At 72.4% G+C, this 56,907-nt stretch carries 47 protein-coding genes, 3 tRNA genes and 1 pseudogene (2 of these 51 only partly in view); 28 read left to right on the forward strand and 23 right to left on the reverse strand.

The window, feature by feature from the left end; genetic code table 11:
• The 3 genes from ACZ79I_RS14915 to ACZ79I_RS14925 form a co-directional block, all read left to right on the forward strand.
• A protein-coding gene (locus ACZ79I_RS14915) for a carbohydrate ABC transporter permease (RefSeq protein WP_471497748.1) crosses the window boundary here: on the forward strand, positions 1-863 show its 3' portion. Its footprint begins 166 nt before the window's first position; 863 of the gene's 1,029 nt are visible here — the last part of the coding sequence; the start codon falls outside the window, past its left edge; it ends in the stop codon at positions 861-863.
• A complete protein-coding gene (locus ACZ79I_RS14920) occupies positions 860-1,774 on the forward strand; it encodes a carbohydrate ABC transporter permease (RefSeq protein WP_471497750.1) in 915 nt (304 codons plus the stop codon). The genes ACZ79I_RS14915 and ACZ79I_RS14920 overlap by 4 nt, the downstream gene beginning before the upstream one ends.
• Before the next feature lie 150 nt (positions 1,775-1,924).
• The gene (locus ACZ79I_RS14925; RefSeq protein WP_471497752.1) at positions 1,925-3,352 is read left to right on the forward strand and encodes a GH1 family beta-glucosidase; all 1,428 of its coding nucleotides are present in this window, start codon (positions 1,925-1,927) and stop codon (positions 3,350-3,352) included.
• Positions 3,353-3,608: 256 nt separating this feature from the next.
• Here ACZ79I_RS14925 and ACZ79I_RS14930 read toward each other — a convergent pair whose 3' ends face one another.
• The 3 genes from ACZ79I_RS14930 to ACZ79I_RS14940 all read right to left on the reverse strand — a co-directional run bounded on the left by ACZ79I_RS14930 (position 3,609) and on the right by ACZ79I_RS14940 (position 7,301).
• The gene (locus tag ACZ79I_RS14930) at positions 3,609-5,075 is read right to left on the reverse strand and encodes a glycoside hydrolase family 18 protein (RefSeq protein WP_471497754.1); all 1,467 of its coding nucleotides are present in this window, start codon (positions 5,073-5,075) and stop codon (positions 3,609-3,611) included.
• 151 nt (positions 5,076-5,226) lie between these two features.
• A complete protein-coding gene (locus ACZ79I_RS14935; protein WP_471497756.1) occupies positions 5,227-6,600 on the reverse strand; it encodes a sensor histidine kinase in 1,374 nt (457 codons plus the stop codon).
• The gene (locus ACZ79I_RS14940; RefSeq protein ID WP_471497758.1) at positions 6,597-7,301 is read right to left on the reverse strand and encodes a response regulator transcription factor; all 705 of its coding nucleotides are present in this window, start codon (positions 7,299-7,301) and stop codon (positions 6,597-6,599) included. Before ACZ79I_RS14940 ends, ACZ79I_RS14935 begins: the two co-directional genes overlap by 4 nt.
• Before the next feature lie 141 nt (positions 7,302-7,442).
• Between ACZ79I_RS14940 and ACZ79I_RS14945 the strand changes: the two genes are divergently transcribed.
• Complete coding sequence (locus ACZ79I_RS14945; RefSeq protein ID WP_471497760.1) at positions 7,443-7,976, forward strand: hypothetical protein; 534 nt, start codon at positions 7,443-7,445, stop codon at positions 7,974-7,976.
• A 194-nt stretch (positions 7,977-8,170) separates the two neighbouring features.
• On the opposite strand, the gene ACZ79I_RS14950 is transcribed toward ACZ79I_RS14945, so the two are convergent.
• Positions 8,171-9,037 carry a spermidine synthase gene (locus tag ACZ79I_RS14950; RefSeq protein WP_471497762.1) on the reverse strand — a complete coding sequence of 289 codons (867 nt, stop codon included), beginning with the start codon at positions 9,035-9,037 and terminating at the stop codon, positions 8,171-8,173.
• A 216-nt stretch (positions 9,038-9,253) separates the two neighbouring features.
• Positions 9,254-9,688, reverse strand: coding sequence for a hypothetical protein (locus tag ACZ79I_RS14955; RefSeq protein WP_471497764.1), 435 nt, complete (start codon positions 9,686-9,688; stop codon positions 9,254-9,256).
• A 304-nt stretch (positions 9,689-9,992) separates the two neighbouring features.
• Between ACZ79I_RS14955 and ACZ79I_RS14960 the strand changes: the two genes are divergently transcribed.
• From ACZ79I_RS14960 to ACZ79I_RS14995, 8 genes are all read left to right on the forward strand, one after another.
• Positions 9,993-11,507, forward strand: a complete 1,515-nt coding sequence (locus ACZ79I_RS14960) for a hypothetical protein (protein ID WP_471497766.1) — start codon at positions 9,993-9,995, stop codon at positions 11,505-11,507.
• Between the two features lie 193 nt (positions 11,508-11,700).
• Positions 11,701-12,717 (forward strand): phosphatase PAP2 family protein, encoded by a 1,017-nt coding sequence (locus ACZ79I_RS14965; protein ID WP_471497768.1) that lies wholly within the window; start codon positions 11,701-11,703, stop codon positions 12,715-12,717.
• Entirely contained in the window at positions 12,680-13,831 is a 1,152-nt protein-coding gene (locus ACZ79I_RS14970) for a hypothetical protein (protein ID WP_471497770.1), read from the forward strand. The genes ACZ79I_RS14965 and ACZ79I_RS14970 overlap by 38 nt, the downstream gene beginning before the upstream one ends.
• Positions 13,822-15,426, forward strand: a complete 1,605-nt coding sequence (locus ACZ79I_RS14975; RefSeq protein ID WP_471497772.1) for a hypothetical protein — start codon at positions 13,822-13,824, stop codon at positions 15,424-15,426. Before ACZ79I_RS14970 ends, ACZ79I_RS14975 begins: the two co-directional genes overlap by 10 nt.
• Complete coding sequence (locus ACZ79I_RS14980) at positions 15,423-16,775, forward strand: AAA domain-containing protein (RefSeq protein WP_471497774.1); 1,353 nt, start codon at positions 15,423-15,425, stop codon at positions 16,773-16,775. The genes ACZ79I_RS14975 and ACZ79I_RS14980 overlap by 4 nt, the downstream gene beginning before the upstream one ends.
• Before the next feature lie 203 nt (positions 16,776-16,978).
• Positions 16,979-17,344: a hypothetical protein gene (locus ACZ79I_RS14985; RefSeq protein WP_471497776.1), complete on the forward strand. Its 366-nt coding sequence runs from the start codon at positions 16,979-16,981 to the stop codon at positions 17,342-17,344.
• 166 nt (positions 17,345-17,510) lie between these two features.
• Positions 17,511-18,128, forward strand: coding sequence for a bifunctional DNA primase/polymerase (locus ACZ79I_RS14990; protein ID WP_471497779.1), 618 nt, complete (start codon positions 17,511-17,513; stop codon positions 18,126-18,128).
• Positions 18,119-18,192: transfer RNA gene (locus ACZ79I_RS14995), tRNA-Lys, on the forward strand. The genes ACZ79I_RS14990 and ACZ79I_RS14995 overlap by 10 nt, the downstream gene beginning before the upstream one ends.
• A 365-nt stretch (positions 18,193-18,557) precedes the next feature.
• Here the strand turns inward: ACZ79I_RS14995 and ACZ79I_RS15000 are convergent.
• A complete protein-coding gene (locus ACZ79I_RS15000; RefSeq protein WP_471497781.1) occupies positions 18,558-19,934 on the reverse strand; it encodes a M6 family metalloprotease domain-containing protein in 1,377 nt (458 codons plus the stop codon).
• Between the two features lie 464 nt (positions 19,935-20,398).
• Here ACZ79I_RS15000 and ACZ79I_RS15005 point away from each other — a divergent pair, with 464 nt between their 5' ends.
• Complete coding sequence (locus ACZ79I_RS15005) at positions 20,399-22,342, forward strand: putative bifunctional diguanylate cyclase/phosphodiesterase (RefSeq protein ID WP_471497783.1); 1,944 nt, start codon at positions 20,399-20,401, stop codon at positions 22,340-22,342.
• A 113-nt stretch (positions 22,343-22,455) separates the two neighbouring features.
• On the opposite strand, the gene ACZ79I_RS15010 is transcribed toward ACZ79I_RS15005, so the two are convergent.
• Both ACZ79I_RS15010 and ACZ79I_RS15015 read right to left on the reverse strand, forming a co-directional pair.
• Positions 22,456-23,538: an LLM class flavin-dependent oxidoreductase gene (locus ACZ79I_RS15010; RefSeq protein ID WP_471497785.1), complete on the reverse strand. Its 1,083-nt coding sequence runs from the start codon at positions 23,536-23,538 to the stop codon at positions 22,456-22,458.
• Positions 23,539-23,627: 89 nt separating this feature from the next.
• A complete protein-coding gene (locus tag ACZ79I_RS15015) occupies positions 23,628-24,359 on the reverse strand; it encodes a maleate cis-trans isomerase family protein (protein WP_471497787.1) in 732 nt (243 codons plus the stop codon).
• 241 nt (positions 24,360-24,600) lie between these two features.
• Here ACZ79I_RS15015 and ehuB point away from each other — a divergent pair, with 241 nt between their 5' ends.
• The 6 genes from ehuB to ACZ79I_RS15045 all read left to right on the forward strand — a co-directional run bounded on the left by ehuB (position 24,601) and on the right by ACZ79I_RS15045 (position 28,766).
• Positions 24,601-25,506 carry an ectoine/hydroxyectoine ABC transporter substrate-binding protein EhuB gene (ehuB, locus tag ACZ79I_RS15020; RefSeq protein ID WP_471497789.1) on the forward strand — a complete coding sequence of 302 codons (906 nt, stop codon included), beginning with the start codon at positions 24,601-24,603 and terminating at the stop codon, positions 25,504-25,506.
• Positions 25,503-26,219: an ectoine/hydroxyectoine ABC transporter permease subunit EhuC gene (ehuC, locus tag ACZ79I_RS15025; RefSeq protein WP_471497791.1), complete on the forward strand. Its 717-nt coding sequence runs from the start codon at positions 25,503-25,505 to the stop codon at positions 26,217-26,219. Before ehuB ends, ehuC begins: the two co-directional genes overlap by 4 nt.
• A complete protein-coding gene (ehuD, locus tag ACZ79I_RS15030) occupies positions 26,216-26,866 on the forward strand; it encodes an ectoine/hydroxyectoine ABC transporter permease subunit EhuD (protein WP_471497793.1) in 651 nt (216 codons plus the stop codon). The genes ehuC and ehuD overlap by 4 nt, the downstream gene beginning before the upstream one ends.
• A gap of 10 nt (positions 26,867-26,876) precedes the next feature.
• Positions 26,877-27,653 carry an ectoine/hydroxyectoine ABC transporter ATP-binding protein EhuA gene (gene ehuA, locus ACZ79I_RS15035; RefSeq protein ID WP_471497795.1) on the forward strand — a complete coding sequence of 259 codons (777 nt, stop codon included), beginning with the start codon at positions 26,877-26,879 and terminating at the stop codon, positions 27,651-27,653.
• Positions 27,654-27,856: 203 nt separating this feature from the next.
• Positions 27,857-28,615 (forward strand): IclR family transcriptional regulator, encoded by a 759-nt coding sequence (locus ACZ79I_RS15040; protein WP_471504972.1) that lies wholly within the window; start codon positions 27,857-27,859, stop codon positions 28,613-28,615.
• Between the two features lie 77 nt (positions 28,616-28,692).
• Positions 28,693-28,766 (forward strand) — tRNA-Lys (locus ACZ79I_RS15045).
• Positions 28,767-28,958: 192 nt separating this feature from the next.
• On the opposite strand, the pseudogene ACZ79I_RS15050 reads toward ACZ79I_RS15045, so the two are convergent.
• The 5 genes and pseudogenes from ACZ79I_RS15050 to ACZ79I_RS15070 form a co-directional block, all read right to left on the reverse strand.
• A pseudogene (locus ACZ79I_RS15050) lies at positions 28,959-30,616 on the reverse strand (AMP-binding protein).
• An 85-nt stretch (positions 30,617-30,701) separates the two neighbouring features.
• Positions 30,702-31,169: a DUF3592 domain-containing protein gene (locus tag ACZ79I_RS15055; protein ID WP_471497797.1), complete on the reverse strand. Its 468-nt coding sequence runs from the start codon at positions 31,167-31,169 to the stop codon at positions 30,702-30,704.
• Positions 31,170-31,319: 150 nt separating this feature from the next.
• Positions 31,320-31,931: a lytic polysaccharide monooxygenase auxiliary activity family 9 protein gene (locus ACZ79I_RS15060; protein WP_471497799.1), complete on the reverse strand. Its 612-nt coding sequence runs from the start codon at positions 31,929-31,931 to the stop codon at positions 31,320-31,322.
• Positions 31,932-32,039: 108 nt separating this feature from the next.
• Positions 32,040-33,188 (reverse strand): SPFH domain-containing protein, encoded by a 1,149-nt coding sequence (locus tag ACZ79I_RS15065; protein WP_471497801.1) that lies wholly within the window; start codon positions 33,186-33,188, stop codon positions 32,040-32,042.
• Between the two features lie 13 nt (positions 33,189-33,201).
• On the reverse strand, positions 33,202-34,902 hold the full coding sequence (locus ACZ79I_RS15070) for a peptidoglycan-binding protein (protein ID WP_471497803.1): 1,701 nt from the start codon (positions 34,900-34,902) through the stop codon (positions 33,202-33,204).
• Between the two features lie 229 nt (positions 34,903-35,131).
• On the opposite strand from ACZ79I_RS15070, the gene ACZ79I_RS15075 reads away from it, so the two are divergent.
• From ACZ79I_RS15075 to glxA, 3 genes are all read left to right on the forward strand, one after another.
• A tRNA-Lys gene (locus ACZ79I_RS15075) sits at positions 35,132-35,208 on the forward strand.
• Between the two features lie 610 nt (positions 35,209-35,818).
• A complete protein-coding gene (locus tag ACZ79I_RS15080) occupies positions 35,819-37,756 on the forward strand; it encodes a glycosyltransferase family 2 protein (RefSeq protein WP_471497805.1) in 1,938 nt (645 codons plus the stop codon).
• On the forward strand, positions 37,753-39,687 hold the full coding sequence (gene glxA, locus ACZ79I_RS15085; RefSeq protein ID WP_471497807.1) for a radical copper oxidase GlxA: 1,935 nt from the start codon (positions 37,753-37,755) through the stop codon (positions 39,685-39,687). The genes ACZ79I_RS15080 and glxA overlap by 4 nt, the downstream gene beginning before the upstream one ends.
• A 52-nt stretch (positions 39,688-39,739) precedes the next feature.
• On the opposite strand, the gene ACZ79I_RS15090 is transcribed toward glxA, so the two are convergent.
• The 6 genes from ACZ79I_RS15090 to ACZ79I_RS15115 form a co-directional block, all read right to left on the reverse strand.
• Positions 39,740-40,765 (reverse strand): glycoside hydrolase family 6 protein, encoded by a 1,026-nt coding sequence (locus ACZ79I_RS15090; RefSeq protein ID WP_471497809.1) that lies wholly within the window; start codon positions 40,763-40,765, stop codon positions 39,740-39,742.
• Positions 40,766-40,932: 167 nt separating this feature from the next.
• Complete coding sequence (locus tag ACZ79I_RS15095) at positions 40,933-41,598, reverse strand: class F sortase (RefSeq protein WP_471497811.1); 666 nt, start codon at positions 41,596-41,598, stop codon at positions 40,933-40,935.
• Between the two features lie 3 nt (positions 41,599-41,601).
• A complete protein-coding gene (locus ACZ79I_RS15100) occupies positions 41,602-42,276 on the reverse strand; it encodes a hypothetical protein (protein WP_471497813.1) in 675 nt (224 codons plus the stop codon).
• Between the two features lie 154 nt (positions 42,277-42,430).
• Positions 42,431-43,210 carry an HAD-IIA family hydrolase gene (locus tag ACZ79I_RS15105; protein ID WP_471497815.1) on the reverse strand — a complete coding sequence of 260 codons (780 nt, stop codon included), beginning with the start codon at positions 43,208-43,210 and terminating at the stop codon, positions 42,431-42,433.
• Between the two features lie 185 nt (positions 43,211-43,395).
• A complete protein-coding gene (locus tag ACZ79I_RS15110) occupies positions 43,396-44,283 on the reverse strand; it encodes a hypothetical protein (RefSeq protein WP_471497817.1) in 888 nt (295 codons plus the stop codon).
• Positions 44,284-44,445: 162 nt separating this feature from the next.
• The gene (locus ACZ79I_RS15115) at positions 44,446-45,534 is read right to left on the reverse strand and encodes an ROK family transcriptional regulator (protein ID WP_471497819.1); all 1,089 of its coding nucleotides are present in this window, start codon (positions 45,532-45,534) and stop codon (positions 44,446-44,448) included.
• Between the two features lie 113 nt (positions 45,535-45,647).
• Here ACZ79I_RS15115 and ACZ79I_RS15120 point away from each other — a divergent pair, with 113 nt between their 5' ends.
• The gene (locus ACZ79I_RS15120; RefSeq protein ID WP_471497821.1) at positions 45,648-46,736 is read left to right on the forward strand and encodes a Gfo/Idh/MocA family oxidoreductase; all 1,089 of its coding nucleotides are present in this window, start codon (positions 45,648-45,650) and stop codon (positions 46,734-46,736) included.
• On the opposite strand, the gene ACZ79I_RS15125 is transcribed toward ACZ79I_RS15120, so the two are convergent.
• Together ACZ79I_RS15125 and ACZ79I_RS15130 are read right to left on the reverse strand one after the other, a co-directional pair.
• On the reverse strand, positions 46,720-47,349 hold the full coding sequence (locus ACZ79I_RS15125; protein WP_471497823.1) for a Uma2 family endonuclease: 630 nt from the start codon (positions 47,347-47,349) through the stop codon (positions 46,720-46,722). The genes ACZ79I_RS15120 and ACZ79I_RS15125 overlap by 17 nt on opposite strands.
• 139 nt (positions 47,350-47,488) lie before the next feature.
• Positions 47,489-48,346 (reverse strand): fumarylacetoacetate hydrolase family protein, encoded by an 858-nt coding sequence (locus tag ACZ79I_RS15130; protein ID WP_471497825.1) that lies wholly within the window; start codon positions 48,344-48,346, stop codon positions 47,489-47,491.
• 182 nt (positions 48,347-48,528) lie between these two features.
• Between ACZ79I_RS15130 and ACZ79I_RS15135 the strand changes: the two genes are divergently transcribed.
• Positions 48,529-49,725, forward strand: a complete 1,197-nt coding sequence (locus ACZ79I_RS15135) for an RNA-guided endonuclease InsQ/TnpB family protein (protein ID WP_471497827.1) — start codon at positions 48,529-48,531, stop codon at positions 49,723-49,725.
• A gap of 30 nt (positions 49,726-49,755) precedes the next feature.
• On the opposite strand, the gene ACZ79I_RS15140 is transcribed toward ACZ79I_RS15135, so the two are convergent.
• Entirely contained in the window at positions 49,756-50,289 is a 534-nt protein-coding gene (locus ACZ79I_RS15140) for a winged helix-turn-helix transcriptional regulator (protein ID WP_471497829.1), read from the reverse strand.
• A gap of 176 nt (positions 50,290-50,465) precedes the next feature.
• On the opposite strand from ACZ79I_RS15140, the gene ACZ79I_RS15145 reads away from it, so the two are divergent.
• Positions 50,466-51,905 (forward strand): MFS transporter, encoded by a 1,440-nt coding sequence (locus ACZ79I_RS15145; RefSeq protein ID WP_471497831.1) that lies wholly within the window; start codon positions 50,466-50,468, stop codon positions 51,903-51,905.
• A 3-nt stretch (positions 51,906-51,908) separates the two neighbouring features.
• Here ACZ79I_RS15145 and ACZ79I_RS15150 read toward each other — a convergent pair whose 3' ends face one another.
• Positions 51,909-52,697 (reverse strand): class E sortase, encoded by a 789-nt coding sequence (locus ACZ79I_RS15150; RefSeq protein ID WP_471497832.1) that lies wholly within the window; start codon positions 52,695-52,697, stop codon positions 51,909-51,911.
• A 285-nt stretch (positions 52,698-52,982) separates the two neighbouring features.
• Between ACZ79I_RS15150 and ACZ79I_RS15155 the strand changes: the two genes are divergently transcribed.
• From ACZ79I_RS15155 to ACZ79I_RS15165, 3 genes are all read left to right on the forward strand, one after another.
• Positions 52,983-54,458, forward strand: a complete 1,476-nt coding sequence (locus ACZ79I_RS15155; RefSeq protein ID WP_471497834.1) for a glycoside hydrolase — start codon at positions 52,983-52,985, stop codon at positions 54,456-54,458.
• A gap of 119 nt (positions 54,459-54,577) precedes the next feature.
• Positions 54,578-55,588, forward strand: coding sequence for a YecA family protein (locus ACZ79I_RS15160; RefSeq protein ID WP_471497836.1), 1,011 nt, complete (start codon positions 54,578-54,580; stop codon positions 55,586-55,588).
• 150 nt (positions 55,589-55,738) lie between these two features.
• Positions 55,739-56,907 carry the 5' portion of an SRA domain-containing endonuclease gene (locus ACZ79I_RS15165; RefSeq protein ID WP_471497838.1) on the forward strand. 244 nt of this gene lie beyond the right edge of the window, so the window shows 1,169 of its 1,413 coding nt (coding positions 1-1,169); it begins with the start codon at positions 55,739-55,741; its stop codon lies beyond the right edge, outside the window.

The following is a 56,907-nucleotide window of genomic DNA, read 5'->3' on the forward strand; positions in this document are numbered from 1 at the left end:
ACGTCTTCATCACACCCTTCTTCGTCGTCTTCGGGGCCTTCTCGCTGGTCCCGCTGCTGTACACGGCCTGGTACTCGCTGCACCACGTGCAGTTGTCCGCGCTGGACCACCAGACCTGGGCGGGCCTGGACAACTACCGCAACCTGTTGTCCTCGGACTTCTTCTGGAACGCCCTGAAGAACACCTTCACCATCGGTGTGATCTCGACCGTGCCGCAGCTCATGGCGGCGATCTGGCTCGCCCATCTGCTCAACTACCGGCTGCGCGGCTCGACCGTCTGGCGGGTCGTGATGCTCACCCCGTACGCCACCTCGGTGGCGGCGGCGACACTGGTCTTCACGCTGCTGTACTCCTGGGACGGCGGCATGATCAACTGGCTGCTGCACTTCGCCGGTGTCGACCCCGTCAACTGGCGGGAGTCCGACTGGGGTTCGCAGTTCGCCGTCTCGTCGATCGTGATCTGGCGCTGGACCGGCTACAACGCGCTGATCTACCTCGCGGCGATGCAGGCGATCCCCACCGACCTGTACGAGTCGGCGGCCCTCGACGGCGCGGGACGCTGGCAGCAGTTCCGCCATGTGACCATCCCGATGCTGCGGCCGACGATCCTGTTCACGGTGATCGTCTCCACCATCGGCGCCACCCAGCTGTTCGGCGAGCCCCTGCTGTTCGGCGGCGTGAGCGGCTCCAAGGGCGGCTCCGAGCACCAGTACCAGACGCTCGGCCTGTACATGTACGACCAGGGCTGGATCATCGGCAACCTCGGCAAGGCGTCGGCGATCGCCTGGTCGATGTTCCTGATCCTGCTGGTGGTGGCCGTGATCAACATGCTGTTCACCCGACGGCTGAGGAAGTCCCTATGACCACAAGTGACCTGACTCTCCCTCAGGCCCGGCCGAGTGCGGGGGCGAAGGGCGGCCGGGGCCCCCGGCGCCCCCGGGTGATGGGCGCCGGCAAGCAGCTGGACGCGGGCCCGGTCACCTATGTCGTGCTGACCGTCTTCGCGCTGGTCTCCCTGGCGCCGCTGGTGTGGACGGCGATCGCCGCCTCGCGCACCGACCGGCGGCTCGCCGAGACGCCACCGCCCCTGTGGTTCGGCGGGAACCTGTTCAAGAACCTGCAGGCCGCCTGGGAGCAGGCCGGGCTCGGCACCGCGATGGTCAACTCCACGCTCGTCGCGGGCACCATCACCGTGAGCACGGTCCTGTTCTCCACGCTCGCCGGCTTCGCCTTCGCCAAGCTGCGGTTCCGGTTCTCCGGCGCCCTGCTGCTGCTGACCATCGGCACGATGATGATCCCGCCGCAGCTGGCCGTCGTACCGCTGTACCTGTGGATGTCCGACCTCGGCTGGTCCAACCAGTTGCAGACCGTCGTCCTGCCGACGCTGGTGACCGCCTTCGGCACGTTCTTCATGCGGCAGTACCTGGTGCAGGCGCTGCCCACCGAACTGATCGAGGCGGCGCGCGTGGACGGCGCGAGCAGTCTGCGGGTCGTGTGGCACGTGGTCTTCCCCGCGGCACGGCCCGCGATGGCCGTACTCGGGCTGCTGACCTTCGTGTTCGCCTGGAACGACTTCCTGTGGCCGATCATCGCCCTCAACCAGCAGAACCCGACCGTGCAGGTCGCGCTCAACTCCCTCGGCACCGGCTACGTTCCCGACCAGGCGGTGATCATGGCGGGGGCCCTGCTCGGCACGCTGCCGCTGCTGATCGCCTTCCTGCTGTTCGGCAAGCAGATCGTGGGCGGGATCATGGCGGGTGCGATCAAGGGCTGATCCTCCCCCACGTCCGGCCTCGTCGGCGCGGGGAAGTCCCCGTCGCCACCGCCCACAGCCCCTGGGGCCGGGTCACCACCGCCCCGGCCCCTTCGCCCTGTTCCTCCCCTACCACCGTCGGTCTCCACGACCATCAATGGGAGCGCTTCCATGTCTGAGCCCGTTCCGTCCGTGACGTTTCCTCCCGCCTTCCTCTGGGGCGCGGCGACCTCCGCGTACCAGATCGAGGGGGCGGTACGGGAGGACGGCCGCACCCCCTCCATCTGGGACACCTTCAGCCATACGCCGGGCAAGACCGCCGCCGGTGAGACCGGTGACATCGCTGTCGACCACTACCACCGCTACCGCGAGGACGTGGCGCTGATGGCCGAGCTGGGCCTGACGGCGTACCGGTTCTCGATCTCCTGGTCGCGTGTGCAGCCGACCGGCCGGGGGCCGGCGGTGCAGCGGGGCCTGGACTTCTACCGCCGGCTGGTGGACGAACTCCTCGCCCACGGCATCAAACCGGCGATCACCCTCTACCACTGGGACCTGCCGCAGGAACTGGAGGACGCGGGCGGCTGGCCGGAGCGGGACACGGCGTTCCGGTTCGCCGAGTACGCCCGGCTCGTGGGCGAGGCGCTGGGCGACCGCGTGGAACAGTGGATCACCCTGAACGAGCCGTGGTGCAGCGCCTTCCTGGGCTACGGCTCCGGGGTGCACGCCCCGGGCCGCACGGACGCGGCGGCGTCGCTGCGCGCGGCCCACCATCTGAACCTGGCCCACGGCCTCGGCACCTCCGCGCTGCGGTCCGTGATGCCGGCCCGCAACTCGGTGGCGGTGAGCCTCAACTCGGCCGTGGTGCGCACGGTGTCGCAGGACCCGGCCGACCTGGCGGCGGGCCTGAAGATCGACGACCTGGCCAACGGCGTCTTCCACGGCCCGATGCTGCGCGGGTCCTACCCCCGGACGCTGCTGGAGGCGACCTCGTCGATCACCGACTGGTCGCACCTCCGGGACGGCGACCTGGAGGCGATCCACCAGCCGCTGGACGCGCTGGGCCTCAACTACTACACGCCGACCCTCGTGTCGGCGGCCTCGTCGGCGGACGCGAGCACCCGCCGCGCGGACGGTCACGGCCTGAGCGAGCACTCGCCCTGGCCGGGCGCGGACGACGTGGCGTTCCACCACACATCGGGTGAGCGCACGGAGATGGGCTGGTCCATCGACCCCACGGGCCTGCACGAGCTGATCATGCGGTACACGCGGGAGGCACCGGGCCTGCCCCTGTACGTGACGGAGAACGGCGCGGCCTACGACGACAAGCCGGACCCGGACGGCCGCGTCCACGACCCGGAGCGGATCGCCTACCTGCACGGCCATCTGTCGGCGGTCCGCCGGGCCATCGCGGACGGTGCGGACGTCCGCGGCTACTTCCTCTGGTCGCTGATGGACAACTTCGAGTGGGCGTACGGCTACGGCAAGCGGTTCGGGGCCGTGTACGTGGACTACGCGACGCTGGCGCGGACCCCGAAGTCGAGCGCGCGCTGGTACGGGCGCGCGGCGCGGACGGGGGCACTTCCGCCGCTGGAGGACTGAGTCGTCCGGGGCGCGGCACACAAGAGGGGAGTGCCGCGCCCCGGGCGGGTCCACCGGGGGGGGGCGGGGTTCCGGTGCGCCATCCGGGCCGGAGGTGGAGCGGGCAGCCTGTGCGGGCTCCGCCGCCCGAGCCCGCCCGAGCGCGCCCGAGCCCGCCCGAGCGCGTACGGCGCGCGTCCCGGCCGGATGGGGGGCAGGCCGGCCGGGGCGCGCGTCCCCCGTTGCCCGGTGGCCCGGTGTCACGCGCGGACGCCGGTCACTTGTACGCGCCGAACGCCTTCGAGAAGGCGAACGGGTCCTGGACGATCGAGCTGCATGTCGCGTCCGCGGTGGGCTTGGCACCGCCGGAGCACTGCTTGTCCCGGGTGGCCGACCACATCGACAGCCAGCCGAGGCCCTTGGACCTGGCGAAGTTCACCAGCTGGGTGGCGTCGTCGACCTTGAAGACCTCGGCGGAGACGTCGTTGACGCCGATCATCGGGGTGACCGCGACCGCCTTCCAGGCGGCGGCGTCGGACAGACCGAGGACGCTCTTGATCTGGGCCTGGGTGGCGGTCGCGGCCTGCTCCGCGTAGGTGCCCATGTCACCGCTGTAGGAGGCCCCGTAGTCCATCGCCATGATGTTGACGGCGGAGATCTTCACGCCGTTGGACCTGGCGTCGGAGAGCAGGTTCACGCCGTCCTGGGTCAGGCCCTCCGGCATGACGGGCAGGGTGAACGAGACGTCCAAGCCCGGGTGTTGCTGCTGGAGTTCGGCGATGGCCTGGGCACGGCGGGTGTTCGCGGCCGTGTTCGGCAGCGCGCCGCCCTCCACGTCGAAGTCGACCTTGGTGAGCCTGTACGCGTCCACGGCCTTCCCGTACGCCGCGGCCAGCGCGTCCGCCGAGGTGCAGGTCGTGGCCAGCTCCGAACCGGAGGCGCCGCCGAAGGAGACACGGACGTCGCCGCCCTTGGCGCGCAGGGCGCCGATCTGCGCGGCCACCGCGTCGGCGCCGAGGTCGGTGACGCCGCCCCACTTGGGTGTGCAGCCGCCGCCGTCGGTGACGAACGCCAGGTTGTAGTCCTTGACCCCCGTGGCGTCGGCGGAGGCGACCAGGTCGAAGGCCGGGTAGAGGGATGTGTCGACGTACGGGGCGAAGCCGGCGGCGGGCGTGCCGGTGCCGGGGGTCCCGGACGGGGAGGGCGCCGCCGTCGGGGCCGCAGTGCCGGTGGGCGTCGCGGACCGGGTGGGGGCCGGGGAGCCGGTGGGGGCCGGGGAGCCGGTGGGGCGGCCGCTCGGCTCGGGTGTCGTGCCGTCGTCGGCGGAGCACTTCGCGCCGTCGATGAGGCAGCCGACCGGGTCGCCGGAGCCGTTCACGACGAAGCCGACGGTCACCGACTCGCCCGCGGCCAGCCCGTCCTTGTCCCACGACGGCGGCTTCACGGTGACGTGCTGTCCGCTCACCGTGGACGTGCCGTTCCACAGAGAGCCGAGCCTCGCCCCGGAGGGCAGGTCGAACCGCAGCGTCCAGTCGCCCTCGGCCTGACCGCTGTCGTTGGTGACGACGTACTGCCCGGTGTAACCCGTCGACCAGTCGCTGGTCCTGGTGTAGACGGCGCCCACTCCTGCGGCGTGTGCGGTGCCGGTGAGCACGAGCGCGCCGCCGCCGACCACGGCCGCGGCGACGAGGCCGCCCATCGCCTTGTTCCGGCCGCTCACCCTGCGCCGGTGCGTACTGCTCATCGCGTGCCTGCCTTCGTCCTCACGGTGGTGGAATCGGCAGCACGCTAGCGACCCGGAACCGGACAACACGCCCGATCCGGGCGGTGGTTGCGGATCTTAGGGTGCGCTTAAGGGAGGGATCGGGGACGGTTAAAGGCAGAGACCGATGCGGCTATGCCGCGGCCGTGCGTCTGCGCCGCCGTACCGCCCCCCGGTGGCCCCGCCGCAGCGGGGCACGCCCGTCGAGCTGGATCCAGATCCGGACCTCCGTGCCGCCCAGCACCGACGAACCGATCCGCACGTCCCCGCCGGTCGACTCCGCGAGCCGGCGCACGATGTCCAGGCCGAGGCCCGTCGAGCCCTCGCTGCCCGAGCCGCGGCCCCGGGCCATCGCCGCCTCCGGGTCCGGGATGCCGGGCCCCGCGTCGGACACCAGTACGATCACCGCGTCCTCGCCGTTGTGCACGTCGACCGCGAACGCGGTGCCCTCCGGGGTGTGCCGGAAGACGTTCCCGAGCAGTGCGTCGAGGGCGGCTGCAAGGTCGGCGCGGGCGACGGGTATGCGCACCGGCCGGTCGGCCCCGGCCACCCGCCACTTGCGGCCCTCGTCCTCCGCGAGCGCCGACCAGAACTCCATCCGCTCGCGCACCACCTCGGCCGCGTCGCACCCGGCGCCCGGGCCCGCCGCCGCGGTCTGCGGTTTCGCCTCCCGCGCCGTCCGGATGATCGTGTCGACCTCGCGCTCCAGCTGGGCCACCGCAGCCCGCGTCTGCTCGGCGGCCGGCCCGTCACCCAGCGAGGCCGCGTTCAGCCGCAGCACGGTCAGCGGCGTGCGCAGGCGGTGGGAGAGATCGGCCGCCAGCTCCCGCTCGTTCGCCAGCAGTTGCACGACCTGGTCGGCCATCGAGTTGAACGCGACCGCCGCCAGGCGCAGTTCGGTCGGCCCCTCATCCGGGACGCGCGCCCCGAGCTTGCCCTCCCCGAGTTCGTGCGCGCCCTCCACCAGGCGCCGCGCGGACCGCACCATCCGTATGCCGAGCCGGTCGGCGACCGCCACCGAGCCGACGACCAGCGCGACGCCGACCCCGGCGAGCACCGCCCAGGCCGTGCCGACGCCGTTGGTCATCTCGGCGTCCGGCACGTACACCTCGACGACGGCGATCGCGCCCGAGCTGAGCGCGGTGGGCTGCAACAGCGTCGAGCCGCCCGCGACCTCGGTGGTGGAGGCCCGGCCCAGTCGGCGCGTGGTCGCGATGTCCTTGCCGGTGGCGCGCCGGCGGCCGATGTCGACCGCATTCGTGCCCTCACCCGCCGGCAGGTGCACGGCGATCCCGTCGTCCGAGCCGGCCGAGGCGACGACCCGCTCCAATTCGTCCCGGTCGGTGGTGATGGACAGCGCCGGCGCGATCGCGGCGGCCTTGCGCTCCGCGTTCGAGAACGCCCGGTCGCGCGCCATCTCCTTGACGACGAGCCCGAGCGGGACCGCGAAGGCGACCACGACCATCGTGGTGACGGCCACGGCCACCTTGACCAGCGCCCACCTCATGACAGCGGCTCCGGCCTCGGTGGCTCCAGCTTCACGCCGACGCCCCGGAGCGTGTGCAGATAGCGGGGCCTGGCCGCGGTCTCGCCCAGCTTCCGCCTGAGCCAGGACAGATGCACGTCGATGGTCTGGTCGTCCCCGTAGGACTGCTGCCACACCTCGGCGAGCAGTTCCCTGCGCGGCACGACGACGCCGGGCCGGCCGGCGAGGAAGGCGAGCAGGTCGAACTCACGGCGGGTCAGGTCGAGCCGGACACCGTCCAGTTCGGCGTGGCGGCGCCGGGGATCGATGGCGAGGCCGCCGACCCGGATGACCGGCGACGGCGCGGCCTCCGCGGCGGCCGCGCGGGAGCGGCGCAGCACCGCCGCGATCCGTGCCGACAGGTGCTCGACGGAGAACGGCTTGGTCAGATAGTCGTCCGCGCCCGCGTTGAGCAGGCGGACGATCTCCGTCTCGTCGTCGCGCGCGGTGGCGATGATCACCGGCACGTCGGTGATGCCGCGCAGCATCTTCAGCGCCTCGGACCCGTCCAGGTCGGGCAGTCCGAGGTCGAGGATCACGACGTCGAACGAGAGGTGGGCGACCTCGCGCAGCGCCTCCAGCGCCGTGCCGACGCTGCGCACGATGTGCCCGGCCTCCGTCAGATGCCTGATGAGCGCCGAGCGCACGAACTGGTCGTCCTCGACCACGAGCACACTTGCCATGGGCGGCACCGTACGCCATGCGGCGGAGGCCGACCGGGGCCTGTGGACAACTCCCCGCGAGGCAACGGGTGAACGAAACCGTGTACGAGCCGTGGCCCATCCGTGGGACATCCCCGGGGCGGCTGAGGCACTATGGCCGGGATGCTCAGAGGACTCGTGCACGTACTGGCGTGGTCGCTCGCCACCGGCGCGGCGGTCACACTGTCGTGGTGGGGTGTCCACACGGTGATGGCGGGAACCGCGTACGACCCGCCGCGCGCGCTGCCGATCACGGCGGGCGGCGCCACGACGCAGGGGTCGAAGCCGCTGGCCTCGTCGACCGGGCGCCCCGGGCCGTCGAGGAGCGCGAGCCACGCGTCCGCGCCGAGCCCGGCGCCGGCCCGCTCGACGACGCCCACCGGGAGCGACGGTCCCGCCCCGGCGGCGTCCTCACCCTCCGCCTCCTCCGCGTCCGGCCGTGTCAAGAGCTATGACACCGACGGCGGGCGCGCGGTGTTCGACCTGGGGAGGACGTCGGCCGCGCTCGTGTCCGCCACGCCCGGTCCCGGCTGGTCGATGCAGGTGTGGAAGACCGAGACGTGGATCCGGGTGGAGTTCAGCTCGGGCGCGGACCGGGTGTCGGTCTTCTGCACCTGGCACGACGGGCCGCCGCACGTGGACGTGGGCACGTACTGAGCGCTCCGCGGGAGGTCCGGTGCATCACCTGCGGGTGCGACGGGGACGCCCCGCTCGAACGCAGTCGAACGTTTGGGGGAGGCTGGTCGCGCCCCCGCGACGGAGCCGCGACCGGCACGGGCCCGCGCCCCTCGGGCGCTGCCGAACCGCACCGGACCTCGCCGTGCCCGGGGCGGGCGCCGCCGGCACGGCGGTCAGCGGAACACCGAGGGCGGCGGGGCCGGTGACGCCACGGCCGCCGCGTCCGTGACCGCCTTCGCGCCGCCCGTGAAGTCGGTCAGTGCCGTGCCGTGCTCCACGCGTGCGGGGTGCGGGTCCGTGGCGGCACGGCGGGTCAGTCCGGCGACCGGGAGCGGGTGGTCCGAGGCGACCAGGACGGCGTTTCCGAAGCGCCTGCCGCGCAGCACGGCGGCGTCGGCGAGCAGGGCGAGTTCGGGGAAGACGGCCGCCGCGGTGGAGATCTGGGCGCGCAGATGGGCGAGCGGCGGGCCGTCGGCGACGTTGGCCGCGTACACCCCGCCGCTCTTCAGCGCCCGGCGGATGTCGGCGAGGAACTCCACCGACGTCAGGTGTGCCGGGGTGCGTGCCCCGCTGAACACGTCCACGATGACCAGGTCCGCCCAGCCGTCCGGCACCTTGGCGAGTCCCTCGCGGGCGTCCGTGGAGCGCACCCGGATGCGCGCGTTCGCGTCCAGGGGGAGCGCCCGCCGCACGAGACGGACGAGGGCCGCGTCCCGCTCGACGATCTGCTGGGTGGAGCGGGGGCGGGTGGCGGCGGTGTAGCGGGCGAGGGTGAACGCGCCGCCGCCGAGGTGCACGGCGTGCACGGGCCGCCCCGGCGGGGCGGCCAGGTCGATGACGTGGCCGAGGCGGCGCTGGTACTCGAAGCCGAGGTGGGCGGGGTCGTCGAGGTCGACGTGCGACTGCGGGGCGCCGTCGATCAGGAGGGTCCAGGCGCGCGCCCGGTCCCGGTCGGGTATCAGCTGGGCGAGCCCGCCGTCGACCTCCTCGACGACGGCCTCGGCGGCGTCCCTGCGCCGCGTGTTCCGTGACCTGCCCATCCCGCCATTATCGGGTGCGGAGCGAGGGGGCGGCCTCCGGCGGCAGCGGGGCCGCCTCGGCGGCGCCTCCGGGGACTACCGCGCAGGTCGGCGGGCATCGGAGTCGGCACGGCCCCGTCGGCACGCGGGCCCCGCCGGCACGCGGCCCCGCGGACACGCGGCTTGCGGGCAGGTCGCCCCGCGGGCAGGTTGCCTCGCCGGCGCGTGCCGGCCGGTTCACCGGCAGTTGTCCGCCGCCTCGATCAGCCGGGCCGCTTCCCCGAGGGCCGCGCGCAGCACCGCAGGGTCCGTGGCCAGTTCCGCGTCGCCGGGCGGGAGCAGCCAGCCCGTGCCCTCTGCCGGGGGTTCCGGGGTGACGAGGCTCATGCCGCGCCCGTTCGTCTGCGTGCAGGTGCTGCCCGGAACGTCCCACGCGTCCGCCGTGCCGGGGGGCACCAGAAAGCCGAGCGTGTCGCCTCCGTCGTCGTGGAACACCGGCCCGACGCAGTCGCCCGCGCCCCGGCGGAGGATGTCGACCGCCTCCAGGCCCTGCCGGGCGGGAACGGTCACGAGGTCGGGAGCCTGCTGCGGGGGTGCGCCGCGCTCCGCGGCCGGCACCCGCCGTGCCGTCGGCGTCTGCGTACGGAACTCGGTGCTCTGGCTGGTCTGCATCCCGGCCTCCACGACGGAACCCCTCCTCGGCGAGTGAGTTGGGTCGGGAGTTCGGGGGGCTCCCGGTCCACGGGGTACAACGCGCGAGGGGCGTCAACGGCTACGGCGCAACACTGCCGCAAAGGATGGCAGTTCATGGCAGATCGCGGAGGAGATATCCGGTTTGCAGCCAAACTTCGCTTGCCGCCGCCCACCGGGCAGGTACGTTCTTGCACCGCCGGACGCAGGGGAACCAACTGCCACCACGCAGACAACTCACCCCGAACCCGGCATGGTTCGACGGTTCGCACGAGAGGGCCCGGCCATGACCTCGTCCCAGTCCCCCCGCCCACCGCGGCCGAACCCGGTCTTCCGGGAGTTGCGCGGACAGCGTTCACCGGGTGAGTTCGCCGCGGCGGTACGGCGCGCCGCACGCGAGATCGGCGAGCGGGTCAGCTGTGACGCGCGGTACATCGGGCGGGTCGAGGCGGGCGAGATCCGCTGCCCCAACTACGCCTACGAACGGGTGTTCCTGCATATGTTCCCGGGGCGCACGCTCGCCGACCTGGGGTTCGCGCCCCGCTCGGCGGTACGCGGCCGGGGGGCGCGCACCGCCGACGAAGCGCCCTGCGCGCACACCGGCAGCCGCCCTCCCGCTTCGAGTGAGAGCGGCGATGCGTGTGAGACGTATGAGACCGCAACGCTCCACGAGACCCACGACCTTGAGACCCGCAAGACCCACGAGACCCACGAGTCGTACGGCACGCGCGCGTACGACGACCAGCACACCGAGGAGAGCGACGTGCGGCGTCGCGCATTCATGACCGGCGGAACCGCCACGATGGCGGCCGTCTCCCTGAGCCCCCTGGGGCTCCCCTCCGGCGGCCGGGCAGCGGCCGCCGAACGCCCTGCCCGCCGTCCGGGCTCGTCCGAGGCGGGCGCGCTCGAGGAGGCCGTCCGCAGGATCCGCGTCCTCGACGACCGGCACGGCGCTGACGGCCTCTACCGGCGCGCCGCCGGGCCACTGCGCACCGCGTACGCACTGCTCGACGCGGGCACGACCCGGCAGGCGGTCGCCGACCGGCTGTACGCGGGCGCCGGTGAACTGGCCATCTCCGTGGGATGGCTGGCCCACGACTCGGGGCGCTTCGACGACGCGCGCTCGCACTACGCCGAGGCGCTGGCCACGGCCCGGATGTCCGGGGACCCGGCCCTGGAGGCGCACGCGTTCTGCAACACGGCGTTCCTCGCGCGCGACGCGGGCCGGCCGCGGGAAGCGGTCCGGGCGGCGCAGGCTGCCCAGCGCGCCGCGCGCCCGCTCGGCTCGCACCGTCTGATGTCGCTGCTCGCCCTGCGGGAGGCGGGCGGCTGGGCGGGGCTCGCGGACCGTGCGGGCTGCGAGCAGGCGCTGGCCCGGGCGCAGGCCCTCTTCGACCGGGGGCCCTCGGACGCCGACCCCGAGTGGATGACCTTCTACGGGGAGGCCGAACTCGAGGGGCTGGAGGCGCAGTGCTGGTCGACGCTGGGCGACTGGCCGCGTGCCGCCCGGCACGCCCGGCGCGCGACGCAGCTCCAGGACCCGCACTTCACCCGGAACACCGCGCTGTACACCGCGGAACTCGCCGACGACCTGGCCCGAGGTGGCCGTCCCGACGAGGCCGCCGTCGCCGGCCGGCGCGTCCTGGACCTCCTGGGCGAGGTCCAGTCGTCCAGGGTCCAGACGATGCTGGCGGGCACGGCGAGGGTGCTGCTCCCGCACCGGCGGGCGTCGGGGGTGTCGGCGTTCCTCGACCGCCATGCCTCGCTGCCGCGCCCGGCGGAACCGCGTCGCGCCGGATGAACCGCCCCGGGGCGGACCGCCTGGACCACCTCCGCCGCCATGCCCTCCGCACCGCTCCCCGGGCAACCCGGGGGGCGGTGTCCGCGTCTTGTGGGCGGGGGGCACCCGGCACGGAACGGTCGCGTACGCCGTAAGGTGGCACGACCGGACCGCCGGGAGCCGCAGAGCAGTCAGAAGGGGGAGGGCGAATCGGATGCCGCAGGCCGAGACACCAGGCACCGGAGTGAGCCCGCTGCCCCGGCTGCGCTGGTGGACGGAACTGCCGTTGATCCTGCTGGTGTACGGCGCCTACTCCGCCGGCCGGCTGCTGGCCCGGGGCGATGTCACGGGCGCCGTCGACCACGGCCTGGCGATCCTGCGGCTGGAGAAGCTGCTGCACATCAACGCCGAGCACCCGCTGAACCGGCTCTTCACCCGCGAGGCGTGGCTCGGCGTACCGGCCGACTTCTGGTACGCGTCGCTGCACTACCTGGTGACGCCGGCGATCCTGGTGTGGCTCTTCCGGCGCCGAGGGGAGCACTTCCGGGCGGCCCGCACCTGGCTGATGACGTCCACGTTCATCGGCCTGATCGGCTTCACGCTGCTGCCCACCTGCCCGCCCCGCCTGCTCTCCGCGGGCCACGGCTTCGTCGACACGATGGCCCAGTACAGCTCCTACGGCTGGTGGGGCCACCAGGCGAGCGCCCCGCGCGGCCTGGGCGGTATGACGAACCAGTACGCGGCGATGCCGAGCCTGCACGTCGGCTGGGCGCTGTGGTGCGGAGTGATGCTGTGGGCCTACGGCGGCACGCGCTGGGCCAAGGCGGCGGGCGTCGCGTATCCGCTGCTGACGGCGATCGTGGTGATGGGCACCGCGAACCACTACTTCCTCGACGCGGTCGCGGGCGTCGCCGTGATGGGCGCCGGCCTGCTGCTGACCCGGCCCGTGACGCGGGCCGCGGACGCGGTCAGGACCCGGCTGCGGCCACGCTCCACGGCCGTCACCGGCGTCCCGCGGGCCGCGGGTTCCCCGATTGTCAGTGCCGGATGCCAGACTTCCGCGGGTGAGCGAATTCCCCGACAGCGCACCTCCCGACCCGAGCCGGGTGCCTCTCCCGCGGACGCGGGGGACGGCGCTGCGGCTTGGGGTCTCCCCTGCTCGTGGGGGTCCCCCCGCTCGAGCGGAGTCGAGAGTGGGGGAGAAGCCGAGAGCTTGGGGAAGGCTCGCTGAGCTGCGCGGGCCGTCCGTACCGCCCAAGGCCCTCGACGCGCGCGCCCTGGCCGCGCTCGCCGCGAACCCGGGGTGCCGGCGGCGCGCGCTCCTGGACGGGGCGGGGGTGGACAAGGCGGCGCTCGCGCGCTCGTTGGGGGCACCGTCGGCGTTCGGGCAGTCGCAGTTCGCCTTCATGCGGGGCAACGCATTCGAGGCCCGCGTCAAGGCGGACGGCGGTGCCGAACTGCTGCGGCTGGTGCACGAGAAGCTGGACCCGTCCGCCGGGGCACCGCGGGACGCCCTGGTTCCCGACCTCGCCGCCGTCGGACCCGAGGGGCGCGCGGCCCGTACGGCGATGGCGCTGCGCGAGGCCACCGGGGCGCGGGCCTGGGCGCTGCTCGACCACCCCATGCTCGCCCTCGACGTGGCGGGCTCCCCCGCGTTCCTGGAGCCGGACGCGGTGGTGGTGCACCCGGACGGCAGCTGGACGGTCGTGGAGATCAAGTCCTTCCCGATGCTGGACGGTTCGGCGGACCCGGCGAAGGTGGGGGCCGCCGCCCGCCAGTCCGCGGTGTACGTGCTGGCGCTGGAGGAGGTCGCCGCCCGTCTCGGCGGGGAGCCGGAGGGGCGGGCCCGGGAGAGCGCCGGCGCGCCCGTGGTGCGCCACCGGATCCTGCTGGTGTGCCCGAAGGACTTCTCCAACCTGCCGACCGCCTCCCCCGTCGACGTCCGCAAGCAGCGCGCGGTCACCCGGCGCCAGCTGGCCCGGCTCACCCGCATCGAGGAGATCGCGGGCGACCTCCCCGAGGGCACGTGCTTCGCCCCCGACCTGCCCCGGGGGGAGCTGGCGGCCGCCGTCGAGTCGGTCCCGGCGGCATACGCGCCCGAGTGCCTCGCCGCCTGTGAACTGGCCTTCCACTGCCGCGACCGCTCCCGCGCCGAAGGCGCCGTGACCTCCTACGGACGGTCGCTGCGGGCCGAGCTGGGCGGCCTGACGACGGTGGACGACGTCCTGGCCGCCGCCCACGGCACGGCCGGGGACCCGGACGACCCGGCGGTCGCGGCCCTGCGCAGGGCGGCACGGCTGCGGGCGGAGGCACTCGCCGGCCCGGAGGGCGCCGCATGTCGCTGATCGCCACGCTCGCCCGGCTGGAGGCCGTGCGCTCCGGGCGCGCCCAGCCCGCCGCCACCGTCCTGCACCGGCACGTGTCCGAGCGGCCCCTGGTCTTTGTGCCGCTCACCACCGCGGGCGAGGCCGGGGCACCGCTCGGGGCCCTCGTCGGCACCGAGCGGGACGCGCCCCGGCTGCTCGTGGTGGAGCAGCCGCGCGACCGCGACCTCCGGTTCGGGTTCCTCGCCGAGCTCGCGGACGTCGTGCTGCCGTACATCGACGCGTACGCCGGCGAGGTCGAGCCCGCCGAGCGCTCCGAGACCGACCCGGAGACCGGCAAGCGGGTCAAGGTGGAGGTCGACCTGTGCGCCGACGCCCCGCAGTTGATCGTGCCGAGCCGGGCGGGCATCGACTTCGTCCGCCTCCTGGGGCGCTCCATGCGGTTCCGCCGCACCGCCGAGCAGGATCCTCAGGCCCCGTACCCGGCGCCTCCGCGGGTGCCGCTCCTCGGCCGCTGGCTCACCCACTTCGGGGAGCGCGCCCGGGTCCCCGGCTCCTCGCTGCTGCTCGCCCTCACCGAGGTCCTGGCGCGGCACTGGGCGACCGGGCAGTCCGGTCTGGAGGACCAGCATCTGGGTGCGCTGCTCGCCTGGATCGACCCACCGGACGGCGTCCCGGGCGCCCATGCCGCGCTGCGGGCCGAGGTCGGGCGGGACGAGGACGGCCAGCTGCTGTGCCCGCCGGCCGGACCCGCCACCGACCCGGCCTTCGACAACAGGCTGCTCGCCCCGGCCATCGAGCGCTACGACCGCGCGCGGACCCGGCTCGCCGCCGCGGAGGACGGCCTGGAGGCGGACGACCGGTTCGGTGAACTCACCGCCGCGGAACGGGAGATCCGCGCGCTGGTGGAGAGCCGTACGCGTCCGGTCTGGGACGCGGTGTGGCGCGGACTCGATCTCCTGCGGGCGCTGCCGGAAGGTGCGCACGTGGCGGACCGCTGGACGCGCGACCGCTGGTCGTTCACCGGCCACCGGGACCGGGTGGCCGCCGGGGAGCCGCCGCAGCCGCGCCGCGACGACGCGGTCACCGCGGCGAACAAGCTCGCCACACGCGAGCGCGAACAGGCCCGTCTGGAGGCCCAGGAAGCGCTCGACGACCCGCTCGTGATGGCCGGGCGGCGGCTCGCCGGGGAGGCGTTCGCGGGCGAGGTCACGGATGTGGTGATGGCGTACGGCGAGGGCAAGCGCCCCAGCCCGCGCCCCCTGGTGACGCTGCGGACCGAGGACCGACCGCACCTCGGGGAGCGCACCAAGGTGTACCGGTCGCTGGGCGGCAGGCCGCAGACGGCCGAGTTCGTCGGATACGACGGCCATGACGGGTCGGACGGCCTGATGGTGCTGCGCATCCTCGACAAGATGGGCCGCGGCAGGGAGCCGGAGGCCGGTTCCGTACCCGAGAAGGGCGACCGCGTCTGCTTCACGCTGTTCGAGCACGAGCAGCGCGGCGGGGCCAAGCTGCCCGACCCGGAGGAGACGCCGTGGACGCACGGTGGGCCGCCGGGCGAGGCGGAGCCGCTGCCGCAGCCGGATCCGGTGACCGAGGAGGACATTCTGTGACCGTGTTCGCCCAGCCGGGCAGGACCCTCGATCCGGGGGCCGCGGCCGCCCGGGCCACCGAGGCGATCCTGCGCGACACGCTGCACGGCACGCACCGCGGGGTCGTCGTCGACTCGCCGCCGGGCGCCGGGAAGTCGACGCTGGTCGTGCGGGCCGCGCTCGAACTCGCGGCCGCCGGCCGGCCGCTGATGGTGATCGCGCAGACCAACGCGCAGGTGGACGACCTGGTGCTGCGGCTGGCGGAGAAGGACTCCGGGCTGCCGGTCGGCCGGTTGCACAGCAACGACCCGGATCCGTACGACGCCGCGCTCGACGATCTGCCGAACGTCAGGAAGTCGGCGAAGGCGGGGGATCTGGCCGGCCTGGACGTGGTGATCTCGACGGCCGCCAAGTGGGCGCACGTCAAGGGCGTCGAGCCGTGGCGGCACGCGATCGTCGACGAGGCGTACCAGATGCGCTCGGACGCGCTGCTGGCCGTGGCGGGTCTGTTCGAGCGGGCGCTGTTCGTGGGGGACCCGGGGCAGCTGGACCCGTTCGCGATCGTGGGCGCCGAGCAGTGGGCGGGGCTGTCGTACGACCCGTCCGCGTCCGCCGTGACCACGCTCCTGGCACACAATCCGCAGCTGCCGCAGCACCGGCTGCCGGTGTCGTGGCGGCTGCCGGCGTCGGCGGCGCCGCTGGTGTCGGACGCGTTCTATCCGTACACGCCGTTCCGCAGCGGCACGGGGCACGGGGACCGGCGGCTGACGTTCGGGGTGGCCTCGGACGGCTCGGGTCCCGACCGGGTGATCGACGAGGCGGCGCAGACGGGCTGGGGGCTGCTGGAGCTGCCCGCACGGCACACGCCGCGCACGGATCCCGAGGCGGTGCGGGCCGTCGCCCGGGTGGTGCGGCGGCTGCTGGACCGGGGCGGGGCGGCGGTCTCGGAGCGGAGCGAGGAGCCGGTGCCGCTGACCGCGGACCGGATCGCCGTCGGGACGGCGCACCGGGACCAGGCGGCGGCGGTGCGCTCCGCGCTGGCGGACCTCGGGGTGCCCGATGTGACGGTGGACACGGCGAACCGGCTCCAGGGCCGCGAGTTCGATGTGACGGTGGTGCTGCACCCGCTGTCCGGGCGCCCGGACGCGACGGCCTTCCACCTTGAGACCGGACGGCTGTGCGTGCTGGCGTCCCGGCACCGGCACGCGTGCGTCGTGGTGTGCCGGGCGGGGGTGACGGAGCTGCTGGACGACCATCCGTCGACGGATCCGGTGCAGCTGGGGGTGACGGTGAAGTTCCCCGACGGATGGGAGGCCAACCACGCGGTGCTGGCACACCTGGCGGAGCACCGCGTGCCATGGCGGCCCTGACCGGCGGCGCCGCGGACGGGGCGCCGGGAACAGCGCACGGACCGGCGGCCTGGAGACCGCGGGAGCCGGGTGCCGCAGGCCCGGGACGGGCTTGCGGGGCCGGTCCGCACCGCTCGCTCCGGCCCTCTTGCCCCGGCGCGCGACAATGGACGGTGGCCCACCCGAAGGGTGGCGCCATCTGGACCGTACGAGGAGGAGAAGACATGGCGGAGCCCACGCCGCGTCGGAACGAGCCGCGGCTACGCCCCGCGCCCCTGCTCTTCGAGCCCGCGGATGCGGCCTCCGACCCGGAGCACTTCTTCGACCTGGAGTCGATCGACGACCCGCGGGAGCTGCTGGCGCGGGCGACCGAGCTGACCCAGGCGTTTCGCACGGCGGCGGACCGGGCGGTGGAGTTCCAGGCCATCGCCGCGGCCCAGCTCGCCGATCCGCGCCGCTTCGACCGGCTGACGCCGGCGGCGATCGCCGAGCAGGCGGAGTGGACCGAGGACTACACGAAGAAGATGGTGGAGTTCGGGCAGGACCTGCTGCGCGGTGCCGACGCGAGCGGGCCGGAGAATCTGGGCTGAGCCGGCGGACCCGGCGCCGCCCGTGCCCACACCGGGCCTTTGCGCAGGGCGCGGAATGATCTTCGGGCATATGCCGGGCGGCACGATACTCCGCCGCTCCTGCTTCTGTCCCCGTTTTCCGCGACCCTCGGCGACGGCTCGCTCACGGCCGGTAGATCTGGCGGGTATGAGCAGTCGAGCACCGTTCGCCGACCCTTTCCGCTCCCCGTTTCCCGACCGGTGCGACGTCTCGGGCGTCACCGCGGAGGGCGCGGACTGGCTCGCCTCCGCAGGAACGTATCCCCATGGCGCCCTCGCCTCCTGGGCCCGGCACCCCGACGCCCCGGTCGTCCTGCGCTGCGGCACCGCGTTCGACGTCGTCAACGCCCCCGCGATCTTCGGGCGGCGCATGCTCGACCGGCTCTGGGACGAGGGGCCGGGCTCCGGGCCCGTCGCCGTGCACCGCGGCCGGATGCTGCTGTTCGCGGCGCCCGGCACGGCCCCGCGGCTTCCGGCGCTGCTCGCCTGGGAGGAGTGGGGCGGCCGCGCCCGCACCGTTCCACCGCTGCTGTGCCACGGTCCCGGGGACGCCGTGTCCGTGCCCACCGGCGTCCCCGCAGCCCGGCGCGCATCCCGGTGGCTCGTGGCGCCCGACACCCGTCACCCCTGGCTGCCGGGCCCCGAGGTCCTGCTCTGGGCGGCCGTGCGGGCGGCCCGTGCCGCGGCCTCCGCCGCCGTACGGATATCGATTTTTCCTCCCGCCGACCAGGATGCTAAGGTCTACGACGTCAGCAGGCGCCGCTAGCTCAGTTGGTTAGAGCAGCTGACTCTTAATCAGCGGGTCCGGGGTTCGAGTCCCTGGCGGCGCACGATGGCGATGGCGATCCATGTTCGCGGACAGCGCGAACCGGGTCGCCATCGTTGTTTGTGCGCGGCTTCGCCGCGCGTTGTGGGGGCTTCGCCACCCACACCCCCACGCCGGGGGCACCGCCCAGTACGACGTACCCGCGGGCCTGCCCGGCCGACCCTCCCGATGGCGACCAAGCTCGCGGACAGCGCGAACCGGGTCGCCATCGTGGTTCTTGCGCGGCTCCGCCGCGCGTGGTGGGGGCTTCGCCACCCACACCCCCACGCCGGGGCACCACCCGGTACGACGTACCCGCGACCTGCCCGGCCGCCCCTCCCGATCGCGACCAAGCTCGCGGACAGCGCGAACCCGGGGCTCGGAGTGCGGTCAGGTTCGGGTGATGCGTACCGTCCATGCGCCCGTGGCCGTTCGGTCCTCCACGGCCACCCTGACCCTGTCCCCCGGTGCCGTGAAGCTCTCCCCCACACCCACCGGGGCGTCCGCGAGGGGCGGGTAGACCGAGTTGTCCCGGCACGCCGTGGAGTGCGGGTGGGCGTCAAGGACCTCGATCGGGCCGCCGCCGGACGCCGTCTCGCTGCGGACGCGGTAGACGAGGACACCCTGCGTGCAGACCGAGTCGTCGTTCCCGAGCGCCCCGCGCGCCTCCATGACGAGCACCTTGTCCGGCCCCGTACGCACCACCGCCAGCTTGGTGCCGCGCCCCGAGCCGAACGCCTGCACACCGCGCCGGAGGCCCGCCGTGCCCATACCCGCCGCACCCGTCACCCCGGACCCCCACAGCCCGCGCGCGTTCACCGGCACCTGCGGCGCCCCGGCCGGGCCCGCCTCCACCGCTTCCAGCGTCAGCCGCGTGCTCCCGGTTCCCCGTACGCACACCATCTGGCGGGTGTCCAGCCACCCCAGCTTCCACTTGTGCCAGGCGAGCAGGTCCGGCGCCAGCCCGAACTGGCTGCCCATGAGGTCCCAGTCACCGACGTACGTGTCCCAGTCGCCCTTGCCGTCGGCGGGGCGGTGGTAGAGATCGGGCAGGTCGAAGACGTGTCCCGTCTCGTGCGCGAGGACGAGACGGTCCGGCGGATGCTTCTCGAAGACCGTGACCACCCGGCGCAGATCCTTCCCGTCGGCCCGCAGCGGGGTGTCGAGGTTGACCACCTTCGTGGCGTCCGAGTCGACGCCGGGCGCGTTGGGGTCGGCCACGAGGTACACGATGTCGTAGCGCGAGAAGTCGACGTCCTTGTCCGCCGCGGCGACCGCGTCGCGCAGGTACGCGGTCCGGTGCTCGGCCTTCCAGTCGCGCTGTATGGCGTACGAGGTGGACGGGTGCGGCATCCGGATCCAGTGGCCCACCGGATGCGGGCGCAGTGTGAACCTGCCGTAGGAGGCGCGTTCGAAGAAGCGGCTGGTGGCCGGGAAGTAGTCCGCGGCCAGCTCGGCCGGCGTGGTCACGGGCGTCGCGTCCGGGAAGGACAGGAAGACCATGACCGCGTCGAGCCCGTGAATGGGGCGTGCGTAGGCGGAGTTCCAGGTGTCGTCGCCCTCCGAGTGGTGGGCCTGGCCACGGGTCAGCCGGCAGGCCACCGCCTGGGGTCCGGCGAGGGCGGGGCCCGCGCCCAGCGAGGTCGCGATCAGCGCCGTCATCGTCGTGACCACGGCCGCCGTGCTGCGCAGGACGGGCGCCCCGCCCCGCAGGAAGCCCTTCAGGACCCTGCGGGCGAGCCCGTTGCCAAGGAGCGGACGCGGCACGTCGACCTCCGGATGCGGTTCCGTGATTCCGCATCCAGCCTTGTCTTACTTGTATGACTACGCCCTGTTTGTCTGCACCGGAAGGGTGAGACACCACCAGTCGGGGGAAAGGCCAGTTGGGAACCGTGGCAGCCGAGGGGAGGGGCCGTGCGGGACAGGAGCGCGGGACGGCGCGCAAGCACCGAGGGGGCGGCCGACATGGGCCGACACCTCGAATACTCACGGAACGTCACAGCCGCTGGAGACCTGATAGAACAAGGCCGGGAGCCAGCAGAAACGATCTGTCAGGGCGTCAGCGCGCTCCGCGCGGCCTCCCGGCGGCTGGAAGGCCCCTGGGTCAGCCTCTATGATCGGCACACTTTCCTGCACGGACACGGCTTGTACGGTCGCCCGGAGCGCGGCCGTAGACCCCGGCGAGACCCACGAGATCTGTACGACGAACGAGTGCACTGCGGGAGCGAGCGGTGAGCGGAACGTCCGAAGGGCCGGCGCCCGCGGCAGACCTCCTCGGTCCGGCCGTCACGCAGAGTAAGGCTGATACCTCGACCGGTACGACCGACCCCCCGCCCCCGTCCGGGGAGCACGCGCTCGCACCACCCGCCGACGCACCACCCGCCGACGCACCACCCGCCGGCGTGCCGCCCACCGACGCGCCGCCGCGCTCCGGCGCCGCCGGGCTGCGGCCCGCCTCCTACGGCGCCGCGTTCTCCGTCGCCCCGCTCGGCATGGCGCTCGTGGACCGGGAGGGCCTGATCGTCACCGCCAACGAGACGATGGGCTCACTGCTCGGCACCGGTGCGGACACACTGGGCGGGAAGGCCGCCGCCGATGTGGTGGACCTGTCCTCGGACACCCGCACCTGGCACGCCTACCGGGAAGTACTGCGCGGCCGTCAGGCGCGGCTGCGCTGCACACGACGCCTCAAGCACCCCGACGGGCGCTCGCTCTGGGTCCAGGTGACCGTCGCACCGCTGCCGGAGGCGGAGGAGGCCGTCCTCCTGTCGGTCTCCGACATCAGCGCCCGCCGTGAACTCCAGGCGCGCCTGAGGCACTTGCAGATGCACGACCCGGTGACCCGGCTGCCCAACCGCACGCTGTTCTTCGAACGACTGTCGGCCGCGCTGGAGGCGGAGGCGTACGAGGAGAGCGGCACCGGCCGGATCGGACTGTGCTACCTGGACCTCGACGGCTTCAAGGCGGTCAACGACACCCTGGGCCACTGCATCGGCGACCGGCTGCTCGCGGCCGTCGCGCAACGCCTGACGCGCTGCGCGGACGGGGCGGGACACGCACGGGCGGCCACTCCCCTGGTGGCGAGACTCGGCGGCGACGAGTTCGCCCTGCTCGTCGAGGACTCCACGGGTACCGAGCAACTCGCCGACCTGGCCGAGTCGGTGCTCAAGGCGCTCCAGGAACCCTTCGACCTGTCCGGGCAGCGGCTGTCCCTCTCGGCGTCCATCGGTGTCGTGGAGCGGCACGCGGCGGGGACGACGGCGACCGGGCTGATGCAGGCGGCCGATACGACGCTGTACTGGGCGAAGGCCGACGGCAAGGCGCGCTGGACCCTCTTCGATCCGGAGCGCAACGCGCACCGTATGACCCGCCAGGCTCTGTCCTCCGCTCTGCGCCCGGCCATCGAGCGCGGTGAGTTCGCCCTGGAGTACCAGCCGTTGGTGGGGCTGGAGGACGGGCGAGTGCGGGGGGTGGAGGCGCTGGTGCGCTGGCACCACCCCCAGTTCGGCACGCTGACGCCGAATCGGTTCATCGGGCTGGCCGAGGAGGACGGTTCGATCGTTCAGCTGGGGCGCTGGGCGCTGGCGACCGCCTGCCGTCAGGCGCGCCGCTGGCAGCTGGAACGCCCGGACGATCCGCCGATCTTCGTCAGCGTGAACGTGGCGGTGCGTCAGGTGTGGGACTCCGACCTGGTGGCGGACGTGGCGGAGATCCTCGCGCGCACCGGACTGGCCCCGCACCTGCTGCAGTTGGAACTGACCGAGTCGGCAGTCATGGGATCGGCCGGGCGGCCGATCCAGGCGCTCCAGGCCCTCAGCGACATGGGGGTGCGCATCGCCATCGACGACTTCGGCACCGGCTACTCGAACCTCGCCTATCTCAGCCGGCTGCCGGTGTCGGTGCTGAAGCTGGACGGCTCGTTCGTCCGCGGCTTCCAGTACGAGGGCACGGACGGCCGTCCCAACCCCGCGGACGAGGTCATCGTGGAGGCCATGATCCAGCTCGCCCACCGGCTGGGCCTGACGGTCACCGCGGAGTGCGTGGAGACCTCCGCGCAGGCCAGCCGTCTGCGCCGGATCGGCTGCGACACGGGCCAGGGGTGGCTGTACTCGCGGCCGGTGCCGCCGGACCGCATCTCCGAGCTGGTGGACTCGGCGACCTGCCCGCGCTCCTGACCGGAAGGCCGGTGGCGGAAGGCCGGTGACGGGAGGGCGGTGACGGGAGGGCGGGCAGAAGCGGGGAGGGCCGGGAGGGTGCCGTCCCCCCGTGCGACGGCACCCTCCCGGAGTCACATGGCCGGCAACCCGTAGGCGTTCGCGACCAGTTCGTAGGAGCGCAGCCGCACCTCGCCGCTGTGGGCGTTGGAGGTGAGCATCAACTCGTCCGCGCCAGTGCGCTTGTGGAGGGCGTCGAGGCCGGAGCGGACCTCGTCCGGCGTGCCGTGCACCACGTTGGCGGTCCAGGACTCGGCGAACTCCTCCTCCAGGGGGCTGAACTCGTGCGCCTCCGCCTCCTCGGGGGTGGGGACGAGGCCGGGGCGGCCCATGCGCAGCCGGATCATGTTCAGGGCGGCGGCCCGCACCTGGCGGCGGGCCTCCTTCTCGTCGTCGGTGGCGAGCGCGGCGACGCCGATGAGGGCGTACGGGGCGTCGAGGACCTCGGACGGGCGGAAGGACTCGCGGTACAGGTCGAGCGCCGGAATGGTGTTCTGCGCCGAGAAGTGGTGGGCGAAGGCGAAGGGCAGACCGAGCATGGCGGCCAGGCGGGCGCTGAAACCGGAGGAGCCCAGCAGCCAGATCGGGGGGCGGTGCGGGGACTGCACGCCGCCCGGGGAGGTGGCCTGGACGGGGCCGGGGACCGCGTGGATACGGGAGTACGGATGGCCGGCCGGGAAGTCGTCGTCGAGGAAACGGGTCAGTTCGGCGAGTTGCTGGGGGAAGTCGTCGGCGCCCTCGTCCAGCCCGTCCGTGCGGCGCAGGGCGGCGGCCGTGGCGCCGTCGGTGCCGGGGGCGCGGCCCAGGCCCAGGTCGATGCGCCCCGGGGCCATGGCCTCCAGCGTGCCGAACTGCTCCGCGATGACCAGCGGGGCGTGGTTGGGCAGCATCACTCCGCCCGAGCCGAGACGGATGCGGTCCGTGTGGGCGGCGAGATGGGCGAGGATCACGGCGGGTGAGGAGGAGGCCACGCCCGGCATGGAGTGGTGCTCGGCGACCCAGTAGCGGTGGTAGCCGCGCGCCTGAGCCAGGCGGGCGAGGGCGACGCCGGTGCGCAGGGCGTCGGTGGCGGTGCGCCCGGCGCCGACGGTGACCAGGTCAAGTACGGACAGGGGGACGGGGGCGGTGCCCTGTGCCGTGCCTCGGATCTCGTCCACCGGGTTGCCTCCTGTGTGCGTCGCGTCTCCTGCGCGACAAACAGGAGGCAGTCCCCGGTTATTCCCGGACCGGACGCCGCACCGGTCCGTCACACCTGGACGATGGGCTCCCTGCGGAAGAGGGTCCCCAGGGCCGGCGCGTTCACCCGGCGGTCCACCAGGCGCAGCGCCTCCCACACGGTGACCTGGTTCGCCGTGAGGACCGGCTTGGCCAGCTCCTGCTCCAGGGCCGTCAGGTGCGCGGCCGTATGGAGCGCGGTACCGGGCAGCAGCACGGCGTCGGCGTCGGCGTGGTCGCCCTCGCGTGCCAGCGCCAGCACCTCCTCCGCGCCCCAGCCGCCGGCCTCCGCCGCCGTGGTGACGCCCGCGCCGTGGACCGAGACCACGTCCGCGCCCGCCGACCGCAGGAACTCGGCGAACAGATGGGCGATGTCGTCCGGGTAGAACGCCGCGACCGCCGGCCGCCGGGCGCCGATCTCCCGTACCGCGTGGACGAAGGCGAAGGAGGTGGAGGAGGCCGGCGTCCCGGCCGCGCGGGCGAGGGTGCGCACCTGCGCGTGGGCGCCCTCCCAGCCGTACGCGAAGCTGCCGCCCGTGGACGCCCACAGCACCGCCTCCGCGCCGGTGAGCCGCAGGCCCTCGACGCCCGCCGCCAGCCGCTGTGGCGCGCCCGTCTCCCGCAGGACGTCGGCGCGGCAGACGTCCTCCCCGCTCTCGGTGTGGACGAGGTCCAACCGGATGTCGCTGCCCAGCAACTGCTCGATGCGCGGATAGTCGTCCTCGGCGAAGTGCCCCGGGTAGAGGAATCCGAGTGCCGTCATGCCCAGCCTTCCTGTCGTTCCGGCGGTGCGGGTCCCCGCCCCGCCGCCTTCTCCGGCAGGGCCTGAAGGGACCCCGTCGCCCGGGTACCCAGCCGGGGCGATGCCGCGCCCCGCGTCACCTGGTCGGCCGAGAGGCCCGGCCCGCGGCGCGCGCCGCCGGTGACCGGGGCCGGGGCTCACGGTTGCGACGGGGCCGGAACCGGCCGGAATACATCGCATGTTCCCGGGTAGCCGCGCGCCCATGGCTCCACCACGGACGAAGGACTCAGGAACACCCGGAACCACCCGTCGGGGACTGCTCGCCGGCGTCGCCGCCCTCGGCACGCTGGGTGCCGCAGGCTGCAGCCGCGTCGCCACGGCGTCGAGCACGCCCGGCGGCGATCTGCTCAGCCGGCTCAAGGCCCAGGGCGTCGTCCGGCTCGGCATCGCCGGCGAGATCCCCTTCGGCTACATCGACAGGAACGGCAAGCTCACCGGCGAGGCCCCGGAGTTGGCGAAAGTCGTCTTCAGACGCCTGGGCATCGACCGCGTCCAGCCCGTGCCGACCGAGTTCGGCTCGCTCATCCCCGGGCTGAACTCACAGCAGTTCGACGTCGTCTCCGCCGGGATGTACATCAACCCAGAGCGCTGCCAGCAGGTCATCTTCGCCGACCCCGACTACCAGATGCTCGACTCCTTCATCGTGCGCAAGGGCAATCCGAAGGGCCTGCACGACTACCGGGACATCGTCGAGAAGAAGGCGAAATTCGCCACCGGCACCGGATACGCCGAGATCCAGTACGCGGTCGACGCCGGCTACAAGGAGCGCGACATCCTGATCGTCCCCGACCAGGTCGCCGGGCTGAACGCGGTCGAGGCCGGACGCGCGGACGTGTTCGCCGGGACCGCGCTCACCACCCGCGAGGTCGTCAAGAAGTCCCGCAAGGCGGAGGCGACGAAACCCTTCACACCCCTCGTGAAGGGCCGGCCCCACATCGACGGCGGCGGCTTCGCCTTCCGGCCCGCCGAGACGAGGCTGCGGGACGCCTTCAACGCCGAGCTGAAGAAGATGAAGGCGAGCGGCGAGCTCTTCCGCATCCTGCGTCCGTTCGGCTTCACCGAGGCCGAGATGACCGACATGACCGCGAAGGAGCTGTGCCGCGGATGACCTCGGGACTGTGGGAACTCGTACTGACGGGGACCTGGACCACCGTCCAGCTCCTCGTGCTCAGCGCGCTGCTCGCGACGGCCGTCTCCTTCGCCGTCGGCATGGCGCGCACCCACCGGCTGTGGATCGTGCGCTTCCTCGCCGGTTTCTACACGGAGGTGTTCCGCGGCACCTCGGCCCTGATCATGATCTTCTGGGTGTTCTTCGTGCTGCCGCTCGCCTTCGGCTGGCAGCTGGTGCCGATGTGGGCGGGCACGCTCGCACTGGGCCTGACCTACGGGGCGTACGGCGCCGAGATCGTTCGCGGCGCCCTGAACGCCGTCGATCCGGCGCAGCGCGAGGGCGGCATCGCGCTGAGCTTCACGCCGTGGCAGAGGATGCGGAAGATCCTGCTGCCGCAGGCGGTGCCGGAGATGATCCCCCCGTTCTGCAACCTGCTGGTCGAACTGCTCAAGGGCACCGCGCTGGTCTCCGTCATGGGCATGGGCGACCTGGCGTTCAGCGGCAACCTGGTGCGGCTCGCGCTGCAGGAGAGCGCGCAGATCTACACGTACGTCCTGCTCATCTACTTCGTGATCGCCTTCCTCCTGACCCGGCTGATGCGAGGTCTCGAACACCGCCTCAAGGCCAGGGCCGGCGGGAGGGCGTTCGAGCCCGCCGTCCTCTCCCTGCGCCGAACCGACACCACCACGGTGGGAGGTGGTCTGTCGTGACCTGGGACTGGGGCGCCGTCCGCGACTTCATGCCGCACTTCCGGGACGGCCTGCTCGTCACCCTCCAGGCGCTGGCCCTCGGCTCGCTGATCTCGTTCGCCGTGGGGCTGGTGTGGGCGCTGCTGATGCGTGCGCCGACACGGTGGGTGCGCTGGCCGGTGGGGATCGTGACCGAGTTCATCCGCGACACCCCGCTGCTGGTGCAGCTGTTCTTCCTCTTCTACGTGCTGCCCGAGTGGGGGCTCGCCTTCTCCGCGCTGACCACCGGCGTCGTCGCGATCGGCCTGCACTACTCGACGTACACGATGCAGGTCTACCGCGCCGGGATCGAGGCCGTGCCCGCCGGACAGTGGGAGGCGGCCACCGCGCTGAGCCTGCCGCCACTGCGCACCTGGACCGCGGTGATCCTTCCGCAGGCGCTGCGCCGGGTCGTCCCCGCGCTCGGCAACTACGTGATCGCGATGCTGAAGGACACGCCGATGCTGATGGTGATCACCGTCCTCGACATGCTCGGCGAGGCGCGGCTGTTCGCACAGCAGCACTTCCAGTTCACCGAGCCGCTCACCGTCATCGGAGTGGCCTTCGTCCTGATCTCCTACCCCGCCTCCCTCCTCCTGCGAGCCCTGGAGCGACGTCTTGTCCGCTGACACCCCTCTGATGAAGGAACCCGACGCCCACGCCAACCCGCCGGCGGCCACCGGCGAGCTGATCCGCTTCGAGAAGGTCACCAAGCGCTTCGGCGACCACACGGTCCTCGACCGGCTCGACTTCTCGGTCGAGGCCGGCAGACATGTCACGCTGATCGGCCCGTCGGGATCCGGCAAGACGACGATCCTGCGGCTGCTGATGACGCTGGACAAGCCCGACGAGGGCACGATCACGGTGGGCGGGCAGCGGCTCTTCCCGGCCGCCGAGAAGCAGGTCCGGGAGATCCGGAAGAACATCGGCATGGTCTTCCAGCAGTTCAACCTGTTCCCCAACATGAAGGTGCTGCGGAACATCACCGAGGCGCCGGTCGCCGTCCTCGGCCTGTCCGCGGACGAGGCGGAGCAGCGGGCGCGCGAGCTGCTGGAACTGGTGGGGCTCAGCGACCACCTCGACAAGTATCCGAGCCAGCTCTCCGGCGGCCAGCAGCAGCGCGTCGCGATCGCCCGGGCGCTGGCGATGCGCCCCCAGGTCCTGCTGCTGGACGAGGTGACGTCCGCGCTCGACCCGGAGCTGGTCGCCGGTGTCCTCGACGTCCTCCGCGACATCGCTCGCACCACGGACATCACCATGCTGACCGTGACGCACGAGATGGGCTTCGCCCGGGACATCTCGGACCGGATCCTCATGTTCGATTCCGGCCGTGTCGTCGAGTCGGGAACCGCGGAGAAGATCTTCGGTTCCCCCGAGCACACACGCACGCGGGAATTCCTCAGCGCAGTGCTCTGACCACGACGGGTGAACGCGGCGGTCCGTCCTGGAACCATGCGACGGTTCATGACTCTGACATATGCCAGAGTGGCGCGGTCCTGCTGAGGAGGCCGGAAGCCGCCGCGGACTTCTTCGACACCCCCTCCCGGGAAACCGCCCGGGCCGTATCGTGGGGGAAGCCAAGCTGTCCCGTGAACGGCCCGAAAGCGCAGGGGGAGACCGTGGCGCTGACCCATGAGCCGACCGCCCCGTATCACTCGGCCCAAGACGCCCTGCGCCTCCTGGAGACGGTGGCCGGGCGCCCCGCCGGCGCCACCGACGCCGAGCTCGCCCGCGAGACCGGCTTCGGCACCCAGCGGCTGACCTCGCTCCTGCGGATGCTGCGCAGGGAGGGCTATGTCGAGCAGGCCGCCGACGGCGCGTACGTCGCCGGGGCGGCCCTCGGCCGCCTCGGCTCCGCCCACGGCCGCGAGCAGGCGCTGGGTGAGAAGCTCCAGCAGACCCTCGACCGGCTGCGGGACTCGGTGGGTGCCGCGATCTACATGAGCCGCTACATCGACGGCGAGGTCCTGGTCACCCAGCACGCCGAGAGCCCGGCGGCCCCCGCCGTGCACGAGTGGGTGGACTTCCGCTCCTCGGCCCACGCCAGCGCGGTCGGCAAGAGCCTGCTCGGCCAGCTCGACCTCAACGGCCGCCGGGACCACCTGGCCCGCCACAAGATGGCCCGGCTCACCTCGCGGACGATCACCAGCGAGAAGGTGCTGCTGTCCCGCCTCGACGCCCATCCCCCGACGGTCCCGGTGCTCGACCTGCAGGAGTACGCGGTGGGCACGGTCTGCGCGGCCGTCCCGATCACGGCCGGTTCCTCGGTCGGCTGCCTCGCGCTGTCCCTGCCGGTGGAGCACGCGCACCGCCTGCGGCAGGCGGCGGACCGGCTGAACCGGGGGGCGGCCCCCGTCCTGCTCTCCCTGGCGATCTGAGGTGGTCCGGAGCACACCTGCGGACCAGGTAGTATTTCTTTTGTCGCCACACGCGAGAGCGAACAGCGACGGAGTCTGCGCCGCTAGCTCAGTTGGTTAGAGCAGCTGACTCTTAATCAGCGGGTCCGGGGTTCGAGTCCCTGGCGGCGCACGGTGACGGTGGCGACCCATGTTCGCGGAAAGCGCGAACATGGGTCGCCACCGTCGTTCTTGCGCGTCTTCGCCGCGCGTCGTGGGGGCTTCGCCACCCACGCCCCCTCGCCGGGGGCGCCGCCCGGTGCGATGCGCCCGGGGGTCGGCCACCCGCACCCCGTCCCCGTCGGCCGCCGGTGCCGTCCCGCCGCTACCGCCCGAGCAGGTCCTCGCGGCCCCGAGCCCGGTACTGCGCGACCAGGTGCGCGACGTCCGTCTCCGTCAGGCGGCGGTATCCCTGTTCCCCGGGGGACGCCACCACACCGGGTCCGGGCAGCGGAAACCCTCCCTCCGGAGTCCCACGCGGTGGATCTTGTTGGTGGCGGTGACCGGCATGCGGTCCGTGATGCGCACAAAGCGGGGCGCCATCTTGGTGCCCAGGTCCGGCTGGGCGGCGAGGAAGCCGGCGAAGGCCGCCGCGTCGAAGACAGCCCCACGCCTGAGCGCCAGCGCCGCCATCACCTGGTCCCCCGCCACCGGGTCCGGCACCGCGTACACCGCCACGGCCGCCGCGTCCCCGTACCGGGCGAGGATGTTCTCGATCACCGCGGCGGCCAGGTTCTCGCTGTCGACGCGGAGCCGGTCGTCGGTGCGGCCCGCGAAGTAGAGGAAGCCGTCGGCGTCCCGGTAGAAGAGGTCGCCGGTCCAGTACCAGCCGCCGCGCCGCCGCGCCGCGTCCGCGGCCGGGTTGCGCCAGTAGCCCTCGAACGGGCTGGGGCCGCGGTTGACCAGCTCTCCTATGGCCTCGTCGCCGTTCAACAGACGGCCGTCCGCACTGAGGGCGGCGGGCGGGCACTCCCTCCGGGTCTCCGGGTCGACGACGGCGAGGTCGTCGCCGGGCGCCGCCCTGCCGATCGCCCCGGCGGGAGTGCCCGGGACGCGCTGGACGGCGGCACCGCCCTCGGAGGATCCGTACCCCTCCACCAGCCGCACCCCGAAGCGTCTTTCGAAGGCGGCGGCGTCGACGGCGCCCGCCTCCGTGCCGAAGCCGAGCCGCAGCGGGTTGTCCCGGTCGTCGGGCCGCTCCTCGGTGGCCAGCAGGTACTGCACGGCACGCCCGACGTAGGTGAAGTACGTCGCCCCGTACGCCCGTACGTCGTCCAGGAACCCGGACGCCGAGAAGCGCCGCCGGAGTGCGATCGCGGCGCCCGAGGCGAGTGCCGGGGCCCAGTCGGCGATGACCGCGTTGCCGTGGAACATCGGCATGCAGATGTAGTGCACGCCGTCGGCGCCCAGCCCGAAGTGGCCGGACAGCGACCGGCCGGCCGCCGCGAGCCGTCCCTGGGTGCAGATCGCGGCCTTGGGGGCGCCGGTGGACCCGGAGGTGAAGTACAGCAGGAGGCGGTCGGCCGGGGTGGCCTTCGAGGCGTGGGGTCCGGCGTCCGCGTAGCCGGCGACGAGGTCCGCGTAGGCGTCCGTGTCGGTCACCAGCAGCCGCACCCCCGGCAGGTCCAGCCCGTCGAGGAGGGCGAGGTGGGTGCGTTCGGTGACCAGGACCCGGCACTCGGTGTGCAGGATGTCGCGGGCCAGCTCCGCTCCCCGCCGGGTGGGATTGATCCCGGCGACGGCCGCGCCCGCCAGGGCCGCGGCGCTCAGCCACAGCGGATACTCCGGAGTGTTGTCGAGCAGCACCCCGAGATGCGGCTCGGCGTCCGGCGGCAGCAGATCGGCGAGCAGCGCGGCCCGGGCCGCCGCCCCCGCGGCCACCTCGTGGTGGCTGAGCGCCCGCCCTTCGAACCACAGCCCCGGCCGGTGGTCGTCCCACCGCTCCCGCACCAGCTCCGCGACGGTACCCCTCGTGGACTCCATGAAGTCGCAAGGTAATTGACGGAGCGTCAGATGTGGAGGGGCCAGACCGGACCGGGTGCGGCACCCCGGGCCGGTCCGCGGCGCGTCACGGCATGCCGGCGAACGGCCCGTCCGCCGAGGAGAGCTCGGCGAACGTGACCAGGAAGCCGACGCAGAACAGGACGACCACCGAGAGGAACACCAGGACGCCCGCCGCGCCTGCCAGCACCTTCGCCGGGGCCGGGGCGTGGGCGGTGGCCCGTTCGGGGCGGGCCTGCGTGTAGTGGACGGTGACGATGTCCCCCTCCACGGTGGTCCGCGGTCCGTTCGCCTCCTCGAAGCGGACCGGCCGGCCCTCGCGGGTGGTGAACTCGTAGACGTGGTGCAGGGTCGTGGTCGCGGACGTGTCGCCGCCGCCGCTGGTCGTGGTGTACGTGCTCAGACAGCGCGCCTCGGCGGTCAGGCCGCTGTTCCAGTTGCTCCTCAGCTGGAGCGAGCGGCGGACCGTCACGGCCGCCATGGCCAGTGCCCCGGCGATGATGATGCCGGGCACCACGTAGAAGAAGAGGTCCACGGTTCCCCCCGTTGTCGGCAGACTCCACGCACGCCGCCATGGTCATCTCGGCGATGTCGGCGTGCGTGGAACGTACCCGCCCCGGGCGCCGGTGCCCCTCAAGGGAGGCTCAGAAAGCAGCCGCGGGACGGAATCGGGACGGGACGCCGCTCAGAACGTGACGTCCGCGCACGAGTAGAACGCGTTGCCCGTGTCCGCGATCGTCCACACCCCGAGGATGATGTGGTGCCCGCTCAGCCCGGTCGGCAGGGCACCGGTGTGGGTGAGCGTCGACGGCGGGCGCTGACCGTTGTAGGGCACCGTCAGGAACGGGGTGGTGTTGAGGTCGGCCCTGGTCAGGGCATGGTTCTGGTTCCAGCCCTGCCTTGTGACGTAGTACGTGAAGTCGGTCGTGGCGTGCATGGCGGTGAACTGCCAGCGGAAGGTGTAGCGCTGCCCTCCGGTCACCCTGGTCGTCGGCCAGTCCGCACCCGAGGGCGTCTTCGGCTGGTCGAGTGCGCCGAAGTTGGTGTGGTTCGCCGAGCAGATCCGGCCGTCGTCCGGGCCGGCCGCCGGGAAGCCCTTCGGGCCCTCGACGCTCTGCGGCTCCCACTGGATGTCACCGCACCCCGAGACGATGCCGCCGTTGGCCGCGCACATCTTCTGCCGGCTGAGGGGCTGGTCGGTGTAGCCGTGGGCGTCGGCGCCGCCGGTGGAGAGCACGAAGGCTCCGGCGGTCGTGAGGCCCAGCACGGCGGCGTACAACTTGGTCCTTGTGCGCATGCTGCCGCTCCTGGAGAAGGTGGGGAGATTCCTGAGCCGTGCAGGTCTAGACCAAGTGTCAGATTATTGCCGTGAGTTGAACATGTCCATACCAATGGCACACGGTTTTCAGGCCCCGTCGGCCGTGTGCCCGGCACAGAGCGCCACCGTCAGGTCCTTCACCAGCGCCTTGCGTTCGGGGTCGTCGACGTCGATCAGGCCGCGCACGGTCAGCAGGGCCACCATGTCCTCGACCGCGTCGGCCACCGAGCCGAGCACCGCCTCGCGGTGGCGCGCGTCGAGCGCGGCGATGCTGCGGCGCTGTATCCGCGCGGCGGCCTCGGGCCCGTACTCGATCCGGGTCGGCTGCACCGCGAACACCTCCAGGCCGGCCGGCGCCACATCCGCCACCACTCTGCGGGTCAGCAGATCGCCGACCGCCTCGGCGTTGCCCAGGCTCGGCACCTCCCGTATCACGAACGGCTCCACCGGCACCTGCGGCAGCATGCGCGCGAGCGCCGACGCGACGCAGTCCCGCAGATAGGCCGGGTGGTCCTCGACGCCGAACACGGCGCGCGCGCTGTCCTTGACCCGCCAGGTCACCAGCACGGTCACGCGCAGCGCGACACCGTTGGCGTCGACCGCGGCCATCGGCTCGCTGTGCCAGTGCCGCAGCCGCACGTCGACCCGGCGGCGCAGCACCAGCGGGTTGATCCACATCAGCCCGGTACGGCGGACCGTGCCGCGGTAGCGCCCGAACAGATCGAGCACCCAGGCACGGCCCGTGCGCCCGCGCGCGAGCCCGCCGAACCCGAGGAGGCCGAGCGCGCCCGCCCCCGCGTACGCGACCAGTTGCGCGGGGCCGAGCCCCGCCCCGGCGCCCGCCGGAAGCTCCAGCGTGTACACGGCGGCCGGCGACAGCAGGCCCGCCCACCACGAGACGGCCGCGCAGCCGCCCAGTCCGCACAGACCCGCGATCACCCCCGCCGCCCCGGGCAGCACCCGCGCGGGCCGCTCGGCCAGGTCGGGGTCGACGACGGGCACCCGGCGCGCCGGCGGCGGGCCGGGCCGGCGCACCCGCGGCTGCTCGCCGGTGCCCAGCCGCCGCCCCACGACGGCCGGAGCGAGCGGCACGGCGACCGACTCGGGGTCGTCCCGGAACAGCAGGTGCACCGGGATCTCGGTGGTCGCCTCGCTCTGGATGAGCCGGGCGGACCGGGTCTCGGCGCCGTCCGGCGCCCCCTCGGACTCCGGCGTGTGCGATGCCGTCGTGTTCACCTGTGCCTCCGGGTCAGGAGAACAGCCGTCGCCAGGTCTCCGGTCCCGGGCGGCCGTCGGCGGAGTCGCCGTCGAAGCCCTGGACCCGCTGGAACGCCTCGACGGCACGCCGGTCCGCCTCGTCCCAGCCCGGCCCCGGCCCCTGCGGGTAGTAGGAGCCGAAACCCTTCTTGATCAGCTGCTGGCCCAGCCGGGTCACATAGGGGTTGTCCGCACCCGGCCGGAACATGTCCGGGCCCGGATAGCCGGGCACCACGGACGCGGCGGCGGGGGGCCCGGCGGGCGTCACGGGAGTCCCGGCGGGCGCCCCCGCAGGGGTACCGGCGGACGCCGCCGCAGGAGTCCCGGCAGGCACCCCCGCAGGGGTACCGGCGGACGCCGCCGCAGGAGTCCCGGCAGGCACCCCCGCAGGGGTTCCAGCGGGCGCCCCCGCAGGAGTCCCGGCAGGCACCCCCGCAGGGGTACCGGCGGACGCCGCCGCAGGAGTCCCGGCAGGCACCCCCGCAGGGGTTCCAGCGGGCGCCCCCGCAGGAGTCCCGGCAGGCACCCCCGCAGGGGTACCGGCGGACGCCGCCGCAGGAGTCCCGGCAGGCACCCCCGCAGGAGTCCCGGTCGGGTTCACGCCCGGTGGGTGTACGACGGAGGTCCCGGGGGCGTTCGTCGCGGGAATGTCCACGCCCGCCCTCTGCAGCAGGTATCTCCAGGTCACCGGCCCCGGCAGCCCGTCCGCGGCCGCCCCCGTCCAGCCCTGGGCCCGCTGGAACGCCGCGACGGCGCGCCGGTCCGCCTCGGACCAGCGCGAGCCGGGGCCCTCGAGGTAGAACCGGGCGCCGCCGCGCGCGACGAGGAGACCGCCGAGCCGGGTGACGTTCCCGTTGTCGGCGCCCGGGCCGAAGGCCGCGGACGGGAAGGGGACCGGCAGGACGGGGGACGTGGCGGCGGCGACCGTGGCCGGAGCGCCCTTGGCGCCGGTCGCGCTCTCGCTGACACCCTTGTAGCGGTAGGGCACGTAGCGGTTGGAATTGGACCAGTAGGCGTACGGGGTGGCCTGCCGCCGGGCTACCGGCGGGGTCTCCTCATAGGCGATGTAGGACGTGTGGGTGTAGTCCGTCCAGCCGCCGAAGATGACGACGTGTGACCCCTTCTCCGGGTTGCTCTTGTTGTGGAAGAGGAGGATGTCGCCGGGCTGCAGTTCCTCCTTGGAGATCCGGACACCGAATTTGTTGAGGCTGCCCGTCCATTCGTTGCTGCCGAGGTTCCAGGCCATCGAGACGAAGCCCGAGCAGTCCTGCCGGTAACCGTCCGACCAGTACTTGTTCATGTCGTACGGAACCGCGGCCGCGACCCACGTCTTGGCCCGCCTGATGATCTGCGCCCGGGTGGTGCTGGGCAGGGCGGCCGAGGCCGGCGCCCCGCTCGGGCCTCGCAGCGGTGCGGACTGGCCCTGCGGGGTGTCGGGCAGCCCGTCGTCCGCGGGCACGCCCGGCTCCGGCGGCGCGTAGACGGCGGCGAGGGCAGGCATGGCGGGGCTCATGCCGAGGACCGTGCCCACCGCGGCGGCCAGCAGAACGGCCTTGCGGACCGTCGGGCGACCGCGCGCGCCCCGGCGGCCGTCGGCCCGGGAGTGCGAAGGGCTGACGGGCCGCCAGGGGCCGCGGCCCCCTCGACCGCGGCCGCTCGTGGGATCGGATTCCTCGAACACCGGAGTCTCCATGCGATACCCCTTACACGTTCTGTCCATATTCGGATGATATGTCCTCAATTCTGCATGCCCGTCAGTTTTCCAACTCTCCACCCGAACCGCATACTGACGGGCCGAACGATGTACGCCACACCCACCCCATCGGCCCCGCCGCCCGGCCCCCGGCCCCGTGCCGGACGCAGCCGCCCCCGGCGGTTCGGGAGCACCCGTCGATGTCGGGTAAAGTTCTCCGGGTCAGCGGGCGCCGCTAGCTCAGTTGGTTAGAGCAGCTGACTCTTAATCAGCGGGTCCGGGGTTCGAGTCCCTGGCGGCGCACCACCGAAAGGCCCCTCGCGCAAGCGGGGGCCTTTTCGCGTCCGCACACCGGAGAACCACACGATCGGCCGGAAACCCGGCCCCGCCGGGACCGACCACGCCTTTCACGCCACCCTCCGTCCGGCCGATGCGCCACAGGACCCGAAGGTCACCCGCCGGCAGCGCCGGGAGATCCTCCACGCGGTGCGATCCGGGGATTCCGTTCGAGCGGAGGAGGCCGCGACGGGGCACTTCCTCAACATCCGTACTCGGCTGACATCAACTGCCCCAGAAGGCTCCAACAAGCATCCGAATGAGCGGTTATGACCGGTAAACACCGCGTTTCCTGTCTTGCGATCACGCCGGACGCCGTAGAACCCTGAGGTGTCAGGGCTGCCGTACGACGGCAGTCGGGGGCTGGGCCGGTTGCCTGCGCGGGGATGGGGGTCCCGCCTGGACGGATGCCGAGGGGGGCGTCCCTGCAACCGGGAGGTCGCGCATCCACGTCTCGCTGACTGTGAGTGACGTGGTGGCGCCGACCTGTCACTGATCCGTCCGCCACGGCCGTGGGGGGCCACCGCGGACGACACGAACGAGGAACACACGCACGGGGGTGCGTGCGGGGGGATGACTCATGACGTCCACGGGTGCCCGGCAGAACGTCGACTCGTCACAGACCACCCAGCTCAGGGTGCCGTCGTACCGGACCGGCCACACCGGCAGCTTCCACCGGATCAGGAAGACCCTGCCGAGATACGACTACGAGCACTACAGCCGGCTGGCGGGACCGCTCACCCAGCCGGATCCGGAGGGGCCGTACCGGGTCCGGTACCGCTCACTGCTCTCGCAGGAGCCGCATCGCATCCGCGCCGCCCTCATGCTGGGCGCCGCGCCGCTGCTGTCGCTGGTCCTGCTCGGCTGGCTGCTCCAGCCCGAGCACTGGACCGCACGCGCCTATCCCCAGCACGCCTTCCTGCCGGCCCTCGACGTCGTCATGCTCGTCTCGATCGGTCTGATCGAGTTCTTCCGCTGTATGAACGTGCTCTCGAACGCGCACGCGACGCTGGTCGCCCGCGACCCGATCCCGGTGGTGCCCGAGACCGGTACGAGAGTGGCCTTCCTCACCACGTACGTCCCCGGCAAGGAACCGCTGTCGATGGTGACCAGGACCCTGGAGGCGGCCGTACGGCTGCGGCACCGGGGCCTGCTGCACGTCTGGCTCCTCGACGAGGGCGACGACCCGGAGGTCAAGGCGGTCTGCGAGCGCCTGGGCGTGCACCACTTCACCCGCAAAGGCGTCGAACGCTGGAACCGCCCCAAGGGCCCGCACCGCGCCAGGACCAAGCACGGCAACTACAACGCCTGGCTGGAGGCGCACGGCGAGGCCTACGACTACTTCGCCTCCGTGGACACCGACCACGTGCCGCTGCCCAACTACCTGGAGCGGATGCTGGGCTACTTCCGCGACCCGGACGTCGGCTTCGTCATCGGCCCGCAGGTGTACGGCAACTACGAGGCCTTCGTCACCAAGGCCGCCGAGTCGCAGCAGTTCCTCTTCCACGCGCTGATCCAGCGCGCCGGCAACCGCTACGGCGCCCCGATGTTCGTCGGCACCTCCAACGCCGTACGGATATCGGCGCTCCGGCAGATCGGCGGTCTGTACGACTCGATCACCGAGGACATGGCGACCGGCTTCGAGATGCACCGCCACCGCAATCCGGCCACCGGGAAGAAGTGGAAGTCGGTCTACACCCCGGACGTGCTGGCGGTCGGCGAGGGCCCCGGCGCCTGGACGGACTTCTTCACCCAGCAGCTGCGCTGGTCCCGGGGCACCTACGAGACGATCCTCAAGCAGTACTGGAAGGGCTTCTTCTCGCTGCCGCCGGGCAAGCTCTTCAACTACACCATGATGATCGTCTTCTATCCGATGTCGGCGGTCAACTGGATCCTCGCGTCGTTGAGTTGTGCGCTGTTCTTCGGGCTGGGCGCCTCGGGCGTGAACATCGACCCCACGGTCTGGCTGATGCTCTACGGCAACGCCTCGGCGCTTCAGATCGGCCTGTACGTCTGGAACCGCCGGCACAACGTCTCGCCGCACGAGCCGGAGGGCTCCGGGGGTGTGGCCGGCATGGTGATGTCGGCGCTGTCCGCACCGGTCTACGCCCGCTCGCTCATGGACGCCGTACTGCGCCGCAGGAGCAGGTTCGTGGTCACGCCCAAGGGCGATTCGGCGAGCCCCGACACGCTGCTGGGGACCTTCCGGATCCACCTGTTCTTCCTTCTGGTCTTCGGCGGCTCCATCGTCGCGGGCTTCCTCTTCGGCCACGCCCACCCCGCGATGATCACCTGGGCCTCGATCGCCATGCTGATCACGGCCTCGCCCATCGCCGTGTGGCGCTGGACGCTGCGGCAGGACAGGAGGAACGCGGCCGCCGCGGACGAGCCCCGGGACGCGGCGGTGACGGCGCAGCAGGCCGCCGGCGCGCACGCGCCGGGGCAGCGACCCGCATGGTCCGGACACGAGGGCCCTGAGCAGACCGTGCGGATCGCTCTCGGGGGGCGCGAGAAATGACAGACCAGTCCGGCCGCCGCCGTGCACGTCGTCTTGTGATCGGCACGGCCGTCGCCCTCGCACTGGCCGGGATGAACGGGCCGTGGCTGTACCGCTTCGGGACGGAGCGGTACCACGAGTACACGATCAACAAGCCCGAGTACAAGGCCGAGAACGGTCACTGGCAGATCGTCGAGTTCCCCGAGCAGTACCGGCAGGACACCATTCACGCGGCGCTCCTGCACACCGGCAAGGTGCTGCTGATCGCGGGCTCGGGCAACAACCAGGAGAACTTCGACAAGAAGAAGTTCGACACCCGCGTCTGGGACCCCGTCAGGAACACGATCAAGAAGATCCCCACGCCCAAGGATCTGTTCTGCACCGGTCACACCCAACTGGCCGACGGCAAGCTGCTGATCGCGGGCGGCACCAAGCGGTACGAGAAGCTGAAGGGTGACGTCACCAAGGCCGGCGGCCTGATGATCGTCCACAACGAGAACCCCGACAAGCCGGTCACGCTGCCCGCGGGCACCCGGTTCACCGGCAGGGCGAACCACAGGACCTTCGTCTCCAAGGACCCCGTCCTGGTGCCGCGCGCGAAGAAGGTCTTCGACAGGACCGGCAGGTTCCTGCGCAACGACCCCGGTCTCGGCCGCATCTACGTCGAGGCGCAGAAGAGCGGCTCACGGTACGAGACCGGCACACAGGACAACTACCGCATCCAGGGCCTGACCGGCGTCGACGCCCGCAACACCTACGGCATCGCGCAGAAGCTCGCCCTCGACAAGAAGGACTTCCAGGGCATCCGCGACTCCTACGAGTTCGACCCGGTCGCCGAGAGGTACATCAAGGTCGACCCGATGCACGAGGCCCGCTGGTACCCGACGCTCACCACCCTCGGCGACGGCAGGATCCTCAGCGTCTCCGGGCTCGACGACATCGGGCAGCTGGTCCCGGGAAAGAACGAGGTCTTCGACCCCAGGACCCGCACGTGGGCGTACACCGAGAAGATCCGGCAGTTCCCGACGTACCCGGCGCTGTTCCTGATGCAGAACGGCGAGGTCTTCTACTCGGGTTCCAACGCGGGCTACGGACCGGACGACGTGGGCCGCGACCCCGGCATCTGGGACGTGGACACCAACACGTTCACCAAGGTGCCCGGGCTCGGCGATCCCACCATGATGGAGACCTCCGGCACCGTGCTGCTGCCGCCCGCGCAGGACGAGAGGTTCCTGGTGATCGGCGGCGGCGGAGTGGGCGAGTCGAAGCTGTCCAGCAAGAAGACGCGGCTGATCGGCCTCAAGGCGAAGAACCCGCGCTTCGTCGACGGGCCCTCCCTGGAGAAGGGCACCCGCTACCCGCAGTCCTCGGTCCTGCCCGACGACACGGTGCTGGTCTCCGGTGGCTCCGAGGACTACCGCGGGCGAAGCGACTCCAACATCCGCCAGGCGCGCGTCTACCACCCGGACACCAACACGTTCCAGCGGGTCGCCGACCCCCTGGTCGGCCGCAACTACCACTCGGGCTCGATCCTGCTGCCCGACGGCCGCGTGATGTTCTTCGGCTCCGACTCGCTGTACGGCGACAAGGCCAACACCAGGCCGGGCACGTTCGAGCAGCGCATCGAGATCTACACGCCGCCGTATCTGTACCGGGACGCGCGGCCCTCCCTGTCGGGCGGCCCGCGGACCATCGCGCGCGGCGCGTCGGGCACGTTCACCTCCCGGCACGCGGCGACCATCAAGAAGGCCCGGCTGATCCGCCCGAGCGTGTCGACACACGTCACGGACGTCGACCAGCGCTCGATCGCGCTGGACTTCACGACGTCGGGGACCAGGATCACGGTGACCGTCCCGAAGAACCGCAATCTGGTCCCGTCGGGCTGGTACATGCTGTTCGTGGACGACGACCAGGGAACGCCCAGCACGGCGCAGTGGGTCAGGGTTCCCTAGGTCCTGTCGTCGGCACACGGGGGGCGCCCTCCGGAGCGGAGGGCGCCCCCCGTCACGCCGGGGGAGACCAGGTGCCGCCCCCGGCCAGAGCGAGCGCGTAGTCCGCCCACCAGTCCCCGGCCTTCGGTCCCCCCTTGCAGGTGCCGTCCGACTCGCCGGGGCGCTTGACCCACAGGTACGCGTCCACCAGCGGGTCCGCCGTCCTGGTCGTCGGGGCCTCGCCCAGGGCCCGGCCCGGCGGATTGCACCAGCGCTGCCGCGGATCGCCTTGCGTGTAGGGCCCGTTGCCGTTGCGGCTCGTGTCGATCACGAAGTGCTTGCCGCCGGTCTTCGCCGACAGCTGCTTGCCGTACGCGATCGAGTCCCCGGTCGAGTAGAAGTTGGAGACGTTCACCGCGAAGCCGTCGGCCCGGTCGACGCCGGCCCGCTGGAGCGGCTGGAAGATCTGGTCGGGATGCTGCCAGCCCGCGTTGCCCGCGTCCAGGTACACCGACGTGTTCTTCAGCGCCTTGAGGGTGGTGATCGCGCCCTTGAGCAGGTCGTAGCGCTCCTCGTGGAACTGGCCCGGCGTGCAGCCGTCCACCATGTGCAGCACCGCGTCCGGCTCGAGGATCACCGTGGCGTGCCGGTCGCCGATCCCCCGGGCCACACCGTCGATCCACGTCCGGTACGCGTCGCCGTCCGCGGCGCCGCCCTGCGAGAACTGCCCGCAGTCGCGGTGCGGCACGTTGTAGAGGACCAGGATCGCGGTCCGGTCCGCCCTCTCCGCGGCCTCGGTGAACCCCTGTGCCTCCGCGGCAGGGTTCTCCGGCCCGATCCACTCCCCCGTCGGCTGCTCGGCGATCCTCCTGATCCGGTCCGCCTCGGCCGTCCTCCCGGCCTTCTCGTACGCGGCGACCTGCCGGGCCGCGTTCCCGTCCGGGTTGACCCAGAACGGGTCCGCGGACTTCGGCCGCTGGCCGATCCCGGCGCCCCCGTCGCCCTTCGTGTCCCCGCCCCCGGATGAACACCCGGCCAGCAGCACCGCGGCCCCCACCGCCGCCGCGGCCCATGCCCCCGCACCCCTCGTCCCGTACATCCAACTCCCCCTTGGGTGTACCGTCTTACCCCCAATCGTGACATACCTCCGCGCCCCCCACGACGCCGTCGGGGCCTTGTCGGAGACCTGTTACAGCCGGCCTTCCCGGCCGCCGGCCTTCCGCCGCACGCCGCACGCCGCCCCCCGCACGCCGCCCGCCGGAGACGTCAGCGCCCGCCGCCCGTCAGATACGCGGACACCACCACGTTCGCGGTGTACGAACGGCTCGCCCGGTCGAACCTGCCGCCGCAGGTGATGAGCCGCAGCTCGGCCCGGCCCGGCTGCCGCGTCCCGTACGCCTGACGGGCATCGAAGCGCTCGCGGTCGAGGACCTTGACGTCCTCCACCGTGAACTCGGCGACGCGGCCGTCGTCGCGGACCACCCGCACCTTCGCCCCGGAACGCAGCGTGCTCAGCTTGTAGAAGACGGCGGGCTTGGTCTCGGTGTCGACGTGCCCGACGAACAGCGCGGTCCCGGCGGCCCCGGGTTTCACTCCTCCCGCGTACCACCCGACCACGCCGGGCTGGTCGAAGGGCGGCGGCTCGATCGCGCCGTTCCGGTCCAGGCCGCGCGCCACGACGGGCGCCTGCACCCGTATCACGGGGATGTCGACCCGCAGCGGCACGGCCCGCCCCAACGGCTCGACCGCGGGCGGCAGTCCCGCGTCGGGCGGCCGGCCGGCGGCGGCCATGTCACCGGTCGTCGGCGCGGAGATCCCCTGGCGTACGTCGGTCACCTCCCGGCCCCACAGCCACAGCCCGAGCAGCAGGACCACCCAGGCGACGCCCATGAGCAGCCGCCCGGTACCGGAGGAACTCTCGTGCTCGGACACGGTTCACTCCGCGCGGGGGTCCCGGCGGGTCCCCCGGACGGCGACCGCGACGGCGGCGGCGCCCACCAGCACGAGACCGAAGACCGCCTGCCGGACGCCGGGTCCGCCGTCCCGGGCCCCGGAGGACGTGACGCGCGCCGTACCGCCACCGCCCGCGGGCACCGGCGCGACCGGTGAGGAGAGGGCGGACGGCGAGCGCGGCACACTGCCCGACTCCCGGCCGGCGGGGGTCGGGGTCGGCGGAGCCAGCGGGGGCCTCGGAGCAATCGGCGGCGTCTGAGGCATCGGGGACGCCGGGGCGGGCGGGAGGACCGGGCCGGTCGGGGCGGCGGCCTTGGCTCCGCCGACGGTGAGCAGGCCCCTCACCTGCCGGCCGTCGCAGCCGGCCGCGACCGCGTACTCGAACACGGCCGACGCGGCCATGCCCGTCGTGGCTGCCATGCCCGTCGTGGCTGCCATGCCCGTCATACCTGTCGTGCTCGTCGTGGCCGTCGTGGCCGTCGTGGCCGTCGTGGCCGTCGTGCCGGAGCACCCGCGTACGGCCGGCCGGGCATCGGTGGCGGGTGCGGGGGACGCCGGGGTCAGGAAGACGCCCCGCGCACCGGCCGCGTACGCGGCGGGCGCGAGGGCGACCGCGATGACGGCCCCCGCACACAGAGTGAGCCGTAGTGAACGCATCGTGAACCTCCCGATACCAGGAGACTCCCCCTCCGGACACTCCGGCGCATCCGGACGGAACCCTCGACTACTCCGTACGGGGCCGCTCGCTGCGCCGGATGGCGTCCGCCTTTAGGCCGTGCGGTCCTCACGGGGCGGGGGCCGCCGTGAGCCGTCAGACGAGGTCGACGAGGTCCGCGATCGAGGGCACGACGTGGGAGGGGCGGTAGGGATACCGGTCGATCTCCTCCGGCGTGGTCAGCCCGGTGAGCACCAGGAACGTCTGCATCCCGGCCTCCATTCCGGCCAGGACGTCGGTGTCCATCCGGTCGCCGATCATCGCGCTGCTCTCGGAGTGCGCCCCGATCGTGTTCAGCCCGGTCCGCATCATCAACGGGTTCGGCTTGCCCGCGAAGTACGGCTGCTTGCCGGTCGCCTTGGTGATCAGCGCCGCGACCGCGCCGGTGGCGGGCAGCGGACCCTCGGTGGACGGGCCGGTCTCGTCGGGGTTGGTGCAGATGAAGCGAGCCCCTGCCCTGATCAGCCGGACCGCCTTGGTCATGGCCTCGAAGGAGTAGGTACGGGTCTCGCCGAGGACCACGTAGTCGGGCTCGTGGTCGGTCAGGACGTAGCCGATGTCGTGCAGCGCCGTGGTCAGGCCGGCCTCGCCGATGACGTACGCCGTGCCGCCGGGCCGCTGGTCGTCCAGGAACTGGGCGGTGGCCAGCGCCGAGGTCCAGATGCTCTCGGCCGGCACGTCCAGCCCCATGCGGCGCAGCCGGGCGTGCAGGTCGCGCGGGGTGTAGATGGAATTGTTGGTGAGCACCAGGAACGGCTTGCCGGATTCGCGCAGCTTCTTGAGGAAGGAGTCGGCACCGGGGATCGGGACACCCTCGTGGATGAGCACACCGTCCATGTCGGTGAGCCATGAGGCGATGGGCCTGCGCTCTGCCATGTGCGATCTCCTGCCGTACGCAACGGGGAACCGGGGACGCCCGCATGGCGGCGGGTGCCCAGGGCCCCAGCGTAATCAGGGCCGGTCCGCCCCGATCCCGACGGGCCTGCCCCGGCTTTTGCGGGCCTGCCCCGGCTTGCGGGCACGCACCGCCTTGCGGACATACACCGGGCCGGCGGGCGGTCTCAGCGGCGGCGCAGCAGGAAGGGGCAGGCCGCGATGAGGCCACCGCCCGCCACCAGGAGCAGGCCGACGGTCGTCGGACTGATGCCGTGCGGCGGCTGCGGCCCGGTGTTGGCCAGTTCCTTGCCCACGGGGCTGTGCAGGGCGCTGGGCGCGAGTGAGGTCGGGGGTGGGGCCGAGAGGGGGGACGAGGAGGAGGACGAGGAGGACGAGGGTGCGTGCGAGGGTGACGGCGGACCGGACGCCGGTGGCGTCTCCGCTTGGACGCCGGCATGACCGTCCCCGCTCCCGATCCGGAACCGGTAGTAGTTCGACTCGCCGACCCAGTCCCCGTCGCCGCCCTGGCGCTGCACGATCGCGGCCTTCGCCATGACGTCGTTCGGCTTGGTGCCGGGCGCGAGCGTCAGCCGCACCTTCACGGCGAGCGTCTGCCCCGGCGCGACCGTGAACCCGGGGAAGCCGTCGTCGAACGCGCCGACCAGTTCGTCCCTGGCCGTGTGTTCGAAGGTGACCGGGTGCGAGCGGCCCCCGTCGAAGAACTCGAGCTTGGGCTGGGCGACCGTCAGCGTGCGCTTGAAGTCGACGAGGACGACCACCGGATGGATGCCCCCGCAGGGTTGCGCGGTCGTGTTCTTGAGGTCGATGAACCACGTTTGGCCGGCGCCGCCGGGCTCGTAGGTGTCTGGACCGCCGTGGATGCGGGTGGTCAGGGGGAAGGCCCGGTCCGTAGGCGTGACGCAGGCGGACTGCCGGCCGGCGAGGGCCGCGCCGGGCGGGGCCGCACCGGGCGGGGCCGCACCGGGCGGGGCCGCACCGGCGACGGTCTGTGGAAGGAGGGCGGTGGCGGCGAGTGCGAAGGGCAGGACCAGGAACAGTCGAAACAGTCGCATGACATTATGACCGGCCATCAGTGCGGGCCTCCGGGGCACGCCACGCCCGGAGAGCCGGAGCCGACGGCCCAAGTCCCCTCGATCAGCGCAGTGGCCGCGCCCGCCCGGCCGCGGCGAGGCGCGCCGGGGGCGCCCCCGGCGCCGGCCGCCGCCCGCGAGGAGTCACCCCTCCGCCCGTCCGAACAGTGGTGCGAGCAGCAGCTGTGCCGCGCCCTCCGCGACCCCGCGCTCCCCGCCCGGTGCGATCCGCACCGGGACGGCGGTGGCCGAACCCTCGCGCCGGGCGCGTTCGTCGAGGACGGCGCCCACTCCCCGTACGAAGGGCTCCGGGTGTGCGGCGACGGTACGGCCGCCGAGCAGCACCAGGTCGATGTCGAGCAGCCGCGCCAGGTTCGCGGCGCCCGTGCCCAGGACGCGCGCCGCCCCGTCCATGTCACCGCGGGCGACGGCGGCGAGGCACAGGGCCTCGATGCAGCCCCGGTCGCCGCAGCCGCAGGGCGGCCCGTCGAGCTGGATCACCTGGTGCCCGAACTCCCCCGCCCCGGTCCGCGGCCCCCGGTGCAGGATCCCGCCGAGGACGAGCCCGGCGCCGAGCCCGGTCCCGAGGTGCAGATAGGCGAACGAGCCGTCCGCGGCCTCGACGGCCCCGCCCAGCGCGAGTCCCAGCGCGGCGGCGTTGGTGTCCTTGTCGACCACCACGTGCGCGCCGAGCCGCCGCGCCAGCGCGTCCCGCAGCGGAAAGCCGTCCCACTCGGGGAACCCGGTGACGCGGTGCAGCACCCCGTGCCGGTGGTCGAGCGGCCCCGGCAGGGCGACGCCCACACCGAGCACCGGCACACCCCCGTGCGCCGGCAGCCCCTCGACCTCCAGGGCCGCCCGTTCCACCACGCTCCGTGCGCCCGCGCCCAGGTCGAGCGGGGAGCGGCGTTCGGACACCACGGTGCCCGTGAGGTCGCACAGCACGGCCCGCACCTCGTCCCGGTCCAGGTGCAGCCCCACCGCGTGCCCGGCCGCGGGCACCAGCCGCAGCAGCGTCCGCGGCTTGCCGCCGGTGGAGGCGCGGCGGCCGGCCTCCGTCGCGAGGCCGTCCGCGCGGAGCCGGGCCGTGATCTTGCTGACGGCCTGCGGGGTCAGGCCGGTCCGCTCGGCCAGCTCCAGGCGGCTGATCCCCGTCTCCCCCGCCGTGCGCAGCAGGTCCAGCACGAGGGCCGCGTTGTGGCTGCGCAGTGCCGGCAGGTTCACTCCGCTCACCACGGTTCCCCCGAACCGGCACCGGCCTTCCGCCGACCCGTATACATCCTGTTCACGCCCTCCATTCTGGCCTGCCCTTGCACTTTGGCAACAGCGTTGCGAAAGTAGGGGCCATGACGCGCACAGCCCCGGGTGGTCCCGCCGCCCCTCTCCGCGTGGGCCTCGTCGGCTTCGGCCTCGCGGGCTCCGTCTTCCACGCCCCGCTGATCGACGCCACCGCGGGCCTCGTCCTCGACACGGTCGTCACCTCGGACCCGCGGCGGCGGGAGCAGGCCCGCGCCGCGTTCCCGGAGGTGCGTCTGGCCGCCGCGTCCGACGAGCTGTGGCCCCGCGCCGGTGAGCTGGACCTGATCGTGATCGCCTCCCCGAACCGGACGCACGTCCCGATCGCGACGGCCGCCCTCAAGGCGGGCCTGCCGGTCGTCGTCGACAAGCCGGTCGCGGGGACGGCGGCCGCGGCGCGCGAGCTGGCGGCGCTGGCCGAGGAGCAGGGCCTGCTGCTGTCCGTCTTCCAGAACCGCCGCTGGGACAACGACTTCCTGACCGTCCGCAAACTGCTGGCCGAGGGCGAGCTGGGCGACATCCAGCGCTTCGAGTCCCGTTTCGAACGCTGGCGCCCGCAGCCCAAGGGCGGGTGGCGCGAGTCCGGCGACCCGGCGGAGATCGGAGGTCTGCTCTACGACCTCGGCAGCCACGTCGTCGACCAGGCGCTCGTCCTCTTCGGGCCCGCCGCCTCCGTGTACGCCGAGTCGAACGTTCGCCGGCCGGGCGCGGAGGCGGACGACGACACCTTCATCGCACTCACGCACGCCGGCGGCGTCCGCTCCCACCTGTACGTCTCCGCGACGGCGGCCCAGCTCGGCCCCCGTTTCCGGGTGCTGGGCTCCCGCGCGGGCTATGTGAAGTACGGCCTGGACCCGCAGGAGGCGGCGCTGCGCGAGGGCAGGCGCCCGGGCCCCCGCTGGGGCGTCGAACCCGAGTCCATGTGGGGGCGCGTGGGCTCCGGCGAGTCCCCGCCGACCGGCGGCGGCCGCCCCGAACCGACGCTCCGCGGCGACTACCCGGCGTACTACGCGGCGATCGCGGAGGCCCTGCGCGAGGGCGGCCCGGCCCCGGTGACCGCTCTGGAGGCGGCCGCGGCCCTCGACGTCCTGGAGGCGGCCCGGCGCTCGGCCCGCGAGGGTGTCACCGTGAGGCTGTAGGTGCCTCCGTCGCCCGGGTGTCCGGAGCGTCGCCCTCACGCGGGAACTCGTCCGTGGTGAGCGTGATACCGACGGGTGTGTGGGTGAGGTCGACCTCGTCGCCGAAGTCGAGCGTCAGGTTCGCGCGGTACTCGCCGCCCTTGGGACGGGTGTGCAGATGCCACTCTCCGCTGTACGGGTCCACGATCAGGTACACCGGCACGCCGGCGGCGGCGTAGGCCTCCAGCTTGGGGCCGTAGTCGTTGGCCGCTGTGTCCCTGGAGATCACCTCGGCGACGAACTCGACGTCTTCGCAGCGCCAACGGCCCTTGTCGTCCTTGACCGCGCCGTCCTTGAGCGCGACGACGTCGGAGGCGAAGCCGTTGAGGTGGCCCGGGTAGTCGATCCGGACGTCCGACTTCACGCGCTTGCGCGGATACTTCTTCCTCAGCTGGTCATAGATGTCCGCGATGATGTCCCAGTGATTGTCCCGCTGCGGCGACATGTAGATGGCCCCCTGGACGATCTCGACCTTGTATCCCTCGGGGGCGGGCTCAAGCCACTCGAACATCTTGTCGAGGGTGAGCTCCTCGCTCTGCTCGGCCATCACGATCCTGTCTTCGAGAACAGTCACCGTCGCCGCTCCTCCCCGCTGCCGCACGGTCGCGGGCAGTCGCGCAGTACAACGATACGCTCGGCGTTCCGGTCACGGCCGGAACGCCGAGCGCCGTCGGCCGCACCGCGCGCAGTGCGCGCACTGCGCGCCGGAGGCGCTACGCGTCCTTGAGCTCCTGCCGCTGCCGCCCCAGCCCCTCGACCTCCAGCTCGACCACGTCACCGGCCCGCAGGAACGGCTTCGGCTCGGGCCGCCCGAGCGCGACACCCGCCGGCGTACCGGTGTTGATGACGTCACCCGGGTACAGGGTCATGAACCGGCTGACGTACCGCACGACTTCGGCGACCGGGAAGATCTGCTCGGCGGTCGTCCCGTCCTGCTTCAGCTCGCCGTTGACCCAAAGCTTCAGGGACAGGTTCTGCGGGTCGGGCACCTCGTCCGCGGTCACCAGCCACGGGCCGAGCGGGTTGAACGTCTCGCAGTTCTTGCCCTTGTCCCAGGTGCCGCCCCGCTCCATCTGGAACTCCCGCTCCGAGACGTCGTGCGCCACCGCGTACCCGGCGACGTGTGCGAGCGCCTCCTCGTGCGACTCCAGGTAGCGGGCGGTACGGCCGATGACGACCGCCAGTTCGACCTCCCAGTCGGTCTTCGTGGATCCGCGCGGCACGAGGACCGTGTCATCGGGCCCGACCACCGTGTCCGGCGCCTTGAAGAAGACGACCGGCTCGGCGGGCGGCTCGGCGCCGGTCTCGCGGGCGTGGTCGTGGTAGTTCAGGCCGATGCAGACGATCTTGCCGATGCGGGCGAGCGGCGGGCCGACGCGCAGCGTGGAGGCGTCGAGCCGCGGCAGTTCGCCCGACTCGGCGGCGGTGCGGATGCTGCCGAGCGCCGCGTCGTCGGCGAGCAGCGCTCCGTCGATGTCCGGCACGAGACCCGACAGGTCGCGCAGCGTTCCCTCGGCGTCGAGCAGCGCGGGCCGCTCCGCCCCCGCCGTACCGACTCGCAGCAGCTTCATCGGATCTCTCCTTCGTGGATACCCCGGCCTTCAGGCCGGGGTGGGGGTACCTCCCGCTTGCGGGGGAGAAACGAAGCTCCTGCGGAGCAGGGCAGGAAGAGCCGGTTCGCCGCCAGGGCGGACCGGCGTCCGCCCCCAGCCACCCGCAGGCCGTCACAAACTGATGCAATAGTATGTGAGCTGTGAAGGCCGCCCACGTGAAGCGGGCGTTCAAGTACCGCTTCTACCCGACCGATGCGCAGGCAGCCGAGCTGTCGCGCACGTTCGGCTGCGTGCGGAAGGTCTACAACATGGCCCTCGCGGCGCGCACGGAGGCGTGGACGCGGCAGGAGCGGGTGAACTACAACCAGACGTCGGCGATGCTGACGGCGTGGAAGAAGACCGGGGAACTCGCGTACCTCAACGATGTCTCCTCCGTCCCACTCCAACAGGCCCTGAGGCACCTCCAGACGGCGTTCACGAACTTCTTCGGCAAGCGCGCGAAGTACCCGCGCTTCAAGTCGCGGAAGAAGTCGCGGAAGTCGGCGGAGTACACCACCAGCGCGTTCCGGTTCCGGGACGGGAGACTGACCCTGGCCAAGATGGCGGAGCCGCTCAGCATCGTGTGGTCCCGTCCGCTGCCCGAAGACGCGTCCCCGTCCACCGTGACCGTGTCGCAGGACGCGGCCGGACGCTGGTACGTGTCCATGCTGTGCGAAGCCCCGTCCGTCCAGCCGCTCCCCGCCACCGACACGTCCGTCGGTATCGACGTCGGGCTCGACCACCTGCTGACACTCTCGACTGGCGAGAAGGTCTCCAACCCCCGGCACGAGCGGCGCGACCGCGCCCGCCTCGCGAAGGCCCAGCGACGGCTTGCCCGTAAGGCCAAGGGCGACGGAGCGAACCGGGCCAAGGCCCGCCGGAAGGTCGCCAAGGTTTACGCTCGCATCGCCGACCGCAGGCGCGACCACCTGCACAAGCTGACCACTCGACTCGTTCGTGAAAACCAAACGATCGTGATCGAGGACCTCACCGTTCGGAACATGGTGAAGAACGGCAGCCTGGCTCGCGCCATCAGCGATGCGGCCTGGTCGGAGTTCCGGAGCATGCTGGAGTACAAGGCCCGGTGGTACGGCCGCGAAGTGATCGCGATCGACCGCTGGTTCCCCTCCTCCAAGCTGTGCTCCGTCTGCGGCACCTTGCAGGACAAGATGCCGCTCAACGTCCGCACCTGGACGTGCGACTGCGGCACGACCCACGACAGGGACGTGAACGCGGCGAAGAACATTCTGGCCGTCGGGCTGACGGCGTCTGTCTGTGGAGCTGGTGTAAGACCTCAACGGAGCACTCCGGGCGGGCAGTCGGCGATGAAGCAGAAACCCCTACGGCGCGAGCCGTAGGAATCCCCCTCCTTCAGGAGGGGGACGATGTCAAACAGGATCGGTCTCGATCGGCTGCAGCAGCCGCTTCGGCCGCAGCAGTGCCCGGCTGACCGGGTCGGCCGGGTTCCGGCCGAGGCCGGGCCCCGGCAGCATCTGAACGTCCTGGACGGGGACGACGGTTCCGCAGGCGGGGCATTCGCCGTACGGCCCCAGTTCCTGGTCCGTCCCGCAGGTCGCGTGCCGGAAGACGCGCAGCCGGGCACCGCTGAGGTGCTCACGCCCCCACATGCCGAGCGCCCGCAGGCTGGGCCACAGGGCCGTGCCACGCTCGGTGAGGACGTACTCGTCCCGCGGGGGCGACTCCTGGTAGCGGCGCTTCTCCAGGATCCCCGCGGCGATCAGGTTCTGGAGGCGGGCCGCGAGGACGGCGCGCGGGATGCCGAGGTGGACGAGGAAGTCGTTGTAGCGCCGTACGCCGTACAGGGCGTCGCGCACGATGAGCAGCGTCCAGCGCTCGCCGATGACCTCCAGCGCGCGAGCGACGGCGCACTCCTGCGTCGCGTAGTCCTTGCCGAGAGCCATGCGTCCACTGTAGCCAGGTTCCGGCACACGGGTTCGGTGACCGAATCCACTTTCCGGACTCTTGGTTCAATGACCGAACCTTTACTGCTACGGTCGTCCCCACCGAGGTTCAATGACCGAACCTGCGAGACCGAACCTGGAACTCGCCCCCCGAACCGCCTCCGGAAGCGCAGGCCATGTCACCACTGGAACGCACGGAACACGGCGAGCACACCGTCGCCGCCTCCGTCACCGAAACCGCTCAGGTCACCCACGCACCGCATGCCCCCCATGCCCCGCACGACACCCCCCGGGCGGCCCCCACCCTGGCCCTGACCAGCGCGGCCACCGCCGTGGCACTGATGGCGTACACCGCGCCGATGGTCACGCTCCCCGACACGGCCGCCGCCCTCCACACCTCCGTCTCCGCGCAGGCGTGGCTGCTCAACGGCACCCCGCTGGGGCTGGCCGCGCTGCTCCTGGTGGCGGGCAGCCTCGCCGACGACTACGGCCGCCGCCGGATCTTCCTGGCCGGGACGCTCGCCCTCGGCCTCACCACCGCGCTCGGCGCCTTCGCGACGTCGACCTGGCTGTTCACCCTGGCCCGTATCGCACAGGGCGCAGCGAGCGCGGCGATCCTCGCGAGCAGCCTCGGCCTGCTGGTGCACGCCTTCCCGACCCCGCGGGGCCGGCTGCACGCCACGGGCGTGTGGGGCGCGTTCGTCAGCGGCGGCATCGCGGTGGGCCCGCTGATCGCGGGGGCGATGCCCACATGGCGCGTGGCGTACGGGGTCCTGGGCGCCGCGGCGCTGATCGTGGCGGCCCTGTCGGTCCGGGCGCTGACCGAGTCCCGCGCACCCCGGGGCGGCCGTCCGGACCTCGCCGGAGCGTTCGTGTTCGGCCTCGCCCTCGTGTCCCTGGTGGCCGCGCTGACGCTGGGCCGCGACGGCTGGCTGCGGACGCCGGTGGCCCTGCTCCTCGCGGCGGCCGTGCTCCTGCTCGCCGCCTTCGCCGTCATCGAACGCCGCACCCGCATACCGATGATCGACCTCGCCCTGCTGCGCCGGCCCCGCTTCCTCGGCTCGGCCGCGGGCGGACTGTTCACGGGCCTCGCGGTGATCGGCCTGTTCAGCTTCCTTCCGGCGCTGCTCCAGCGGGCACTGGGTCTCACGGCGATGGACACCGCATGGCTGTTCCTGCTGTGGTCCGGGCTCTCCTTCACGGTCGCGCTCCAGGCGAAGCGGCTCGCGGGCCGGGTCTCGCCGCGCCACCAGCTTGCCCTCGGCTTCGCGCTCCACGCCGTCGGCGTGCTGACCATGCTGGGTGCGATCGGCGCGCACTCCTGGGCCCGGCTGCTGCCCGGACTGGTGATCGGGGGGATCGGCAGCGGCCTGCTGAACGCCGCGCTCCCGCTGGTCGCCGTGGAGTCGGTGCCCGCCGACCGCGCGGCGATGGGCTCGGGCGCCCAGCAGACGTTCCGCTACATCGGCTCCTGCGCGGGCGTGGCCCTCACGATCGCCGTGGTCACCTCGGGCGGCGGCTCGCTCGCCCACGGCGCGGACATCGCCGCGGTCGTCTCGGCGGGGCTGGCCCTCATGGGCGCGCTCGGGGTGCTGGCGCCCCGCGAACGGGCCTGAGGCTCACGCCCGGGGCCGCATGGAGGCGAGCCTGCCCCACACCACGAGCCGGTACCGCGAGGTGAACTCCGGGGTGCAGGTGGTGAGCGTGAGGTAGTAGCCGGGGCGGTCGTACCCGTACGACGGCCTCACGGTGCTGCGCGGGACGGGCGCGATGACTCCCCCGTCCCGGGCGGAGGTCTGCGGGAGCGTCCTGTCGACGACGTAGGTGTAGACGGCGGCCTTCGTCTCGACGGTGACGGTGTCCCCGTGACGCAGGCGGTCGAGGTGCCGGAAGGGCTCGCCGTGCGTGTTGCGGTGCCCCGCGAGCGCGAAGTTGCCCGGCCCGCCGGGCTGGGCGGTGCCCGGGTAGTGGCCGACGTATCCCAGGTTGAGCACATGGGACTTGCTGACGCCTTCGGCGACGGGAACGCGGACGGAGAGCCGGGGAATGGTGAGGACGGCGTAGGCACGGGAGAGAGCGGGACGGACGACGGCGGCCGCCCTCGGCTCCCCCCGCCCGGTGCCCTGGGCACGGCTGCCGTCGTCCGGCGCACCGGAGGAGCCGGCGTCCGGCGTACCGGAGGAGCCTGCGGCCGAAGGGCCGGCGGGCTCACCCCACTCCCGCTCCAGCGCCTGCACCCTGCGCTCGGCTCCCTGCCGCGCCTCCCGGTTGGTCCACCACAGCTGATGGACGACGAGCAGCATCAGCACGACGCCGACGGTGACGAGCAGTTCACCACCGCCCCACAACCCACGCCGGAGGAGGGCGCGACGACGCCGGTCGGTGTGCGCGACCACGCGAGCCCGCATGCGTACGCCTCCTTCACCGGGGCCGCCCGCACGATAGGGGGTACCCGTCCAAGTCACCACCCCCATGCACCGCCTGGTGCTGGACGGGGCACTTCGAGACCCTTCGAGTCCCTTCGAGTCCCTTCCCGTTCCCCCTCGAGGCACTTCACACAGCGGTTTTAGAAAGGGCTGTCAGAACCCTCGACAACCTCGTGCGCCCCACCCGATCCTTCGTGTTGGCATCAGCGGAGCCGGTCAACGCCGGGGGGACGACCGGCGCTTACGGCACGAAGAGGCGGAGAAGCCATGATCCGACGCAGGACTCTGCTGGCCGCCGCGGGCGGCACGCTCCTCTCAAGCGCCCTGGCGACCGGCACCGCCCGGGCCGCTACGGCCGTCACCGTCGACCCGGCCTCCACATTCGGAAGCTGGGAGGGCTGGGGCACATCCCTCGCCTGGTGGGCCAACGTCTTCGGGACCCGGGACGACTTCGCCGACATCTTCTTCACCACCAAGCCGGTGGCGTACGGCGGCCGGACCCTCCCCGGCCTCGGCCTGAACATCGCCCGCTACAACCTCGGCGCGTGCAGCTGGAACAGCGTGGGCGGCGAGAGCATGGTCGCCTCACCCAACATCCCGCCCTTCAAGCAGATCGAGGGCTACTGGCAGGACTGGACGAACGAGGACCCCACCGCCCCGACCTGGGACTGGACGGCGGACGCGACCCAGCGCGCGATGCTCGTCAAGGCGACGCAACGAGGCGCGGTCAGCGAACTGTTCGCCAACTCCCCGATGTGGTGGATGTGCAACAACCACAACCCGTCCGGCGCCTCCGGCGGCGGCAACAACCTCCAGTCCTGGAACCACCGCCAGCACGCCTCGCACCTGGCCTCGGTGGCCCTCTACGCCAAGAACTCCTGGGGCGTGACCTTCACGACGGTCGAGGCCTTCAACGAGCCGTCCTCCGGCTGGTGGACCGCGACCGGCACCCAGGAGGGCTGCCACCTCGACGCGTCCGTGCAGTCGGCCGTACTGCCGTACCTGCGCAGCGAGTTGGACAAGCGCGGCCTGCAAGGCACGCACATCTCGGCATCGGACGAGACGAGCTACGACCTGGCACGCACCACCTGGAACTCCTTCGGCTCGACGACGAAGTCCTGCGTCGACCGGGTGAACGTCCACGGCTACCAGGGGTCCGGCGGCCGCAGAGACCTCCTGTACACGGACGTGGTGACGACGGCGGGCAAGGGCCTGTGGAACTCGGAGACGGGCGACGGCGACGCCACCGGGCTGACCCTGGCGGGCAACCTGCTCCTCGACTTCCGCTGGCTGCACCCGACGGCATGGGTCTACTGGCAGGTGATGGACCCGAGCGCGGGCTGGGCGATGATCGCCTACGACGCGGGCACGCTGCAACCGGGCGCGGTGCAGACGAAGTACTACGTGATGGCCCAGTTCAGCCGCCACATCCGCCCCGGTATGACGATCGTCGACACGGGTGTGGACTACGCGGTCGCCGCCCTGGACAGGTCGGCGAAACGCCTGGTGATCGTGGCGGCGAACAAGGCGTCCTCCGCCCAGACCCTGACCTTCGACCTCTCCCGCTTCACCACGGTCACCGGCGGCGCGGGCGGCGTGGTCCCGCGCTGGAACACGCTGACGGGCGGTGGCGGCGACCTGTACACGCCCCACACGGACACCTACCTGAACGGCAGGACGGTCAGCGTGCCGTTCGCGGCGGGGGCGGTCCAGACGCTGCAGGTGGACGGCGTGACGGTGTAGCCGCGTCGCGCGCCGCGGCCACACCGGCCCCGGCGCGCGGGTGCCGTACGCACCGCCCCTCCGCCCCCTGGCCTGCGAATCTCTCTCCTGTGTCGGTCGGCGGCAGTACGGTGTCCCTCATGCGCCCCGACACGCCTGCCGAGAACGTCGACCACAACGCCGAAGCAGCGCGCCTGGAGCGGGCCGCCGGCCTGTATCCCGAGGACGCGGAACACCTGCTGCTGCAGGCCGCGGCCCACCGGGAGCTGGCCGACGACCGCCCCGCCGCGACCGCGCTGTACGACCGCCTGCTGTCCTCTCCCGACCCGCTGGAGGACCCCCACCTGGTACGCGCGCTGAAGGCGTCGAACCTGTGGGAGTACGACCACGAGGCCGAGGCCCGGGCGATCATCGAAGGCGTCCGCGCGGCCGCTCCCCGGCATCCGGCCCCCTGGGTGATCGTCGCGGAGTCGCTGGAGTCGCACGACGAACTGGAGGCGGCGGAGGAGACGTTCACGGCGGGCCTGCGGCTCCTGGTCGCCGACGTGGCGAACCCCCCGCAGTCCACCCACCCGCTCCTGTACGGCCGCCACCGGGTCCGCCGCATGCTGGGCGCGCCCCACGACGAGTGGGACGCCGTGGCCGACACCCTCCACTCCTCCTGGGTCTCGCTGGACGAGCTCCACGACCCGAAACGGATCTGGTCCCTCGGCTCGGACAACCCGGCGGAGCTGGAGGCCGAGATCAGCCGCCTGCGCGCGGAACTGGGCGCCTACCGCGAGGCCCTGTCCCGCCCGTTCCCGGTGGCGGTCCTGCACTGGCCGGCACCCGAACTGCACGAGCTGGTGTCGGCGTACCCGACGCTGGCGGCCGAGTACTCCTCGCACGAGGAGCACCTGGCGACGATAGAGGCCTCGCTGCGGGAACTGTCCGCCTCGGGCACGTGGAACCTGGGCATCGTGACGGGCACGGTCCCGTCGTACGAGGCCTTCGCGGCGTCGGAGGGCACGTCACCGGCGGACGTGGCGCTCTTGCCCCAGTACGCGACGACACTGGCGGCCCGGGGACGGGCGGTGACCTGGCCGCCGGAGCGGGGGGCGGCTTGTTGGTGCGGGTCGGGGCGGGCATATGAGGGCTGCCACGGGGGCTAACGGCCGCCCGGGGGTCTCCCGCATCCCACGTGACCTCCTCGTCGCCGCGAGCGGCACCGAGCACGCCTTGGGGAGGTTGCTGCTCGCACCACGCCAGTACCATCTGGTCAGATAGTCCTACTGGTAGGACTAGACGACTGGAGCGGCGAAGTGGCCGACAGGCGGGACTTGATCGAGCGACTGGGGAAGCTGCAACCCGTCCACCGTCGCACGGGACAACCACTCCATCGCCCGCTGTTGCTCCTCTGGGCCATTGCCCAAGCCGTGCACGGGCGTCCGCGGCAGCACTCCTGGTCGGTGGTCAAGGAGGCAGTAGGACCGTTGCTCGTCGCGTTCGCCGGTTCCTCCGACGGCGAGCCGGATGTGCTGTATCCCTTCTGGGCTCTGCAACGAGACAAACTCTGGGAGGTTGCGAAGCCCGTTGACCTCCCTCTGACGAGTCAAGGGCGCTACCCAAAGCCGTCAGCGCTTGATGAAGCGAACCCTCTTGCTGGGCTGCGGAAGGAGGACTACGACCGTCTCTCCGAGGACCCGGGGCTGGCGGCATGGGCAGTTAGTACATTGCTCATACGATTCTTCACCCCCACGCCCCCCTTGTTGCTGGAAGCGTTGGGTCTGAAGGAGTTGGTAGCCGGCCAGATTGACACCAGTTTGCGCCCTGTTCCTGGCGAGCCGTATGCGCACCGCAATGCAATCGCCGATGTCTACGGCGGCAATCGCGTCCTGGGAATCACTCCACTCGCAGATGGCATCCTCACCGTCTACTCGGACGACAAGGGCCCTTACGCTGATCAGCGCCTCCCGGCTATGGACTGGATTGCCTACACCGGCGATGGTTTGTCCGGCGACCAAACCTTGACTGTAGGTAACCGCAGGATGGCGGAGTACCAGGAGCAGCAGAAGGCTTTGCGCTACTGGCACAAGCCTTACAAAGGCCACTGGACGTTCGAAACCTGGACCGTCATAGTCCAGCGCCGCAGACGTTGGGGTCGTGGACAAGACGGCCAGCAGCGCCGAGAGTTCGTTTGGGTCCTTGCACCTGTCCCCTCGCCTCTGCGGGAGACCTGGCCTCCGGAGGTACTCGAAGCCCTCCAACAGGATGACGGGCAGCTCCACGACGACTCGCTCGATGTCATCCCGATTGAACGCGACTCAAGCACGGAGCGGCAGCCGACCAGTGCCCGCGAAAAGTACAAGCAGCTATCAGCCGCCGCTCATCGCACAGCAGCCGGCCGAACACGCCAGTCCAAGCTCGCGCTAGTGGAGCGGTACTTGCGCTCGCCCGCTGCCCGCGAGGCAGTGGTACTCCGTAGCGAAGG

It is taken from the genome of Streptomyces sp. PSU-S4-23 (assembly GCF_055632315.1).

Excerpts from the sequence above, each read along its gene's own strand:
- ACZ79I_RS14920 (WP_471497750.1), top strand. The coding sequence starts at position 860 with ATGACCACAAGTGACCTGACTCTCCCTCAGGCCCGGCCGAGTGCGGGG.
- ACZ79I_RS14925 (WP_471497752.1), top strand. The coding sequence starts at position 1,925 with ATGTCTGAGCCCGTTCCGTCCGTGACGTTTCCTCCCGCCTTCCTCTGG.
- ACZ79I_RS14930 (WP_471497754.1), bottom strand. The coding sequence starts at position 5,075 with ATGAGCAGTACGCACCGGCGCAGGGTGAGCGGCCGGAACAAGGCGATG.
- ACZ79I_RS14935 (WP_471497756.1), bottom strand. The coding sequence starts at position 6,600 with ATGAGGTGGGCGCTGGTCAAGGTGGCCGTGGCCGTCACCACGATGGTC.
- ACZ79I_RS14940 (WP_471497758.1), bottom strand. The coding sequence starts at position 7,301 with ATGGCAAGTGTGCTCGTGGTCGAGGACGACCAGTTCGTGCGCTCGGCG.
- ACZ79I_RS14945 (WP_471497760.1), top strand. The coding sequence starts at position 7,443 with ATGCTCAGAGGACTCGTGCACGTACTGGCGTGGTCGCTCGCCACCGGC.
- ACZ79I_RS14950 (WP_471497762.1), bottom strand. The coding sequence starts at position 9,037 with ATGGGCAGGTCACGGAACACGCGGCGCAGGGACGCCGCCGAGGCCGTC.
- ACZ79I_RS14955 (WP_471497764.1), bottom strand. The coding sequence starts at position 9,688 with ATGCAGACCAGCCAGAGCACCGAGTTCCGTACGCAGACGCCGACGGCA.
- ACZ79I_RS14960 (WP_471497766.1), top strand. The coding sequence starts at position 9,993 with ATGACCTCGTCCCAGTCCCCCCGCCCACCGCGGCCGAACCCGGTCTTC.
- ACZ79I_RS14965 (WP_471497768.1), top strand. The coding sequence starts at position 11,701 with ATGCCGCAGGCCGAGACACCAGGCACCGGAGTGAGCCCGCTGCCCCGG.
- ACZ79I_RS14975 (WP_471497772.1), top strand. The coding sequence starts at position 13,822 with ATGTCGCTGATCGCCACGCTCGCCCGGCTGGAGGCCGTGCGCTCCGGG.
- ACZ79I_RS14985 (WP_471497776.1), top strand. The coding sequence starts at position 16,979 with ATGGCGGAGCCCACGCCGCGTCGGAACGAGCCGCGGCTACGCCCCGCG.
- ACZ79I_RS14990 (WP_471497779.1), top strand. The coding sequence starts at position 17,511 with ATGAGCAGTCGAGCACCGTTCGCCGACCCTTTCCGCTCCCCGTTTCCC.
- ACZ79I_RS15015 (WP_471497787.1), bottom strand. The coding sequence starts at position 24,359 with ATGACGGCACTCGGATTCCTCTACCCGGGGCACTTCGCCGAGGACGAC.
- ehuB (WP_471497789.1), top strand. The coding sequence starts at position 24,601 with ATGGCTCCACCACGGACGAAGGACTCAGGAACACCCGGAACCACCCGT.
- ehuC (WP_471497791.1), top strand. The coding sequence starts at position 25,503 with ATGACCTCGGGACTGTGGGAACTCGTACTGACGGGGACCTGGACCACC.
- ehuA (WP_471497795.1), top strand. The coding sequence starts at position 26,877 with ATGAAGGAACCCGACGCCCACGCCAACCCGCCGGCGGCCACCGGCGAG.
- ACZ79I_RS15060 (WP_471497799.1), bottom strand. The coding sequence starts at position 31,931 with ATGCGCACAAGGACCAAGTTGTACGCCGCCGTGCTGGGCCTCACGACC.
- ACZ79I_RS15070 (WP_471497803.1), bottom strand. The coding sequence starts at position 34,902 with ATGGAGACTCCGGTGTTCGAGGAATCCGATCCCACGAGCGGCCGCGGT.
- ACZ79I_RS15080 (WP_471497805.1), top strand. The coding sequence starts at position 35,819 with ATGACGTCCACGGGTGCCCGGCAGAACGTCGACTCGTCACAGACCACC.
- glxA (WP_471497807.1), top strand. The coding sequence starts at position 37,753 with ATGACAGACCAGTCCGGCCGCCGCCGTGCACGTCGTCTTGTGATCGGC.
- ACZ79I_RS15090 (WP_471497809.1), bottom strand. The coding sequence starts at position 40,765 with ATGTACGGGACGAGGGGTGCGGGGGCATGGGCCGCGGCGGCGGTGGGG.
- ACZ79I_RS15100 (WP_471497813.1), bottom strand. The coding sequence starts at position 42,276 with ATGCGTTCACTACGGCTCACTCTGTGTGCGGGGGCCGTCATCGCGGTC.
- ACZ79I_RS15105 (WP_471497815.1), bottom strand. The coding sequence starts at position 43,210 with ATGGCAGAGCGCAGGCCCATCGCCTCATGGCTCACCGACATGGACGGT.
- ACZ79I_RS15110 (WP_471497817.1), bottom strand. The coding sequence starts at position 44,283 with ATGCGACTGTTTCGACTGTTCCTGGTCCTGCCCTTCGCACTCGCCGCC.
- ACZ79I_RS15120 (WP_471497821.1), top strand. The coding sequence starts at position 45,648 with ATGACGCGCACAGCCCCGGGTGGTCCCGCCGCCCCTCTCCGCGTGGGC.
- ACZ79I_RS15130 (WP_471497825.1), bottom strand. The coding sequence starts at position 48,346 with ATGAAGCTGCTGCGAGTCGGTACGGCGGGGGCGGAGCGGCCCGCGCTG.
- ACZ79I_RS15140 (WP_471497829.1), bottom strand. The coding sequence starts at position 50,289 with ATGGCTCTCGGCAAGGACTACGCGACGCAGGAGTGCGCCGTCGCTCGC.
- ACZ79I_RS15145 (WP_471497831.1), top strand. The coding sequence starts at position 50,466 with ATGTCACCACTGGAACGCACGGAACACGGCGAGCACACCGTCGCCGCC.
- ACZ79I_RS15150 (WP_471497832.1), bottom strand. The coding sequence starts at position 52,697 with ATGCGGGCTCGCGTGGTCGCGCACACCGACCGGCGTCGTCGCGCCCTC.
- ACZ79I_RS15155 (WP_471497834.1), top strand. The coding sequence starts at position 52,983 with ATGATCCGACGCAGGACTCTGCTGGCCGCCGCGGGCGGCACGCTCCTC.
- ACZ79I_RS15160 (WP_471497836.1), top strand. The coding sequence starts at position 54,578 with ATGCGCCCCGACACGCCTGCCGAGAACGTCGACCACAACGCCGAAGCA.